The following is a 57,421-nucleotide window of genomic DNA, read 5'->3' as shown; positions in this document are numbered from 1 at the left end:
ATAGCCGGAGCTTTCTCTGCCGATGACGTTCCCTCGACAAAAATCCCCTCGAGCGATTGAACCCCATAGAACTGCATAACTTTCTTCAAATAACTGTATCCCGATTCTAATGGAGCCGCAGGACCTTCCGAATATACGCCGCCGCTAGCTTGAATATGCAGGGCTTTCTTGCCGGACAGCAGGCCGACGGGACCATTTTCGGTGTATTTGAAAGTTTTACCCGCAACTGAAGTAGCGTCGATGTATGCTTTCAAAACCGGAGGGAACGAGAAGTTCCACATTGGAGAAACATAAACGTATTTGTCGGCGGCTACGAATTGATCAACGAGTGCCCCAAGACGAGCTACTTTTGATTGTTCCGCAGCGGACAGTTGATCGAAAGAAGAACCTGACTGAAGTTTTCCCCAACCGCTGAAAACCTCGGCGTCAATTAGCGGGATATTTTCTTTATACAAGTCCAGATGAATAACTTCATCCGTTGGATTTGCTTCGCGGTATGCTTCAATAAATTCTTTTCCTACAGCAAGGCTGAAAGATGCTTGAGAATCGAGAGGATGTGCGGTGATGTAAAGTACAGTTGCCATGAATCAAAACTTCCCTTCTATATGTTAGAATACTTACTCTGTCAGTATAACATATAATCTATAGTTTGTTACAAATTATTATTTGCTTACAAAATTTTAAAAGATGAAAAAATGTATATTCGAGATTACAACGTCATTTCGGGAACAAACCGTGTGCTTCGGAGTTTTGAGAAAGTCTGGATGCCCAGTGGGTGCCAAACGTATGTGAAGCAGCCTGGTATCGCGTCAGGAGATGGCACATCTGTTTGCAGCACGAGGAAAACCTGCAAAAGGTTTTTGCTCGCTGATACGCTGCAACCGAATTTTCCTGCAAAAATGCAGCAATTTCCGCGAATACATAAGCTCTGACCCGTTTTGATCGGGAATTCCTGCACAATAGCAGGCTGCCCAAAAAGCCCCGCGTCAGAGGCGATAACCAAAATCTGCCCGCCTGCAAGAATAAAACCTGCAAAAATACATGAATTTGCGTCCTTGATCGCTGGCCACGAACAATTCCTGCAATTGTGCAGGTTTTTCAGCGGAGATAGGGGCTCAGGTTCACTTTTAGCGAAAATTCCTGCACTTTTGCAGGATTTTCGCCAAAATAAGTCAATTTTCGATGAAAAGCCTGCACTTTCGCAGGTTTTCTCTCTACCAAGCTGCTTCCTGACCGGTTGCGCAGTTCCATAACCTACGCTGGGAGAAGCGCGCCCGGAAAAAGCGGCTGTCCCCCAAATTAGGGGCTCACTGTTTCCCCTAACCCTAACAAAGTGTCGCGACTTTATCGAGCAGCCTGCACTTTCGCAGGTTTTTCGGCCTGCCAAGCGGCTGCGCCCCCAGTCAGGGCCCCCTCTGGTCTGCCCCAGGAGTCTGGCGGGCGGATTTACGCTTCCGTTATTTTTTATTTTCATGGCGTTTGGCCAGCAACCTTTTTTCGGATGGCGGCGTCTAGGGTGTAGAACTGGAAAAGTTTATCGCTATTAAGCGTACGAGGAGGAAGATTCATTTGAAACTGGTCAAAAAAGCAGGAACCGTCGCTATCGCATCAGCGCTTCTGCTCACTGCGGCTCCGCAGGCATGGGCGAATGATGCCGCAGTAGGGACTCAAGCTATCAGATTGCCCATCAAAGGCGACGACACCGCACAGCTCGAGCCCAAAATTACTAAAGACCAAGCCCTTGAACTTGCCAGGAAATACGTTGCAATTCCGGATGGGTATACGCTGCAGTCGGCTAACCTGAACGCTTATTATGTAATGAACGGACACAGCATTCCGAACTGGAACTTAAGTTTCGTGAAGAAAGTGAAAGACCAGTATTTAGGCGATCTGCATGTTACGATTAACGGTATTAGCGGAGAAATGGTCGGATATTCGATCAACGACAAAGATCCCGAGCATAAATTGAGCTACCCGCCGAAAGTCGATTTCAAAGGAGCCAAAGCGATCGCTTCCGCATGGATCGGGAAGGTGAATCCTGATAAGCAGAAGGAACTGCTGTACAACCAGACGGAAGAGGATTCCTTCCGCACCCCTCTGAATGGAAATTATCAGTACAACATCCGTTTTGACCGGGCGGTTAACGGCATTCCGTTTATGGAGAACGGCGTCAATGTCACTGTGAACGGGGACGGGCAGGTAACCGGCTACAATTACAACTGGGATGACGATGTGACATTCGAGACGAATGTGACGCCGATCGGCGAGGACAAAATCGCCCAGACCTTCAAAGACAAAGCCGACGTTACCTTAGCCTATCAAATCCCTTATGAAGCAAAAGGCGAGAAAAAACCGCTCATTGCCTACACATTAGTCCCATTCGCCCTGAACGCTGTGAACGGCGAAGTTTGGAACCAGGGCGCTTTTTCCCAGTCTCTTTATGCAAGTGACAAAAATCCGCTTACAGAGCAACCGCTGTCCGGTAAACCGGCTTCCAATTTGAATCTGACCAAGGAAGAAGCCGTCAAAAAGGTAACCGATGCGTTCAAGCTGCCCGATGACTACAAGCTGCGCGACGCTTCCTACAACGAGGTCACTTCCCCTGAGACGGGAGAGAGCAGCTCAAGCTGGAACCTGAACTGGAGCCGGCCGGCGGCGGAGAACGATTCGACGGGTAAAATCGGCGGCAGCGGCGCCTGGGCTGCGGTGAACAGCAAAACCGGCGAGATTATGAGCTTCAACAAGTACATTAATTATCCAAATGACGGGACCAAGCCGGTTGACGGCAAGGTAGCGCTGGATACAGCCAAAGCGTCGGCCATCGATTTTGTGAAAAAGAATTTGCCCGCTTACACGGACCAGCTCGTAATGAGCGCACCTGTAGAAAAGAACATACCTGCCGAACAATTGAAACAGCAGCGCACCTGGGAGTTCAATTTCAAACGGGTTATCGATGGCGTGAGCGCCAATTACGAGAGTGTGAATGTGAGCATTGACCGGACTGACGGCGCGATCTTGAATTACTACAATTCGATTACCAATTTGCCGTATCCGAAGCAGAAGCCCGAAGTGATCGCCCTCGACAAAGCGAAAGAAACGCTGCTATCGCAGTATGAGATCAAGCTGAACTATGTGGTAGCGAACAGCGGGGCTCCAGGGGGCATTCCCATCGAGAAATACAGATTGATGATCGCAGCGGGAGAAAGCGTTCCGAGCGCTCCTGTGGGCGGAGACAATAAAAAGCTCGAGGCTAAACTGGTCTACTCCCTGATTCCGAAATTCACGCGCGAACAGTTCTTCCTGAACGCCCAGACGGGGCAGTGGGTCAATGCCTCCAACGGCGAAGTCATTTCGCTGGAACGCGTGAAAGTGGACGATATCGAGAATCATTGGGCGAAGAACGAGCTGCAATTGATGCTGGACTATCAAGCGCTTGACGTCAAAGACGGCAAGGTGAACCCGGATCAAGCCATCACTCGCGGGGAATTGATCAAAATGCTGGTCATTGCGATGAACGGAGGCAACAGCGGCATTTATTACCCTGCGGCACGCGCAGCTTCCTTCGCGGATGTGCAAAGCACGTCCAAATATTTCGCCTATGTCGAAAATGCGGTCGACCGCGGATTGCTGGTTCCTGGCGAGGATTTTAATCCGGAAGCCAAAATCACCCGCGAAGACATGGCCCAGCTCATCGTTAAGGCGCTTGGTTACAAAAGCTTGACGAAATACGAGAATGTTTTCAACAAAAACTTTGCGGATGCGGCCAAGCTGAAAAATATCGGAGAAGCTGCGATTGTCGTCGGTCTGGATATCATGTCGCTGAATAACGGCAGCTTTGAGCCCGGGCAGGAAGTGACAAAAGCACAGGCTGCCGTAGCGTTCTCCCGCTACCTGCAAAAGCGCGCCGATCTTCAGGACCAGCGACCCCGTTACGTATACTAAATCCTTATGGAACAAGCATGCCGCATCGCCGGTGTGCTTGTTTTTTTTACGGGAAACGGTTCCCGCTTTCCGAAACCCGCCGTGTAAAATTATTCCCCGTGTGCTTCCCAGCCCTGCAAGATATGTTACAATAGGCTTTAAAACTTAATCTTGTGCGAACACGGCAAAAGGAGCAGAAGAGCATGGCTGTAAATGGAAGAGTAGGTCTGGAAGACATCATCAAGGCGAATCATGTGCTCAGCAAAGTGATCGAGCCCTCGCCCCTGCAGCGCAACGAGCTTTTATCAAACTTGTATGAGTGCAACGTATACTTGAAACGCGAAGATTTGCAGATCGTGAGATCGTTCAAAATTCGCGGAGCTTATAATGTCATTCAAAGCTTGTCTCCCGAGGAGCGGGCGGCGGGAGTCGTCTGCGCCAGCGCCGGCAATCACGCGCAGGGAGTCGCTTTTTCCTGCAAGCACTTGGGCATCGAAGGAAAAATCTTCATGCCGACGACGACGCCCCGGCAAAAGATTTCGCAGGTCAAGCTGTTCGGCGGAGCTTTTGTCGAGGTCATCCTTACAGGAGATACCTTTGACGATTCCTCCGCTCAGGCCAGGGAGTACTGCGCCCGGGAGAACAAGGCGTTTATTCATCCGTTCGACGACGCGCGCACGATTGCCGGACAAGGCACGGTCGGTCTTGAGATTATGAACCAGATGCCTGAGACGCCGGATTTTATTTTTGCCACGATCGGCGGCGGCGGACTTGTCTCGGGAATTTCCACTTATGTGCAAAGCGTAGCTCCGCAGACGCGCATTATCGGCGTAGAGCCGGAGGGCGCCGCAAGCATGTCTGAGGCGCTTAAGCTGGGACAAGTCATCACGTTGGCAACGATCGACAAATTCGTCGACGGGGCGGCCGTGAAGCAGGTAGGGCAATTGAATTACGAGATTTGCAAGGAGAATGTCGAGGATATCGTTATCGTGCCAGCCGGCAAGGAGTGTACGACGATTCTGGAGCTTTACAACAGCAATGCGATCGTGATCGAGCCTGCCGGGGCGCTTCCGGTTGCGGCGCTTGACGCATACAAGGAACAAATCCGCGGCAAAAACGTAGTCTGCGTCATCAGCGGCGGCAACAACGACATTGACCGGATGCAGGAAATCAAGGAGCGCTCGTTGATCTACGAGGGGCTTAAGCACTACTTTATTTTGAACTTCCCGCAGCGCGCCGGTGCTTTGCGCGAGTTTTTGGAGGAAGTTCTCGGGCCTTCCGACGATATTACCAGATTTGAATATACGAAGAAAAACAATAGAGACGACGCGCCGGCGCTGGTCGGCATCGAGTTGAAAAACAAGGACGACTACCACGGGCTTATCGAGCGTCTCTCGCGCAAAGATTACGGCTACATCGAGATTAACAAGGATCCGAAGCTGTTCAATCTGCTCATTTGAAAATTTCCGATTTACAGCAGAACCGGAAGATTCTATTAGCTAATTTTGGTTAAATATGGTATAGTAAATAAGTCCCAGAAAACTCGAATATTTTTCGAAAAAAGGCAAACTTGCCGAAAGGCAAGGACGCAAAGCCGCAGGTCTAAGGTTGCATTCAACTAGGACAGCTGGGCTGCCGAAGGGTTGAATTATACCTAACAGGTACTACCTGCGGCTATTCCATGTGATGGAATAGCCTTTTCTTCTTTATACAGGTTTGGGGGGAGGAGGTTATAAGCGTGAACGGCGGTACATCATCCAAACGGGAGCGGCATGCAATTAACTTTGCGTGGGAATATTTGTGCCTGCTTGGCGTCAGTCTGCTGACGGCGAATCTGCTTGTCTCGGCATCGTTCCATGCAATGGGCTGGCTGGCCGGGATATTGTTTGCGGGCTTTGCTTGCTCCGCTTTTCTCGTCAAGCGAAAGGCTTCTATTGTTTTATTGGCGGCAGCGGCGTGCGCATGGCTGCTGCTTTCATTCGTGTTTCTTGCGTCCGAATTGTTCGCAAGTTTGTTGACTCATACGGTCCTGTGCATGTTTTTCGTCTACGGGATCCGGCAGTTGGCTGCGTCGCGGGAGCATTATAAGAGCAGGAGCATGGAAATGGAATACATCGCGCATCACGATTCCTTGACGGGTTTGCCGAACCGCAGGCTGTTCGAAGACCGTCTGGAGCGGTCACTGCTGCATGCCAAGCGCCACAATACACTGGTTGCCGTTGTTTTTTTGGATCTGGACCGTTTCAAGCATGTGAACGACACGCTCGGGCACGCTTATGGCGACATGCTCATCCGGCAGGCCGGCCAAAGGCTGACAAGCAGCCTTGGGGAAGAAGATACCGTATACCGTCAGGGCGGGGACGAGTTTACGATTTTGCTGCCTCATATTATGAAGCAGGAGGATGTCCGCCTCGCAGCGTCCCGTATTCAGGCGGCGCTTGAGGAGCCTTTTGTGCTTGAGGGAAGCCCTTTTGCGGTTTCGGCAAGCATGGGGATTGCGCTGTACCCGTATGACGGGGAGACGCCGCGGCAGTTAATGAAGCATGCGGACGAAGCGATGTATGCGGCCAAGAAGCATGGGGAAAATTACCTCCGTTTCTATGACGCAGAAATAAATGCCGAGCCGGCAGGCCCGGAGCGCATGGAGCGGGCGCTTCGCGCCGCCTTGGACAATGGCGAACTGGAGCTGTACTATCAGCCGCAATATGAGCTTTCCGGCAAACGTCTGATCGGAATGGAGGCGGTAATCCGCTGGCACTGTCCGGGGCAGGGGGAAATCCCGGGCAGCGAGTGGGTGCGCGTCGCCGAGGAAACCGGCCTGATGACCGCCATCGGCGAGTGGACGCTGCGAACAGCGTGCCAACAGGCGAAAAGCTGGCTGGACGCGGGATATCCTCCTTTACGGCTGACCGTCGCTGTAACCGCTTCACAGTTCAGGGACCGAGGCTTCATCGATCTGGTGGCCGACGCCATCAAGGAAACGGGCCTTGAGCCCGGCATGATCGAGCTCGATTTGGCGGAAGACATATCTTCTTCCGGCGTGGAGGAGACCGGCGAGAAGCTGAAGTTATTGAAAGCTTTCGGATTTCGAATCGCCATGGACGATTTGTGCACCGGCCTGTTCACCAGAAGCGGCGCCGACCGGGTGCCGATGGACAGCGTCAAGCTCGATAGCACGATCGTCCGCGACCTTCCCGAAGACGGCGAAAATCAGCTGCTGGCGGAAGCGATCGCCATGATGGCGCAGCGTCTGCGTCTTAATCTGATCGCCAAGGGAGTGGAAACCGAGGAGCAGCTCGAACATTTGCAAAGTATGCAATGCACGGAAGCTCAAGGCAAGCTTTTCAGCAGCCCGCTGCATCCTGAGGAATTCATTCAATTAATGAAAGACAAAATAAGTTAACGGAAATGATATGGATTTTATCAACCACAGGTAGTATAATCGGGAATTGGGGCTCTACACCTATTTGTAGCCAGTCACAAACATGATTATGTTACCTTGTATGACATGACGAATTGTGCCGCAATAACGGGGAAACTACTTTTCCGCCCTTGGAATTGATGGTACAATTGACACATGAATGCGTTACATATTTTCATTCCTTCATGGTGACACTACAAGTTGGCCTTTCGTGAAGCAGTCTAAAGAAGTAGTCAAATTTATTAGTTGGGGGTAATACGATGAAAAAAGTGTTTTCAACTGCATTAATGGCTGTTACAGTGACAGCGGTAGTGCTGTCCGGATGCGCAAAGAAAGAGGATAAAACAGGCGGCGCATCGGCTTCTCCGGCTCCTAGTGCGGCAGCTACGGCGGCGGCAACTCCGGGCGGCGCGGCCAAAGACATGAAGATCGGAATGGTTACCGACATCGGCGGCGTGAACGACAAGTCGTTTAACCAAAGCGCTTGGGAAGGCTTGCAAAAGCTGAAAAAAGACACCGGCGCCAATGTGAAAAATCTGGAGAGCAAAAGCGACTCCGATTACATCCCGAACTTGAACCAATTCGTCAAAGATAAATACAACCTGACTTGGGGAATCGGCTTCCTGATGGGCGATGCGCTGAAAACGGTAGCGACCCAGAACCCTGATGCAAAACTGGCCATTATCGACAACGTCGTAGAAGCTCCGAACGTAGAGTCGGTTACATTCTCCGAGCAAGAAGGCGCTTATCTGGTAGGCGTAGTTGCAGGTCTTACAACGACAACGAACAAAATCGGCTTCGTCGGCGGTGTGAAAATTCCGGTTATCCAACGTTTTGAAGCGGGCTTCAAAGCGGGAGTTGCGGCAGTTAACCCTAAAGCCACAATCCAAATCAACTACACAGGCGCTTTTGACAAGCCTGACCTTGGCAAAGCGGCAGCCGCAACCATCTATAACGATGGCGCGGACATCATTTTCCACGCAGCAGGTTCGACGGGCAACGGCGTATTCAACGAAGCGAAGGACCGTTTCAAAGCCGGCAAAAAAGTATGGGTAATCGGTGTCGACAAAGACCAATCCCTGGAGTTTGGCGACGACGTCACCCTCACTTCCATGTTGAAACGCGTTGATCAAGCGGTTGAGCGCGTGTCCAAAGATGTCATCGACAACAAGTTCCAAGGCGGCAAAACCATAGTTCTCGGTCTGAAAGACAACGGCGTAGGCTTGCCTGAAACTTCCAAGAAAAACGTTAAGCCTGAAATTTTGGCAAAAGTCGATGAATACAAAGCGAAAATTATTAGCGGCGAAATCAAAGTCCCTGAACAATAAGCACCTGTTCGCGCGCAGCGTCAGCTCGAGGAACGTGTCGCATGCTATTGTTAAAACAAGGCTGGTTGCATAACTAGCCTTGTTCTTTAGTTCTCAAGGTTTTTCTCCCTATCTCCTACTTCGCTTCATGAAGCGATACCGTCTTATTGCACTTCCTCTAAAAATAATCAGTAGGGTGATCCGATGAGCACAGTAACCCCTGTTGTCGAGCTTTACAATATTACGAAGCGGTTCCCGGGAATCGTTGCCAATGATTCGATCAGCTTGCAGCTGCATAAAGGTGAAATTCATGCATTGCTCGGAGAGAACGGAGCGGGCAAGTCGACGCTCATGAACATTCTCTTCGGTTTGTACCAGCCGGATGAAGGCCATATTAAAATTCAGGGCAAGGAAGTCAATATCGACAGCCCGAACCGGGCGATTGAGCTCGGAATCGGCATGGTGCATCAGCACTTCAAGCTGGTGCAGCCTTTTACGGTTACGGAAAATATCATTTTGGGCATGGAGCCCAAAAAAGGGATGAATATAGATTACCGCACCGCTCAGGAAAAAGTGCGTAAACTGTCCGAGCAGTACGGGTTGAAGGTCGATCCGAAAGCAAAAATTGAAGACATTTCCGTCGGCATGCAGCAGCGTGTGGAGATTTTGAAAACGCTGTATCGCGGTGCGGACATTTTAATTTTCGACGAACCGACGGCGGTGTTGACTCCGCAGGAGATCAGCGAGCTTATGGAGATCATGGACAATTTGGTGAAGGAAGGCAAATCCATCATTCTAATTACCCATAAGCTGAAAGAAATTATGGAAATTGCCGATATGGTGACGATTATCCGCAGGGGTAAAGTCATCGACACGCTGGAGTGCGCGAAGGCCAATCCGCAAATTTTGGCGGAAAAGATGGTCGGGCGCGACGTATCGTTTAAAGTAAGCAAACAGGAAGCGAAGCCTGGACAACCTGTTCTGCAGGTGCAGAATTTGACGGCGCGCAACCAGCAAGGCCTTGCTTCGCTGAAAGGGCTCAATTTTGAAGTCCGGGCCGGCGAAATTTTGGGCATCGCAGGTGTCGACGGCAACGGACAGAGCGAGCTGATCGAGGCGCTGACCGGGCTGAGGCCGGTGGACAGCGGGCGCGTAGTGCTCCAGGGCAAGGAAATCACCAATCATTCCGTAAGGGCGATCTCGGAAGCCGGATTGTCGCACATTCCGGAGGACCGCCATAAGCACGGGTTGGTGTTGGATTTTACAATGAGCGAGAACATGGTTCTCGAAACATATTTTCATCCGGAATATAATCGCAGAGGTTTTTTGAACTACGATGCCATAGACAAGCATGCCGAGGAGTTAATTCAAAAATTCGACGTGCGTACGCCAAGCATATATAACAACGCTCGTTCCTTGTCGGGCGGCAACCAGCAGAAGGCGATCATTGCGAGGGAGATTCACAAGGACCCGAGCCTGCTTATAGCGGCGCAGCCTACTCGCGGTCTGGATGTCGGAGCCATTGAGTTCGTGCACAAGCAGCTGATTGAGCAGCGCGATAAAGGGAAGGCTGTGCTGCTGATTTCTTTTGAATTGGATGAAATTATGAACGTATCGGATCGAATTGCTGTTATTTATGAAGGACAAATTGTGGGTGAAGTGCTGCCGCAGGAAACGAACGACCAGGAGATCGGGATGCTGATGGCGGGCAGCAGGAGCACGAAGGAAGGAGCAGCCCATGAATAAAGCTATAAGGGTTTTTACCGGCGATACTGTGGTCATGCCGCTCGTCGCGATTGTGCTCGGGCTTATATTCGGGGCGCTCGTCATGCTCGCCGGGGGTTACAACCCGATTGATGCCTATATCGCACTGTTCAAACGTATTTTCGGCAGTCCTTACGATCTTGGAGAAACGGTTCGATCGATTACGCCGCTGATTTTGACCGGTTTATCCGTTGCTTTTGCGTTCAGGACAGGCCTGTTCAATATCGGAGCCGAAGGCCAGGTCGTCATGGGCATGACCGGGGCTACTTTAATCGGCGTGAAAATCCAAGGGCTTCCATGGTTCATTCATGCACCGCTGGCTGTTCTCGCAGGAGCGCTGCTCGGCGGCATTTGGGGAGCTATTGCCGGTTACCTCAAAGCGAAGCGCGGTGTGAATGAGGTCATTACGACCATTATGTTGAACTGGATCGCGCTGTTTTTGTCAAATTATATCGTGAATGCATTTTTGCTGGAGCCCAAGCAGCAGCGCTCTTATATGATTCAGGAGTCGGCCATGGTCAATATCGGCTGGCTGTCGCAGCTGATGGATAACGCTCGAATTCACTGGGGGACCTTGATAGCGCTGCTTGGCGCCGTCGCGTTCTACGTCATCCTCTGGAAAACAAAGCAAGGCTTCGAACTGCGGGCTGTCGGCCACAATATCCATGCGGCCCAATACGCGGGCATGGACGTCAACCGCAACATCGTGAAAGCGATGTTCATCAGCGGCGTCTTTGCCGGGCTCGCCGGAGTATTTGAGATTCTCGGCGTGTTCCACTATCAGGTTGTGGCTGCGGCGTCTCCAGGCTACGGTTTTGACGGCATTGCGGTATCGCTTCTGGGGGCCAACAATCCGTGGGGAATTATTCTCGGAGCGGCTTTGTTCGGTGGTCTGACATACGGTTCGGCCGGGATGAGCTTTGGCGCGGACGTGCCGCCGGAAATTATTCGCATCGTGATCGGATCGGTTATCTTTTTTGTAGCGACGCAAGGGATCGTAAAATGGATACTTCTCCCATTCTATGCGAAACGCAAGAAAGAGAGGGCGTTGTAACATGGATTTTCTTACAATATTGAATACGACGCTTACCAAAGGCAGCGAGCTGATCAATACGACGCTTGTATTTTCAACGGCGCTTATTTTTGGGGCTTTGGGCGGCATTTTCTCGGAAAGATCCGGTGTGGTCAACATCGGTATCGAAGGGCTGATGGTTTCCGGCGCCTTTGCATCGGCGGTCGGAACTTACTATGCGGAAGAAGCGAATATGGGCGCTTGGTCTCCGTGGATCGGGCTTTTGGCGGCGGTGGCGTTTGCGCTTATCTTTGCCTTGATTCATGCGGTGGCGTCGATTACGTTCAAAGCGAATCAGGTGATCAGCGGGGTCGTCATTAACTTTATGGCGGCCGGCGTTACGGTGTATTTGGTGAAAATTTTATTTAACGGCGCCGGACAAACGGAAACACTGAACGATGTGTTCAGCAAATACGCGATTCCCGTGCTGTCGCAAATTCCGTATCTTGGGTACGCGATATTCACCGCTTATCCAACGACATATTTGGCGTTAATTTTAGTCGCGGTCACGTACTATGTGCTGTTCAAAACTCCGTTCGGCCTTCGGCTTCGCTCGGTCGGCGAGCATCCTAGCGCCGCGGATACGATGGGCATTAAAGTGAATCGCATCCGTTACATGGCGGTGCTCATCAGCGGCGCGCTGGCCGGGCTGGGCGGAGCGACCATCACGCTGACGACGACAAGCAATTTCTCGCACAATACGATTTCCGGGCAAGGCTTCATCGCGATGGCTGCCATGATCTTCGGCAAGTGGCATCCGTTCGGCGCGCTGGGCGCGGCGGTATTTTTCGGCATGGCGCAGGCGTTGAAAAACTTTTTGCAGCTGTTCGATTTCACGAAAAGCATTCCGCAAGAGTTTTTGTACATGCTGCCGTATGTACTGACAATTCTTGTGCTGGCCGGCGCAGTAGGCAGGGCCAAAGCCCCATCCTCGCTCGGCGAGCCCTACGATCCGGGCAAACGATAACAGCAAACATGCACCTGAACGGGCGACTAAGCTCGAATGGGTGCATGTTTTTGTTTTTAATATTAATAATAGAAGTCTATAATTCCGATTTATGCATTTCGTCCAGAATTCGCTCCATTAACGTATACACTAGAGTGAAGGGGTTCATTTGACGAATATGTATGTCTATGGAAAGCCCTTGTTCTTTATATGTCTGGTCTAAGGTTTGAGCGATTGAAATAGCTTTCCTTATGCTATCCCCGTTCCCAATTATTTGCCGAATCATGCCTTTATCCGATTTTTCATAATCCGCTCTGCCAAGTACCGCTTTAAGACGCTCAAAAATCTTAGTTTTTGTGTCTGAAAAATTAACATTAACATCTTCAAAATGCATGAGCAGCCATATTTCAAAGGATAAATTGCTTGGCAGTATTACGTAATCGTGGGATGAAAGCTGCATTTCGGAAATAGCTTCTTCGATCTCGGGAGGAGCGTCGCAGTCGAAAATCAAACACTTCTCGTATAGGCCGTATTTGCGCAAATTGTTATCGTCATTCAAATAATGATTCGCGAAATTAAGAACTCTTCTCGCATTCCCTCCGGCCAAAGTAGGAACGATATCGATATGGGAATATTTGTTGCGGTTTTTTTGTATGATCGCGGCAAAGAATTCGAAATAATTGACTTCAGTCGTGCCTTCACAAAAAAGAAGGATTTTGCCTAAATGACCTGCCTTCGTATCTGACGACCTTGGAATGAAAGGGTTTAAACGTACCATATTAATTCCTGCCGTTACTTAAGCGGGACGTTTTGAAAATGGGTATTGCGCCGTATTTACCGTTAAAATAATCTTTATTGTAGGTGGCGATAGATCGAATGGCTTTCAAATCAGAAAGAGAATAAATTTGAGATACTCCCTTGTCGTCCTTATCAACAAACACAACCTCGTCTCGACGGAACTGATTTTTGTTTAATATGGACGTTTCGTGAGTGGTGAAAACGAGTTGGGCATAGTTGGAATTAGCTTCGGACTGAAACATATCCACGATAAATTTGGTGAGTAAGGGATGCAGTCTGGCGGACAGTTCGTCGATTATGAACACACCTCCGGTTTCCATCAGAATCAAAATTCGCTGAATAAATGATAAAAAACGCAATGTCCCGGAAGATTCTTTGGAAAGATCAAAAGCTTTGCTGCCGACCCGGTTGCCCTCTGCATCATAGATGGGGTGAACGGTTTTGATAACAGGAATCTCTTGTTCCTCGCCAGTTTTGGGATGCAGCCGCATTTCTTTCTCAACGGTGATATTCTCAATACCCACGTCAATTAAATTTACATAATCGGCAACTTGCATGCGGAACATTTCATTGTCGAGCAATTTTTTAGAGTTAAAAACGGATCCGGCCGTACCTTTGATAGTAGATTCTAGAACTAATTCGTGGTACACATTAAAATTTTTCTGAAAAAAGCCCTTGAAATGATCAATCATTTCCTTGACTTTATCCGTGGCGAAATAGTCGAGAACGGAAAGATACAATCGGTCCTCGCGGTATTTGCTCAGATTTTGAAGCTGCCCCCGATACTTTGGACCGTATTCAAGTCCCTTGTTTGCATCGCGATCAAAAACAAGATCTTTGTCAACATACAGCCATTCCGACTTAATCGTCGTTCCGGAGAATGAAAATCCATACTGAAAAAGGAATTTTTGGTAAATGAATATCATTTCAAATTCAACCGATTCCTTTTCTGCATCCGTTAATAGAAAAGGTTCGATAGAGGTCAAGCGATCTGATTCGTCATAGGCGGTAGAGTCCTGAAAAAGTTGATTTAGAATAAATCGTTTAAACCAATAAAGGGCACTAATCAAATTGGTTTTGCCGCTCGCGTTGGCCCCGTAAATGGCGACTGTCTTCAATAAGTTGAAATATTTTGTAGAAATGATATGCGACTCATGCTCTTTGTAGAAAGCAGCCCTCATATCAAGAACAGCGTCGTTCTGAAACGATAAAAAATTATTAGCACGAAACATAACCAGCATGTAAACACCTCCATACACAAATTGCAAATTGATTGCTATTTTTTTGCAATTATAACCGTATTATATACGAAAAAGAAGCGATTTAAACTGATTTTTGCAAAAAAATCGAAAATACCGAAAAGGTTGATTGATTTTGTTTAATCATAGCTGCAAAGATTTCATCCGATTGCGGTACTCTGTAGGCGACACGCCATACAAGCGGCGAAATTGCTTCGAGAAGTACAGCGGGTCGTGAAAGCCGACTGAGGAGGCGATTTGTTCCACGGTAAGCTCAAGACGCTCGCGCAGCAGCTGCCTGGCTTTATCGATGCGCAGTTTGAGCAGGAATGTCACGGGTGTCACTTTCGTGTGACGTTTGAATATCCGCGACAGGTAGGCGCGGTTGTAACCGAGGTTTTCCGCCATGAGCTCGATGGTGATCGGCTCGGCGTATTGGGTGGACAAGTAGTGAATCGCCTGCTGCACGACGCGATCGTTCTCCGCATCGGCGACCGCCCAGGACGCGGAAGGGATCGCAAGCGCCGCGCAGTATTCTGAAAGCAACAGGTGCAAATATCCGCTCGCTTTCAATTGCGCGTTAGCGCCCCGCGCCCGAAAGGCGTGGCGGATTTGGTGGAAAATGACCGGAATATGGCGGTTTCGGTTCATTCGTACAATCGGACGGACGGAACTGACCCCGGTCTCGGCGACAAGCCCCGAAGCGCGCGGGCCCGTGAAGGCGATCCAGCAGTAGTGCCAAGGCTCCTCCGGGTCGGAGATGTAGCTGACCAACTGCTCGGGTTCGATAAGAAAGCTGTCTCCAGCGCCAAGCTCATATTCCTCTCCGCGGCACGTAAAAACGCCTTTTCCTGATATGATATAATGTATCAAATAGTAATCGTACACTTTGGGGCCCAGACGATGCTCCGGCTTGGTCTGGCTTTCTCCCGTAAACAGCACGAGCAGTTCGCTATCCTGAGACGTTAGCGGATTGGAAACCACGTAGTAGCTGTGAGGCTTCGGCATAGCGGCGCTATCCTCCTTCTATGTGAACGGCATTCCATGCGGTATCCTCCGATTTTAGCATAGTTCCATCTGCAAATGAATGCTGTAAATCACATTTTTCCATGTAATAATAACATCCTTCCATAGTCAATCACTACGCGATCTCTTATACTGTAGTTACAAACATTCCAAATACAACGAATCTCATTCCCACAAAAGGCGGTGCCGACATGGCAGATTTGCAAGCGTTAAAGCAGACATTTATTGAGATTTACGGAGATTCTTCAGCGGCAATTTCGGCTTTCCATGCGCCAGGAAGGGTAAATTTGATCGGGGAGCATACCGACTACAACGGCGGTTACGTATTCCCTGCGGCGCTGACGTTCGGAACGACGATGCTGGCTCGTCCGAGAGCGGATCACAAGATCGGCTTTGCCTCTACGAATATGGAGCTGCGCAAACAAATTTCCATAGCGGATATGGCATATAACGAAGCGGACGACTGGATGAACTATCCCAAAGGAATCGTAGTCCATCTGGCTAAAGAAGGTTTTCCGGTGACGAATGGCTACGATCTTTTGTTCCACGGCGAAATACCGAATGGCGCAGGTCTTTCTTCCTCGGCTTCGATTGAGGTGGTTACGGCTTTCGGCCTCCTGACGCTGGAAGGTTATCCGACCGACACGGTGAAAATCGCGCTTCTCGCGCAAAAAACGGAAAACCAGTTCGTCGGCGTCAACAGTGGCATTATGGACCAATTTGCGGTGGCGAACGGCAAGCGGGATCACGCGATTTTGCTGATGTGCGATACGCTTGAATACGAGTATGTGCCGTTCCGGGGCGGCAGCTACAGACTTGTGATCGGCAACACGAACAAGCGCAGAGGGCTTGTCGATTCCGCCTACAACGAAAGAAGAAGCCAGTGCGAGCAAGCCGTCGTTTACTTGCAAAAGCAGTTCCCTGACATCACGCTGCTCGGCCAAATCAATCTGGAGCAGTTTGGCGCATACAAGCACCTTATTCCTGACGAGACGGTCCGCCGCAGAGCGCAGCACGTTATTGAGGAAATCGACCGCGTCCTGCAATCGATCGAGGTGCTGAAAGCGGACAACCTGGAGGCGTTCGGCAAGCTGATGATCGGCTCGCACGACTCGCTGCGCGATCTGTACGAAGTGACCGGCCCCGAGCTGGATGCTATGGTGGAAGCGGCGTTGAAAGTTCCCGGCGTGCTTGGCGCGCGGATGACGGGAGCGGGTTTTGGCGGTTGTACGGTTTCTTTGGTGCATGAAGACAGCGTGCAGACATTTATCGAACAAGTAGGCCGGGAATATAACGAAAAAACAGGCTTGGCGCCAAGTTTCTACGTATGTGAAATCGGGAATGGAGTCGAAAAAATCGGGGAGGCGTTGTAAAATGGCGATTTTGGTCACCGGCGGAGCCGGGTATATCGGTTCGCATGCGGTAGCGGAGCTGCTGGCGAAAGGCGAGGAAGTTGTCGTTGTCGACAATTTGCAGCAGGGGCACCGCGAAGCGGTTCTGGGCGGCAAGCTGTACGTTGGAGATTTGCGCGACGGCGAGTTTTTGGACACGGTGTTCAAGGAAAATGCGATTGATGCGATCATTCATTTTGCGGCGAATTCGCTTGTGGGCGAGAGCATGACCAACCCGGCGAAATATTATCATAACAACGTATACGGCACGCTGTGCCTGCTGGAGAAAATGAACGAGTACGGCGTGAAAAAAATCGTATTCTCCTCCACGGCGGCGACTTACGGCGAGCCGGAAAACATTCCGATCCTCGAAACGGATCGTACTCTGCCTACGAACACGTACGGCGAAACGAAGCTGGCTATGGAAAAAATGATGAAGTGGTTCGATGCCGCGCACGGCATCAAATATGTGTCGCTGCGCTATTTCAATGCGGCGGGTGCCCACGCAAGCGGTAAGATCGGCGAGGATCACAGCCCCGAAACGCATTTGATCCCGATCATTCTTCAGGTGGCGCTCGGCCAAAGACAGCACATCTCGATCTACGGCGACGACTATGCGACGGAAGACGGAACGTGCATCCGCGACTACATTCATGTCAGCGACCTGGCGAGCGCGCACGTCCTGGCAGTCGAGAAGCTGCGCCAGGGCGCGGAAAGCAGCATTTACAACCTGGGCAACGGCAAAGGCTTCTCGGTAAAAGCCGTTATCGACATCGCGCGCAAAGTGACGGGCCATGCGATCCCGGCTGTCGTGGAGCCGCGGCGAGCCGGCGACCCTGCCGTCCTGATCGCCTCTTCGGAGCGGGCGAGAACGGAGCTCGGCTGGAAGCCGTCGCGCGATTCGCTTGAAGCTATCATCGAGAGCGCATGGAATTGGCATCAAAACCACCCCGGCGGCTACGGGGATAAGTAAGAAACAATACCAAGCCCGGTTACAGCGCAGAGATTATGGAAAGGAGCAGGGCGACCATGGAACGGAACGGAACGACGCCGCCTCGTGCGGCATTGACGATAGAACGGATGCTGCAGTTCGCGAAGCAAAACGGACTTGTAGAGCCGCTTGATATGTATGCATCAAGGAACGCGCTTTTGGATTTATTCGGCCTCGCCGAGCCTTATGGCGGCGAAGTGCCGGACGAGAGGCTGGACAGCCCTGTCGAGCTGCTGGAGCAGTTGCTTGACGACGCTTACGAGGCAGGCTTATTGGAAGACAATACGGCGACATACCGGGATTTGCTGGACGCCAAAATTATGGGGTTATTGATGCCGCGCCCTTCTGAAGTCGTGCATCAGTTCCGGACTACCGCCAAGCTGCAGAGCTTGGAAGCGGCTACGGACTATTTTTACAAGCTGTCGATTGACTCGAACTACATCCGCATGGATCGAATCCGCAAAAACGCGTATTGGTTAGCCGGCACGGATTACGGAGATCTGGAAATTACAATCAATCTGTCCAAGCCGGAAAAAGATCCGAAAGAAATCGCGCTGCTCAAAACGCTGCCGCAAAGCAGCTATCCCAAATGTTTGCTGTGCGCGGACAATTTGGGCTACGCAGGGCGGGTGGATCATCCGGCCAGACAGAACCTCCGCGTCATTCCGCTGCGATTGGACGAGGAGAACTGGTATTTCCAATACTCGCCTTATGTGTACTATAACGAGCACAGCATTATTTTCCACGAGCAGCACATTCCGATGAAAACGACGGCGCAAACGTTCCGCAGGCTGCTCGATTTTATCGATCAGTTCCCGCATTATTTCATCGGCTCGAATGCGGATTTGCCGATCGTCGGCGGTTCGATTCTGAACCATGACCATTTCCAGGGCGGACGCCACAAATTCCCGATGGAAAAAGCGCCTGGCGAAGCGGTTTTCGCGCACCCGGATTTCGCCGGCGTGAAGGCCGCCATCGTCAAATGGCCGATGTCGGTCCTCCGCCTGAGCAGCCACAACAAAGAGACGCTGTACAAGCTGGCGAGCAAGCTGCTCGACGATTGGCGAGCGTACAGCGATGCGGAAGCGGAAGTTCTGGCTTTCTCCGAGAAGGACGGACAGCGCATCCCGCATAACACGATCACGCCGATCGCCCGCAACAATGCGCGGGGCGAGTACGAGCTTGACCTGGTGCTGCGGAATAACCGCACCAGCGAAGAGCACCCGGATGGCATCTTCCATCCGCACCGGCACTTGCATCACATCAAGAAGGAAAATATCGGCTTGATTGAAGTTATGGGGCTGGCGGTGCTGCCGGGCCGCCTGCAGCAAGAGCTGGCGCAGATCGCGCAGCTCCTCGCCGGCACAGCCGGCTTCGGCCGCGAGATCCGCGAGGACGCGGACCATCCGCTGCACAAGCATGCAGCGTGGATCGAGTCGCTGATCGCGAAGCATGGATCAGCGATGACTCCGGCAGCGGCGGACGCAGCGCTGCAAGCGGAAGTCGGCGGCAAGTTCCTGGACGTGCTGCTCGACGCCGGCGTGTTCAAACGCACCGGGGAAGGGCAGCAAGCGTTCCGCAGATTCCTCGCCGCCGCCGGGTTTGCGAGCAGCTAGCCCCGGCGCCGATGCCGGCTAGCGTATCGCTGGCTTCGTTTGCGAGAAAGCCTGCAAATGTGCAGTTTTTTGCTCCTTGTTACGCTGGCAACGGAGAATTCCTGCAAATGTGCAGGTTTTTCATCGAACACGTGGGCTCAGACCCGTTTTAAGCGAAAATTCCTGCACAATCGCAGGCTTTTCGTCAAAACGAGCTGCTTTCACGGAAAAAGCCTGCACTTTGGCAGGCTTTTTGTCAGAACGGGATGTTTCTATGGAAAAAGCCTGCATTTCCGTTTTCACCAAAACTAGCTACTTTCACGGAAGTTAGCGTATCACAGGTTTGGTTTGCGAGAAAGCCTGCAAAAGTGCAGTTTTTTGCTCCTTGTTACGCTGGCAACGGAGAATTCCTGCAAATGTGCAGGGTTTCCATCGAACACGTGGGCTCAGCCCCGTTTTAAGCGGAAATTCCTGCACAATTGCAGGCTTTTCGTCAAAACGAGCCGCTTTCACGGAAAAAGCCTGCATTTCCGCTTCCGCAGGTTTTCCGCCAGAACGAGCTGCTTTTGGCAGTCCGCAAATTTGCGCTCTTGTCGGCGACCCTAACAAAGGCATCGTGGCTTTCTCGGGCTGGCTGGCTTTTGCAGGTTGGCCGGCTCTCTCAAGCCATTTGACGGACGGTTGGGTCAAGAACGAATTTTTTGCCTTACAGCGATGGGCTATCCCTCAGGTCTAATTCGGCCTTTTTGGGGTGGCCCTTATTTTTTTGCTTGCGGAAAATAGGGCTGGCTAGCCGGACGTACGCTAAGTTGTTGATACGAGTTGATGTGAGTGGGCCGGGTGGCGGTTGGGCAGGGGCGTGAGCGCGCGGTGTGGCTTGCCTGAGATGACTAGCGCAACTAATTGAACTAGGAGTCTGTCCGATGAACCACGTAGAAGGTATATATAAGCAAAATGACAGTCATTATGCAGTGTGAGCGGCAATATATGCAGTCATGATTCACCTGGTATGCACAAAAGTAACTCCGTCGGACAGTCTCCCAGGAGCGTAGTTGTATCTTGTAAAATGCAGGCTGCCTCATTTTCCCGGTTCGAAGATCCGGTTTATTTTCGCTTTTTGCGGGTTCGGCTTGACGGCTTGGCATATGATTGGAAACAGCCTGTCTATTTTAGTAAACTGGAAGGGTGGGGCTATAATTCGGTTAAAGCTGAGGAGGCGATGGCATGGGGATGTTTCGGGCTTTACAGGTGGGCCGGACTGAGGGTGTTTTTTTCGCTGAGGTTGCAGAACTGCATATAGATAATCTTCCTCCCGGGCAGGTGACGATCCGGGCGGCTTACTCCGGCATTAATTTCAAAGATGCGCTGGCCTGCAGCCCGGAGGGGCGTGTGGTGCGTTCTTTTCCAATGGTGCCGGGGATTGATGTAGCGGGAACAGTTGTTGCTTCCAGCGATGAGAGATATCGGGAAGGCGACGATGTCGTGGTGACCGGTTACGAGCTGGGAACCGGTCATTTTGGCGGGTTCAGCGAGTGCGTGCGCGTACCCGCTGATTGGGTCGTGCCGCTGCCGCAGGGGTTGACTCATCGCGAGGCGATGATTCTCGGCACGGCGGGCTTCACTGCGGCGCTGTCCATCGAGCGCCTGGAACGCAGCGGGCTGAGCCCGGGGCAAGGGCCCGTGCTCGTGCGCGGCGCGACGGGCGGTGTCGGCAGCCACGCGGTTTCCATGCTTGCCAGCCTCGGATACGAGGTCGAGGCCGGTACGGGCAAATCGGCGGAGCGCGACTATTTGCTTGGGCTTGGCGCCGCGCGGATACTGACGCGCGAAGAGCTGAGTCCCGCCGAGAGCAAGCCTCTCAACAAAGAGAGATGGGCGGGAGCGGTGGATCCCGTAGGCGGCGCATCGCTGGCCTATTTGCTGAGCAGCATGCGCTATGGCGGCTCTATAGCGCTGAGCGGTTTAACGGGCGGCGCGGATTTTGCCGCGGCGGCGTATCCTTTTATCCTGCGGGGCGTGAATTTGCTGGGCATCGATTCGGTATACTGCCCGATGCCGCTTAGACGGCAGCTTTGGCAGCGGATGGCGGGCGCGATCAAACCGTCCCGTCTGGACGAGATGGTCAGCCGCGAGATTGCTTTGGATGAAATTCCGGCGGCTGCGGCCGATATTTTGCAGGGGCGCATTCGGGGCCGCGTGCTGGTACGGTTAGGCGCTGGCTGAGGCGCAATCGGAACTGAGAAGAGGAGAACTGTTGATGAAAATGAGAGTATCCGCGGTGCAGTATCATCTGCATACGATTCATAGCTTTGAGGAGTTTGCCGCGCAAGTGGAGCATTATGTGAAGACGGCGCAGGAGTTCGAGGCGGATTTTGTGCTGTTTCCGGAGCTGTTTACGACGCAGTTGATGTCAATTGGCGACGGGAGCGGCAAAGCGCTGCCGATCGAGGCCTTGCCGAATTTTACGGAAGCGTACCGCGGTTTGTTCAAGGGTTTGGCCGAGCAGACGGGCATGCACCTCATTGGAGGCACGCACATTACGTCAGAAGGCGGCAAGCTGTATAACACCGCTCATTTGTTTTATCCGGACGGCCGGATCGCCGAGCAAAAAAAGCTGCACATTACGCCGACGGAAGTCAAGGAATGGAACATGGGGGCGGGCGACAGCCTGCAAGTATTCGATACGGACAAAGGGCGGATCGCCATCCTCGTCTGCTACGATGTGGAATTTCCGGAAATCGTGCGCATGGCCCGGGCCCGCGGGGCCGATGTGCTGTTCGCCCCTTCCTGCACGGATGACCGTCACGGCTTCCACCGCGTCCGCTATACTTGTCACGCCAGAACGATCGAGAATCAGATCTACGTCGTCACAACGGGGACGGTTGGGGCTCTGCCTACAGTAGATTTTATGAGAGGCAACTTCGGACAAGCGGCCGTGCTGACGCCGAACGACGTTCCGTTCCCGCCCAAGGGCATTCTCGTCGAAGGCGAGATTAACGATGACATGGTCGTCACGGCGGATCTGGATTTGGAACTGCTGGAGCAAGTTCGGGAACGGGGGTCCGTCACTACTTGGCGCGACCGCAGGACGGATCTATACACCGATTGGTCATAAGCTTAAGCTTGGCGAATAAGGAGGATGCGCACCGATGGACAAACCAGCCATACCTGCGGGACAGGGGGACGGGACGAAGTTATATTTTAAACGAATGTACGTCTTTGACGGGAATAAGCCGGTAGAAGCGATCATCCGCAATTATACCAGGAACGATTTTGAGGCATTGATTCGCGTGCAGCAGGAAAGCTTTCCGCCGCCTTTTCCTTCGGAATTATGGTGGAACGATGAGCAGTTGCAGGAGCATATTGCGCGTTTTCCGGAGGGAGCGCTCTGTGTGGAAATCGGCGGGGAGGTTGTCGGGTCCATGACCGGCCTGGGAATCCGTTTTGACCCGGGCGACACCGACCACAGCTGGGCTTCCGTAACCGATAACGGATACATTCGGACCCACCGTCCTGACGGCGACACGCTTTACATTGTCGATATTTGCATTGCTCCTGCCTACCGGAAGCTGGGTCTCGGCAAATGGCTGATGCAGTCCATGTACGAAGTGGTTGTGCATCTGGGCATGACAAGGCTTTTGGGCGGCGGGCGGATGCCGGGCTATCATAAAGTCGTAGACACCATGAGCGTTCAGGAATACGTAAAAGCGCTGGTGAACGGCACGATGAAAGACCCGGTGATCACCTTTCTGCTGCGCTGCGGACGAACGCCGGTTCAGGTCGTGGCCAATTATTTGGAAGACGAGGATTCCTGCAATTACGCGCTGCTGATGGAGTGGCGCAATCCATTCAAATGAACGCAAAGAAGGAGTTATCGAGATGGAATATGTTCGCATTGCCAGTATTGAAAATCCGCTGTTTCGGTCGATGCACGATTTGATGAAAGAGGTATTCCCGCCTGAGGAAGTGCTGGAATATTCGTTATGGAAAGAGCCGCTGGAAGACCCGGGTATCCGCGTGTTCGTGGCGGTGCACGAAGGCAAAGTCGTCGGAGCGACGGAATATCGCTATTATGATGACTTCCAGGTGGCGATGACCGATTTTACGATCATTGGCCGCCCTGGGCTTGGCATCGGACGCTTTCTTGCGCGGAAACGCACGGAAGATTTGCAAGCTGTAGCCGCCGCTGCGGGCAAGCCGATGACCGGCATGTTCGCCGAGATTTATGACCCGTATCGCGATATCGAACATGAGTTCGGCGGCGTAAAACCGATGAACCCTTACGTGCGGCGCGAAGTGCTGTCGCATTTGGGCTACAAACGGCTTGACCTGGCCTATGTGCATCCGTCCTGGGAAAACAACGGCGAAGCCGTGGAGGGGCTTGACCTGTGCTTCCTGCCCGCGGACGAGGAGCGGGCGCACATTCCGGCAGAGCTGGTCGTGCGGTTTTTGACGCGCTACTACGCGGTGCTGTCCAACAAGCCGGCGAAATGGCTGGACATGGTTGAAGAGCTGAAAAAGCGCGACTCCGTAGCGCTGCTGCCGATTTAAAGGGCTTGCCTGCCTGGATGCGTATCCACGGCGGGCAGGCCTTTTTCGTCAGAGTCGACAGCGTAATCTGCCTGGCCGCTCGCGAAGTAAGCCGGCGAATGTCAGGCTGCCCGAGAAGGCCGCGACACTTTGTTAGGGTTAGGGGAACTAGTGGGGGCCTAATTTGGGGGGGGCGGCGGCTTTTTCTGGGCGCGTGCCTCACCCGGTGTAGGTCGTAGAACTGCGCAACTGGGCGGGCAGCCGCTTGGTAGGGAGAAAACCTGCGAAAGTGCAGGTTTTTTTTGCGTAATCGGTTTATGTTGGCGAAAAACCTGCAAAAGTGCAGGAATTTCCGCTGAAAGTGGATCTGAGCCCATGTGTTCGGGGAAAAGCCTGCACAATTGCAGGAATTGTTCGTGGCCAGCGATCAAGGACGCAAATTCATGTATTTTTGCAGGTTTTCTTCGCGCAGTCAGGCAGATTGTAGCTATCCTATCGCCTCTGACGCGGGGTGTTTTTGGGCAGCCTGTACTTTCCACAGGCTCTCCCACTGTCTAGCCGCCTTACGCTGGGTACTTGCTGATTAGAGGCGCGATCGCTCATTTTTGAATCCTCTCGGAAGAGGTTGTTTTTATTATTCCTAAGTTAAAATAAGAGGCCAAAGGACATGCAAGAAAAGATCTCCGAACATATGGGAAATGATGGCGTACTCCAGTCCCTTCTTCCAATACAGGTAACCGAAAAAGATGCCCAGCAGCCCGTTGCCGAGCAGCGCTCTTGCGATAATCAGCGGGGTCAAATCACCGAATAAGGCGGCTGTGGCGGGCAAATGCCCTGCTCCAAACAGGATGGTGGCGAAGACAATCGAGATCCAGTATACCGGGGACGGGATTCGGGAAGGCGCGCCCAGGCATTTGGCGATGATCCACACGAATGCTGTCATGAGAAACAAGCGCACCAGCACTTCTTCGACGATACCTCCGTATACGAATGTCAGGGCGTTTTTCCACATGGACACGGCCGGCTGCGACGAAAGCTTCGGGAGATGCGGTTGAAACAGGAGCATATCCGCCATAATCAGCAAGAAGCTTCCCAAGAAACTTCCCGATACTGCAACAAACAGCCACTTTTTCGAAAAAGCGGGCCGCTTCCCTCCGTACAGCCAGCTCCGCAGCAGCGGTGCGCCGAGTCCGGTCTTCGGAGCCAAAGAAAGCCCGATCGTGCTTGCGAGGAAAGTGATGACAGCCGTTTGCACAACCGTCAGTATGATGAGAACCGCCAGCGGGGGCTGTCCCTGCGGGATTGCGGAGCTTAAGCTTTGACCCAAAAGCGCCAGCTGGTAAGGGATGATGGTCAATCCGCCCAAAATTCCCAGCAAAGTCAGGACAAGCACCATGCGCTTGTTGGCCAGAAATCCGGATCGAACCGATCTAAACATATGAGATGCCATGAAAATCACTCCTTTTTGGAACGGTGAATTTTGCGCACTGCGAACAAGTAGACGACCAGCGGAGTCGGAATTTGTATAATGCCCCAGATGCCCCAAAACCACGGGTATTTGGCGTTTCGCCTGCGGGCATCCACGAACAGCCAGGTGCTTTGGCCAAGGGCCAGCAGCGCGATGCCGATCCAAGCCCAGAGGGGCAGCTGATCCGGACTCGGTTTATTCATGACGGTTCACCCGCTTTCCGAGCAGCAGCCAAACTAACGGCGCAATGACGGCTATCGCTTGCAGAGCGATAAATAATACAGGCTGAGCGGCAATCGTTACATAGAGCAGCCCCAGCAGCAGCAGCGCAGCAAGCCATAGCTTGATCAGATCCTGCATCAGCCGGGAGCGCTGATTGGCTTTGGTCTCGGCTACTTTCCGTTCGAACCATTGCGGGTCGGGCGTAAAGGCCGGAAACAGCTCATCCAGCCGGTTAAGCCCTGCTTGCAGATCCTGAACGGCCAAGTCGTCAGCCGGCGACGGCTCCGGTTCTTTCGTCCCGGGTCCGTCCGCCCCCTGCTTCTTGAACTTATTTTTGAAATCCTCTGCGTCCACTTTAATCCAGCTCCTTTCGCAATTGCTTCAGTCCGTTGTGCACTCTGGATTTCGCTGTGCCTTCAGCGATCCCCAGCATCAGCCCGATTTCGTCGTAGGTGTACCCGTAATAATGCTTCAAAATCACGGGGACTCGTATGTCGTGAGACATGGCCCCCAGTATGCTAAGCACTTCGGGCCAGTTTTCATTTTGCTGACCGACCTGCCACTGCATGCGCCGCAGCGATTGTTCCTGCTCCTGCCAGAGCATTTCTCTTTTCTTTCGCCGCGTCAGATCAATGAACAGATTCGTCGCAATCGTTATCATCCACGAGGAAAACTTCGACTGCCCGTTGTACAGTTTGATTTTCTCGATGCACTTGACCGCGGTTTCTTGGGCAAGATCCTCGGCCATGTGGGAATCCAGCGTTATTTTAAGCAGATATTTATAGACGAAACCATAATGCTGCCGCAGCAGCATGGACAGAGCGGCGTTATCGCCCTGCATGGCCTGGCCGATTAATTCGCGTTCCTCCAAAGTTGACTTCCTCTCTGTCTGAGTTCGTAGATAGTACGACGAGCCTGCGGGAAACGTTCACTTACGCCGGAAAAAATGTTTAAAGTTATTTTTTAGCTTACCACGCGGGGCGCGGGACATGTATAATTCCCTTAATAACCAGTGGTTAATTAAAGGGATGGGGGAGATCGTTTGAGGCATGGATTACAGCCCCGCGCGGGCTTGACGGCGTCGGAACTGGAAGAGGTACGGCGTCTGGCCGATATTTGCAATGCGGCGGAGCAGATCGAAATCAAGCTGAATTGGGGTACGCTTGCGAGCCGGCCCGAAGGGGTTTTGAACGATTTTTTGTACTATGACGAGGGGCGTTTGGTCGGATTTTTGGGCATTTACAGTTTTATTTCGGCCGAAGCGGAAATCAGCGGCATGGTGCATCCCGATTATCGGCGGCGCGGCATATTCAGCGAATTGACGAAAGCCGCCCAAGAGGAGTGCAGCCGCAGAGCGATTCCGAAGCTGATCTTTATCAATCAGCGCGGCTCGGCCGGCGGCAAGGCATACCTTGCCCAATTCGGCGCGGTATACGATTTTTCCGAGTATGTCATGGAAAAGAACAGCGGTCATACCGCGCAGGATTCGCCTGCGGAAACCCACGGGATTCGCCTCCGTCTGGCCGACAGGAGCGATACGGAGCTGCTCGTCACCCTGAATATGGCCGGGTTTGCGATGGCCGAGCAGGACGCAAGGGAGTATGTGACGGAAACGATCAACGGTGAAAAAGAACGCACCCTTATTGCCGAGCTCGGCCCGGATTGGGAACCGGTCGGGAAGATCGGCGCGATGGTGGAAAAGGACGGCTCCTCGTTCATTTACGGCTTTTGCGTGCTGCCTGAGAAGCGGGGCCTGGGGTATGGACGCAGCATATTGCGGCAGACGATCGGGTATTTGCAGGAGCAGGGCCAGACGGGCGTCATGAAGCTGGAAGTTGCCGTAGGTAACGAAGGCGCGCTTGGGCTATACAAGTCTTGCGGTTTTGAGACGAAGAACGTGAACGATTACTTCGTTTATCCGGCGCCGCTCGGATGAAAAAAAGGATACAGAGGCAGACGCTCGGCTGCTCCTGTATCCTTTTTACGGTTATATGAACGTGAGTACGGAATCCTTGCTGATCAGCGTGCCCGTGTTTTTGCCTTCGCAAATTTCTTTCATTGATCCGGGTTTGTCGAAATTGAACACATGAATAGGCAGGTGATAATCCCGTGCCAAAATGAATGCGGATTGATCCATCACTTTCAAATTGTTTTGAATGACGTCGTTGTAGTGGAGGGACTTGTACTGCCTGGCATCCGCATGGAGTTTGGGGTCTTTGTCGTATACGGCGTCGACGCCTTGCTTGGCGACCAGAATGGCGTCGCAGTTCACCTCAATCGCTCTCTGAACCGAAGGATAATCGGTCGTTACGTAAGGCTGGCCGTTGCCGCCGGCAAAAATAACGATGTACCCTTTTTCCAAATGGTGGATGGCCCGCAATCTAATGAAAGGCTCCGCCACCGATGCGATCGGAATCGCGGTCATGACGCGCACTTCCGCGTCGGTTTTGGCTTTGAGGACACCCCGCAGCATCAAACTGTTGATCACGGTCGCCAGCGTTCCGATATTGTCGGCCTCCGCTTTTTCAATGCCCCAGCTCTCGCCCATATTGCCGCGAAAAATGTTGCCGCCCCCGATAACGAGGCACACTTCAACGCCCATGCCGACTACGGTCATAATCTCGCCCGCAATATGATCGAGTCTCGCCGGATCGAAGCCGAATTCGCTTCCTCCTGCTACGGCACCGCCGCTCAGTTTAATCAGAACTCTTTGGTACCTCATCTGGCAGCTCCTCCTTTAAAAGGCAATAAAAAAACACTAAAGCAATGAATGCTCTAGTGTTTCGTCCAATGAGAAATATGAAAGAAAGGATGACGCATACGCTTCTTCGCAATTCTGTTCATATCCACTCACGCCTTTCATTTATTTCTTATTGTAACGAGCCTGCTGCCGGAAAGCAACTTTTGCGCAAGACTGCGGGAAGCCGGAGGGGCGCGGTCAGCTTTGCGGCGTCTTTGTCGCATACGGCACCCGGACATGCACGAACAGTCCGATGACGACAAGAATCATCAAGGAACCGAGGGCGATGCGGCTGGCGAGGTTGCCGGAGTCGGCGAGCGCCCATGTAATCGAGCCGTAGAGAGCGGGGCCTACAATCGAGGACACTTTGCCGGAAAAGGCGAATAAGCCGAAAAACTGGCCGCGCTTGTCCTCCGGCGTCAGCTCCACAATCAGCGTGCGGGAAGTCACCCACATCGCGCCCATCGACACGCCGTACAGACTGCCGGCAATCCAGAAAAGGCTTTGGCTGGCGGCCGAAGAGGCGAGCGCAATCGCCACGATCAGAATGGCGGCGACCACCGACACAGCGCGTTTGGGGCCAAGAGCGCGGGTAATGTAGCCGAACAGGAAGGAGCCTATAATGCTGGAAACCGTCGATACCAGATAGAGCAAAATAAACTGTCCGGTGCTGAAGCCCATGACCGTACTGGCATAGACTGCCATCACGGCAATCGCCGTAGCAATCGCATCGTTAAAAAAGAAGTAAGCGATCATAAAAAGAAAGGCAGCGCGATATCGTCTGGCCTCTTTGAACGTCAGCCAAATTTCCCGGTAGCCGCTCAGCAGCGATTTCCCGGCGTCGGCCGATGCCGCAGGCTTTTCTTTATAAAAGAGCATGATCGGCAAGGAGAACAGCAGGAACATCAATGCGCTGGGGATGAACGTGTACTCATAGTGCTTATCCCCGATCAGCGGAAAAACGACAAGCCCGACGAGCGTGCCGATATACCCGACAGCGACGCCGAAGCCGGAAATGACGGGCAGTTCCCGAGTGTTGCCGAGGTCGGAGATCATGGAATCGTAAAAGACCAGACACGAATTATAGAAAAACTTGGCGATCATAAAGAAAAAGATGACACCCACAATCGAAGCGTTGAGGCCCGCCCACTGTCGTTCCGTAGGCCAAAGAGCCGAAGCTCCCATGAGCAGCGTGGCGGCGATGCAGATGAGCGTGAAGGGGACGAGGAACGCTTTTTTCTTGCCTGTCCGGTCGATCCATACTCCGAACAAGGGGGAGAGCAGGACGAGAAACAAAGCGGAAACAGCGTTGGAATACGTAATGAAAGTGCTCGCGATCTGGTTCATTTCTTCGCTTTTGCCGAGCGCCCCGGTCAAATAAAAAGGATAAAAGATCGTGACAATGTTGGACGAAAATATCGTATTGGCAAAATCGTACATCGCCCAGGACAGGATGGGCAGGGAGAAAAACAATGCCCAGGCCTTGCGGGCAGGCCGCCCGCCGGAAACGGGTTCTAGCTGTGCCACTCGATCACGCCTTTCCTCTTTTTTTCTACAGTATATTGGCTGCGAAGGAGAGAAAATCCTTTATCTTTACAAAAATTGAAAATGCGGCCTCGAAGGATAAGAAAAGACGCCTCCGAAACCGCTATCTCAAGCGGAATGAGGCGTCTTGCTCAGTTGACGGCGAGGGCCGCTACTGCCCGGTTGGGCGTTTCGGGGCCGCTGGGGGCGAAGCTTTCTTGATCTCCACTTCGATCATATCGAGATTTTCTTTCATCTCCGATACCTCGATACCGCTGCGTTCCAGGACCGTCGAGAGGTATTCCTTATCCTGGGCCGGGAATACGTAAGAATGGTGCCCATGCGAATCCAGCAGCCGCTGGGCCACTTGCACGAGCCGCTCCATCGTGAAAGGCTTTTTCATATATTTCTCGATTTCTTTCTCCTGGTAGTCATGCGGCGGATCCAGAGCTGTGGACACGATCACAGGCGTTTGGCAGTGCACGGGATGGCGGTACAGCTCCGCAAGGAAATCCCAGCCCGTCTTCGTCCCTTCCAGAAGGATGTCGACGATAAACAGCAGCGGGCGGGCGGCGCTTTCGCGCTCCAGGGCAAGAATGCCTTCTTCCGCCGAGCGGAACTGCATGGAAGGAAGCCCGAGTTTGTTCAAAGCGACTTGAATCAGCTTGGCCAAATTATCGTCATCCTCGAAGATGACGATCCGGCCGTCGATTGAGGACAGCTCGAACAAATCCAGCTCCAGCGTGAAAGTCGTCCCTACGCCCATCTCGGAGCTGAAGCTTACCCGGCCGGCATGGCCCTCGATAATTTCTTTGACGATGGCGAGGCCGAGCCCTGTGCCGCCGATTTGCCGCCTGTCCGAGTTATCGACACGGAAAAACTTGGTGAAAAGATGCTCGTGGGCGTCTTCCGGGATGCCGAGGCCGTAATCCTGCACGGATATGGAAGCTTTGCCGCCCGCGGTAGCCAGGTAAATGTCAACCCGATCCGCGCCGGGCGAATATTTGATGGCGTTGCTGATCAGATTATGGAACACTTGGCGAAGCCTGTCCGCGTCGGCGCGAACCCAGAGCTCCGGTTGCTGCTGGCGGACGATAATGCGGTGCTCTTTATTTTGCCATTGCTCGACAACTTCCTGCACGGCGGGAACCAGGTCAACCGGGGAGAAATGATACACCTGCTTGCCGGATTCCATGCGCTGCAAATCGAGAAAATCGTTAATCAGATTCGATAGACGCAGCGCTTCCTTATGAATCGTGTCCATGTACTTCTTCTGTTTTTCTTGCGGAAGATCGCGGTGAATAAGTATCTCGATGAAACCGAGGACACTCGCCAGCGGTGTTCTCAGCTCATGAGACACGATGCTGATAAACTCGTTTTTCATTTCGTCGACCCGTTCCTCTTCGGTCCGGTCGCGGAATACGAACAAATAGCCTTTCAGAACCGCCTCTCCGCCGACGACGGTAGCATACAGTTCGGCATGCTGCAGCGTTTCCTCAGTCCCGAAGCTGAACCGCTGCGTCAAATGCGGGAGCCCGCCTTCCAGCATAGTTTGAATGGAAGAAGCTACTGCCGTGAAGCCGGCCGTCTCGCGGGCAATTTCGTAACAGCTTTCCACAAGATTGCGGCCGATGTGCCGGTGCAATTTGAAATACCGCTCCATCCGCTGATTCGCAAACAAGACGACGCCTTGCGAGTCGCACATCATCATGCCTTCGTGAGCGGCTTCGAGAATGCTTTCGATCAGATCGCGCTGATCTTCGATGAACTGTTTCTCCTTGATCAATTGATCGTTCAGCTCTTCCAGATGGACCGACTGCCTGCGGCGCTCTTCGTTCAGCACCTGGGTATGGAAGGCCAGCCCGAACTGCCGGATCAGGCCGCGGACCAGGCGCTGATTGTCTTCGTGCAAGGAAGTTTGCTGATACTCGGTCAACAGCAGGAAGCCGATCACCTTTTGCTTGTCGTCAAAAAGCGGGAAGTATTGGTCCACAGCATTCGAAATGCTCTCATGCAGACCCCGTTCGTTGCCTGACAGCATGCGGCTGCGCACAATCACGGCCCCCTCGTCAAAGACGCGCTTTGCCGGACCGAACAGCTCCGCTTCAGCCCGGCCCACGTATTCCAGCGGGTAGCCGACCGCATAGATCACTTCGTATTCGGCGGGGTGACGATCCTCGCGCTTCATGACGACCAGGGCGGAATCCATCAAGAGGGAGTCGAGCAGGGCGGGAAGGGAATGTCCCAGGAAATCGTTCAGCTCGAAATACCCTGTAAGCTTTTCCTGGTAGGAGCTGATCAGCTCAAGCTCGTGTTCGCGTTCCGACAACTTGGCAAGCGTCACCTGCTGCTCTTCCTGCTGGGCAATGATTTCCTCGTTCTGCGTTTCCAGGCTTTCGGCCATGTAGCGGTACGTTTCTTCGCTGCTGCGCAAATCTTTCTCCGCCTGGTTCGCGCGGGAGAAGATAACGACCGACAAGCCGCCGATCACGATGCCGATGAAACTGCCGATCAAACTAATGGCACGGGAATATTTGCCCGCTTTCTTGGAAGCTTCGTAGGCGTCGGCCGTAATATGGTCGATGTCCGACAGCATGCTGCTGTGAATGAGGCGGTAGCGGTCCATTAACGTTTTGCCGTTGATGATCCGGGTTTTGGCTTCCTCCAGATTGCCGCTTTTGATGAGGTTGATCTGGTTGTTATAGTGGTTTTGCAAATTGTTGATAATTGGAACAGCCTGCGTCTCGACTAACAAGCGCAGGGTGGGATAAGTGTCTTCGAACGCGCGAATGGTGGCCAAATCTTTGTCCAGCTGCTCTTTTCCGGCCGTAAAAGGCTGCAAATATTGCTCGTCGCCTACCAATTCATAGCCCCGCAAGCCGGTCTCCTGATTAATCAAATCCGTCAATAAATTATTGACGGCCGTCGTAATCGGAATCGCATCGTTGACGATCGCGCTGCTCTCGTGCTCCACGTTGCGTGAAGCCACGTAGCTGTATGTGCTCACAAGCGCCAGCAAAGCGATAATGATAATGACATAAATGAAAGAAAGGCGCAGCCTCGAAAAAGATTTCACGGAAAGAAGTCTCCTAACATCCTTCTAAATAAAATTTTTTTGAAAATATTCGACATATTACGTCAAAATTCCTGCCATATGTCGTTGCATGATAGAGGGATGTCGATTACAATACTTTCAACAATCTTTTCCAAAAATGTTGAATCGTTCGTTTGCAGAGAAACCCGTTGAAAGGAAGGCGGCAGCGTGCAGCAAAATGACAGTAGGATCCCGTCGAAACAAGAAGTGGCTCCCTATTTTCAGCCGATTGTTTCTCTACGGAATCAGGAGATCGCCGGTTACGAGTCATTGGGAAGAAGGATTCGACAAGATCGGGTGGAAAGTCTTGGACCCTTCTTTACGAGCAGGGACATTCCGGAGGAACAGCAGCTTTTGATCGACAGGCATGTGAGGGAGCTGGCGATCGACCGGCTGGCCGCTGCGGATGAAGACGTTGCGCTATTTCTGAACTTGAAGCCGTCGTGGATTTACAAAACTTACAAGCAGAGCGGCAAGCTTCCCACGATTGAGCTGATCCGGAAATACGGGATCGATCCGGCGCGTATCGTAATCGAGATTACCGAAGAGGAGTTCAAGGGCCACCTTCAGGAACTTACGGAAATTGTCCAGTTGTACCGCGAAGCGGGCTGCACCATTGCGATCGACGATGTCGGGAGCGGCTTCAGCGACTTTGACCGCATTGCCAGCCTGCAGCCAAAAATATTGAAGATCGACCTCCTTATTTTGAAAAAGAGCGCCACTCACGCAGGGTACAAAGCTTTGATGCAATCTTTTTCCATTTTGGCGGAACAGATGGGAGCCTCTTTGCTCGTAGAAGGAGTAGAGACGAAGCAGGAGCTGCACCAGGCGCTTCAGGCCGGGGCGAGATACGTGCAGGGCTTTTTGTTTTCCAAAGCGGAAGCCCGGCTGCAGGACAAGGATGCCTTCAAATCGATGTTGAAGGAAGAGATGAATCTGTTCTCCCAGGCGGAATTCGAGCGGTACAATAGGCTGTTCAGCGTGAAACAAAGCGTGAATCACCTGTTGAACGCAGCGCCTGCCATCGGCGGGGCGGAAGATGCGGACGAAGTCATTGAGCGGATGGCAGGCATCGTGACGGATAACTGCATGCGCATCTACATATGCCGGGAAGACGGGTATCAGATTTCATCCAATTATTTCCGAAGCGAAGCGGGTTGGAGGAAAAATGAGGAATACCGCGGCTCCAACTGGATTTGGAGACCGTATTTCATTTCCAACATCCTGATGATGAAGATGCACAAACAGGGCATCCTGTCGCAGGTGTACACCGATCTGGAAACATCCCGCCAGATTCAAACATTCTCGTGCGCGCTCGGGGACGGCTGCTACGTCTTTCTGGATCTGCTGCTTTGAAAAAGCGAAAACCTCTATGAGCGCAAAACGACCCAAGCGGCTGCGAAATTCTCGCGGCCTAGGAGTCTGGCGGGAGAACTCAGCAGCGACTCCGCCCGCCAGACCTCCAAGGCAAGCAAATTTGTCTTTCTAGATCGGGGCGATACTGAGAAAGCCTGCAAAAGTACATCTTTTTTCGCCCTGGTACGCTTGCCACGAGAAATTCCTGCAAATCTGCAGGCTTTTCGCTAAATTGCAGGGCTAAACCCCCTCATGGCGGATAATTCCTGCACAATCGCAGGCTTTTCCCAAAAACGGGCCGTTTCCATCGAAAAAGCCTGTACTTTCGCAGGTTTTCCGGTTAGGAGTCCTCAGTAAAGGGATGTGTTGCGGAATGACGCAACTCCCCGCCAGACACCAAGGACCCCGTTCAGTCGCAGTGAAATCATGCCGGAACCGCAGGAACGCCGGATTCGCGGCATGCCGAAATCCACGAACGAGAGGAATTGTTCCCGGAATTGGCTTTTTAGGTGCGTTGCATATTTTCCAACGGGAGTCGTTGAAACCCTCGAACCGCTCGAACCGCTCGAAACCCCAGTTCCATTGCATAACTGCAATGAACGTGCCGGTCGCAACAGCGATTAGGAGGCCGCCCGCAGATGAGCCAACTAAGACATCACTGGCTTCACGCAAAAAAAACGGCGGGAAATCTAATTTTTTGTAAAAATCTCGACACTCCGTTACGTTTGGGACATCCCTTTGCGCTTCAAAACCGCGTGCCGGTTAGGAACGCCTTGCAATGTACGGGAAAATTTCACGCTGTTGCTGCTACAGCAACTGTACCGCGCTTCGCTGAAGCTCGTACCGTACGACGTGTTTGCCGTCCGCTCCGGTTGCAGCGGAAAGCAAGCCCTTCGCGCAGAGCGATTGCAGCGTTCGAACGGCTGAGCGATGGTTGACGCTTAGATGGGCTTCCAAGTCGATTGGGCGCAGCGGCCGGGCAAGACGGCAGGCGAGACGGACAATTTCCCGTTCCGCCACGCTTGTCAGGCTGACCGGAGAAGCCTCTGAATGATAGCGGCTAAGCACCATGCGCAGCAGCGTGATGCACAGCTCGGGGTGCTGAGCGACGTCGTCATAAGCGAAAGAGATCACTTGAAAACCCATGGCGGATAAAAAAGTTTCCCGGTTCAGCTCGTTGCAATATTTTTGTCTGTCCATATCCCGGACGTGCGGACCGAAGCCTTTGATTTCGATAATTAGCTTCACAGCCTGGGTCAGCCAGGCGAAATCGCAAAAATACGATAGACCCCGCCAGTCGAGTACCTCGAATTCCGGATGCAAATCGTCAAAGTTGCCCCGGAGATGCCACCAAACGTTGCGGCAAAACAAGCTCTCCGCCTCCTGATGCCCCCGCTCCAGCCGGCCTCTTCGTTCTCCTGTCCTTCTCTGCAAATGGTACCGGATAAACCCGGCATGCGCCTCCTCAAAATTCATCCCTTGCATCCCTCCCGAAAATAAAGAAAGAACGTCCCGGTTTCATTCGCAAATGAATGAAGCGGGACGTTCTTCGTCTCATAGATGTTATTATACTGCGGAATCGATCATTTGAGCAAGACTGCTGTGAGGGAGCCAAGTTGAAACAACGGCAGCAAAAGAAAAGCTTTCATAAATGAGACGACCGAAAAACTCGCTTACTAGAGCCAATTAGTGGGTCACTGACCGGCATCGGGCTCAGAAAACCTGCAAAAATACATCTTTTTGCTCCTTGATGCTCCGGTTTCGAGCAATTCCTGCAAATCTGCAGTTTTTTCGCTCATACGGAGGGCAAAAACCTATTTTCATCGAAAATTCCTGCACAATCGCAGGCTTTTCCTCCAAAACTAACTATTTCTGCCGAAAAAGCCTGCACTTTTGCAGGTTTTGCGTTCGCCGCAGCCAAGTCGCCTAGAAGTCTGTCCGATTGAACTCAATAGATGGCAAGTTTATGCGAAATGACGGATTCTACGCAGCGTTAGTAGCTTATAGGCAGTCACAAAAGCAACTCCGACCGCCAGACTCCAAGTTGCCGGCTGCGCTGGCAAAAACAAAATCATCCTGCGGGCGACATATCAGCCTCAGCCTGGAAGCATGGCGCGGCGGCTTACGCCTCGACCCATTCGCGCCGCAGCGAAAACAAATCCCGCAGCTCGTCGGTCGACAGCTCCGTGATCCAGTTCTCGCCGGCGCCGACGATCTGCTGGCTTAAGGCCAGCTTGCGCTCGATCATCTCGTCGATGCGCTCCTCCAGCGTGCCCAGCGTCACGAACTTGTGCACCTGGACATGGCGCGTCTGCCCGATGCGGAAGGCGCGGTCCGTCGCCTGATTCTCGACGGCGGGGTTCCACCAGCGGTCGTAGTGGAACACATGGCTCGCCGCCGTCAGGTTCAACCCGATGCCGCCGGCTTTCAGCGACAGGATGAAGACGCAGCGCTGCTCCTCGGCCGGCAGGCCGGCATCTTGAAAGTGCGCGATCATCTCGTCGCGCGCTGTTTTGGACGTGCCCCCGTGCAGGAACAGCACGGGTTCGCCGAGCTCCTGCTGCAGCACTTGCTGCAGCAGCAAGCCCGTCTCGACAAATTGCGTGAAAATCAAGCATTTGTCGCCTTCCTGGCGCAGCTCCTGCACCATCTCAAGCAGCCGCTCCAGCTTGTTCGAACGGCCGCTCCACGGCGCGCCGGGGCCTTCCTTGAGCATCAGGGCAGGGTGGTTGCACACCTGCTTGAGCTTCGTCAGCGCGGCGAGGATCAAACCGCGCCGCTCCATAGGAGAGAGCGTATCCAGCCGGTCGAACATGTCCTGAATGTAATTCTCGTACAGCGAGCCCTGCTCGGCAGTCAGCGAGATGAACGTTTTGGACTCGTTCTTCTCCGGCAGATCGAGCTGGATCGCCGGGTCCTTTTTCACGCGGCGGAGCAGGAAAGGACGGATCAGCTTTTGCACCTTGCCGATCGTATCGCTGTCGCGCGTCCGCTCGATCGCGTTCACATAGCGGTGCGTGAATTCGCGGATCGTACCCAGATAGCCCGGATTCGCGAAATCGAAGATCGACCATAGCTCGGTCAGCCTGTTCTCGATCGGTGTCCCGGTCAGCGCGATGCGGTGGTAGCCGTTAAGGCGGCGAATGGCGGACGCCTGCTTCGTATAAGCGTTTTTTATATTTTGAGCCTCATCCAGACAGATGGAGTTCCAGGCTACAGAGGCCAGCTCCGCTTCATCCAAATGAGACAGCGTGTAGGAGGTCAGCACCAAATCCGTCTGACGGACGGTCTCCGCAAAGTCGGGGCCTTTCAGCCGCTGCGGCCCGTAGTGCAGGTGCACTTTCAGCGACGGCGCGAAGCGCTTCAGCTCCATCTGCCAGTTGCCCAGCACGGAGGTCGGGCAAATGAGCAGCGACGGCGCATCCGGCTGCTCGGACTCTTTGACGGACAGCAAATATGTGATCCACTGGATCGTTTTGCCGAGACCCATGTCGTCGGCGAGACATCCGCCGAGCCCAAAACGGCGCAGGAACAGGAGCCAGGAGATGCCATCCACCTGATAGTGGCGCAGCGAGCCTTGGAAGCTGGCCGGCGGCTCCGCCCGCGGAATCGCCGAAGTTTGCGTAAGCTGGTCGATCATGTGGCGCAGCTGCTCGTTCAGCTCCACTTCCATTTCGATGTAGCGCATCGCATCGGGATCGTCCTCTTCCGGCAGCAGGCCGCCGGCTTCGCCCGACAGATGCAGCTCCAGCACATCACGGAAAGAAAGCCCCTGCTTCTTCTGCATCTGCTTCATGATCTGCTCGACCTGAGCCATAAAACGCGGGTCGAGCTGGACCCAATTGCCGCGAATCTGGATGAGCTTGCGCTTCTCTTCCAAAAGCAGCAGGAACTCCTCTTCGGTGAGTTCCAAATCGCCTATGGCCAGCTTCCAATCGAACTGCATCAGCTGGCCGAGGCCGAACATCGTCTCCCGGGTCGAGCCGACGGAAGACTTGATCTTCGCGCGCAGCCGCGGCCGCAGCTTGCGGATGCGGTCCCACCAGGCCGGGAGAAAGACGCTCGTCCCGGCCTCGACAAGCCTTGCGCTTCCTTCCGCGAGGAAGCGCCATGCCTCGTCCTCCGTCAGTTCTTGACGGAGGACGAGGCCGTCGCCGCCCGCATCCAGCCATGGCAGGATGCGCAGCCATTTGGCTGCGTCGCGCTGCACGCGGCCGATCTCCGGCTGCCACGCCTCCGGCAGTGGCAGCTCGCNGGCCGTCGCCGCCCGCATCCAGCCATGGCAGGATGCGCAGCCATTTGGCTGCGTCGCGCTGCACGCGGCCGATCTCCGGCTGCCACGCCTCCGGCAGTGGCAGCTCGCCCGGCACGGGCGTGCCGTCAGGCGCCACCGTGCGCAGCACCTCCGGCGCCAGCCGGTCCTGCAGCACGATGCGCAGCTGCCAGTCAGGGCCGTGCGCGAGGTCGGGCTCGGCGAGCTGCAGGCAGGTGCGCATCGGCGTCCGGTCCTGGCGCCAGCCGATCGCGACGAGCCAGTCTTCCTCGTCGAGCCAAATCTCGGCGCCGATCTCGCCGCGCCGCATAAGCGGGTAGGCGGCTTCGAGCTTGCGCAGATTGTCTTTCATGACGCCGTCCGACTCCACCCATTCCGGGATCAGCGCATGAATCCACGCCAGATTCGCCGGCGTCTCCAAAGCTTGCAGCTCCTCGGGCAGCTGGAGCTTCCAGCCGATTTCACCCGTTTTCCACTTGTCGTAATCGGGCATGAAAGCCCCTTGAGCCAGCGCTTCTTTGATTGCCGGGGCAAGCCGCATCAGATCGGAGCATTCCTGGCTCCAGATCAGCTTCAAATGCTGGGCCGTCTGCGGATTGCTGAAATATTCGAGCGCCTCAAGCGGCGGAAGTTCGATGCCTTCGCGGTGCTGCCATTCGCCGGGCTCGTAGAACGTGCCGTAGAAAGACGCCCGGTGCCAGGCGAACAACAGATGCTTCAAATCGAGCGCATCCCAGATGCCGCCGTTTTCCCGGGAGCCCCACAGAAACAGGGAGCCGCCGGGCATGAAGCTAACGTGAACCTTAAGGGCGCTGGTTTCGATCATCGAATCCATTTTCCTTTCTTCAGCTCTTCTTGAAAAGCGCGCAGCCGCGAGAATTTATCGGCTAGCCGATAAATGTAGTGCTCCCAGCGGTCTTCCTGCCCGAGCTGTTTGTAGAAGCCGTGCAGCTTTTTGAGGAGGCGGACGGCTGTTTTGTAGGAGGCGCGGTTTTTCTCCAGCACCGCCCGTTCCGCCGCTTGATGGTAGAGCGGCAGCAGCAGCTCGGCATCGTGCTCTTCGATCGCCCGCAGCTCAAGCGCATACAAGTTGAGCGGCGAGATGCGGTTGGCGAGCTGGAGGTCGATCCACTGCCGGTACCGCTTCGTATGCAGCAGGTAGGCGGTATAATAGTAATAGGAGCGGGGGAGGAGCGATTCCATGACCTGCACCCACTCGCTGTCCGAATCCAGATGCTTGGCCGTGTCCTGCCAGTATTGGCAGAAGGCGCGAAAATCGTCATGGTTCGCCGTAGCGGCGGTTGGCAGCAAATAGCGGAGCCACACCAGCGTTTTTTCCCACTGCCTCGCGTTATAGTAATAATTCAGGTAAATAAAAAAATCTCTCGTTTGCGGATGGTTCAGCCCTGCAAGCTGTCGGAAAGCGGCATCCGTTCGGTCCTGGACGATATCGAAATGGGCCCTCGCCATGATCAGCGTATCTTTTTTGCGGGGGAGCGATTCTTTTTTGCCCAGCAGCACATCCAGACGCTGCATTTCTTCCTGCAGCCACTCCGCCTGCCCGCCGAGCTGCCACCAAACCGACCGGTACACGAACAGCCAATCGATCGGACTATCCTTGCCGTGCAGGGCGAACTCGCCGAGCATTTTCAAAGTGGCCTGCCAATGCTTCGGATCTTCCCGGAAAGACTTATTCCCATCGATGCGTTCTCGCGCCTCAACGAGCCGGTCCTCGCAGTTTTTGGCGGCGATTTTGCAGCCGTTTTCATGATAATAAGACAAGTAGGAGCTTTTCGTTTCCTGATAAAACTGCTCGATCTTGCGGTTCATAAAAAGTACGATATGGAGCCGATACAGCTCCCGGACCGATATTCTCCAGTTTTCCGCGTAAGCGGGCAGCGTTTCCAGCGCCGATTCGTAAAAAGTTTCAATCGAATGTTGGTGGGAAATGGAAAATCCGTGAAACTTGCCTTCAAAAAAACGGTGCCACTCCACCGGCATCGACGCTTCCAGCGGCACGTTCGGCTTCTCCGGTTTGCGTTCCGGGATCACGGCGGCGCCGCGAATCGGCTTTTTCCGGGTGTGGATCGCCTGCTTGAGCTGCTGCAGCAGCAGTTCCGGGCGGCCGTACGGCGCGTACAAGCTGAAAAAAGCCGCGGCTATGTGTTTGCAATAACCATCATAGGAGCAGCTGCATTGACTATGCGTGAAGTCTTCGAGATTGACGACCGTCTCGTAGACCTGATTTCCTTGGACCCGCGCGCGGATGCTGGTGCCGGCTAATTCAACATGGGTCACACGGTTTTTGTGATAATATTCCCAGCCTTGCTCCAGTATGACGGCGTCATAGTGGTGCTGGATCTGCTTCAATAGGTAGTTCATTCGATTTTTGGAAATCTGCAGTTTCAGCATGAGCGCTTTTTCTACCTCCGAGCGGTACATTCCTTCTTCCATAGTAACAGATTTTTTCCGAAATTGCCCATTTCCATAGTTTATGCCAAAGTATAATTTTTTATCCGTACCGCAAGGCGCCTGGTGGGAGAAGCCGCTTTTGTGCATGCCCGATTTCTCTGACGGATTCCCGGACGACTAACTCTGCAATTCCTGTCTATAATGTGATAAAGTGGTACTACGGAATGAGGGGTGGCCGCATATGGGCGGTTTGCCGATGCCGTACCGAAAGGAGAAGTCGAATGGGGATTAAATACGGCAGGGAGTATAAGGATATTGTAACCGATTTCATGCGCGGCATAGCGCTTGTGGACGGTTATTACGATTTGTTCGAGATGAGCGAGGAAGAGTGGCAGGAGCTTTCGGCGGAAGAGCGGGAGGAATGCCTGCGCACGCTGGCTGACGACATTTTTTACGGATTGGGCAGTTCGCCCGTGATGCAGGTGGGAGTCGGGACGGTTCGTTACGATTCCGCGAATCATGTGCTGAAAGTACATGACGGCGAAAAGCTCGTCTCTGTCATTTATTTGGTATAACCGAACCGGGCAGGAAAAGAGGGCCGTTCCGCGAGGAACCGGCTTTTTTGGCATATCGCGCGCTTCTCAAGGCGCTTGGCGCGGCGGGTGGACAGGCCCGCCATGCTTTTCGCACCGCGTGCAGCTCCCAATGTGCGGTGTTGCGCCTCATGACAGCGGTTGGTCGACCACATGCTTCCAGCCCGCAAAAACCTGCGAAAGTGCAGGCTTTTTTTTGGGGGGAATGGTTCATTTTGGCGAAAGCCTGCGAAAGTGCAGGAATTTCCGCTCAAAATGACTCTGAACCTGTGTGTTCGGTGAAAAGCCTGCACAATTGCAGGAATTGTTCGAAACGCGCGCATGAAGGAGCAAAAGCCTGCACTTTTGCAGGCTTTTTTCGTGTGGCCAGGCAGAAGGCGATCGGTTCTGGTGCATAGGTATCACGCCGGCCTGCACTTTCGCAGGCTTTCTGCGCCATGATGCCGATCCGCCAGCTCAAGCGGGCAATTCGCAAGTTTCCGCGAATGGCCGGCGACGTCTTGCGGCGCCCTCCCGACGCTTTTCTCCTCCTAACGAAGCGAAGGAGCTCGTCGCCCGAAGTCGGGGGGTTAACCGCAGCTATGCGTCGTCGTCGCAGAACGCTTTTAGGGACATATTTGTTTGCCGTACGCATGTTGATTTTGTCCCACATTCGCCCGGCCGCCCGTCGAGGAACAATTGTACTGAAGCAAATTGACAGAGTATGGTATCATGGAAGAATGGATTAAACTTTGTTAAGGAGTATGGAAACCATGCTTTCTGAAGCCAGAAAAGTGTTGCAGCAGGTTTACGGTTACCCGGAATTTCGCGAAGGCCAAAAAAATATTATCGCCAATCTTCTGGAGGGCAAGGATACGCTCGGCATCATGCCTACGGGAGGCGGCAAATCCATATGCTATCAAGTTCCGGCACTGCTCATGGATGGCGTGACGCTAGTCATTTCGCCGCTTATTTCGCTGATGAAGGATCAGGTGGATGCGCTGAACAGTTTGGGCATACCTGCCACGTTCATCAACAGCACGCTGGAAGCGAGGGAAGTGCAGCAGCGTATCCAAGGGGCGATGCAGGGCAAATATAAGCTGCTGTACATAGCGCCCGAGCGCCTGGAGTCGGAGCGGTTCCGCGCCAGAATGGCCGCGTTGAACCTGCCCTTTGTCGCCATCGACGAGGCGCACTGTGTGTCGCAGTGGGGGCACGATTTTCGCCCGAGCTATGTGGCGATTGCACCGTTTATCCGCGAGCTGCCGAACCGCCCGATCGTGGCCGCTTTTACGGCGACCGCTACGGCTGAAGTGACGGAGGACATCGCGCGGCTGCTGGAGCTGGAAGATGCGGGCATTTATATCAACGGCTTCAGCCGGGACAATCTGGAGCTGACGATTTTGCGCGGTGAGAACAAGCGGGATTACATTTTGAACTATGTCAAAGAGCATACGCATCAGCCGGGCATTATTTATGCCGCCACGCGCAAGGAAGTGGAGGATCTTCACGAGCTGCTGCGCAAAAAAGGGTTCGCCGTCGGCCGGTATCACGCCGGGTTGTCGGACGAGGAGCGCTCCCATATGCAGGAGTCGTTCATTTACGACGATATTCGCGTGATGATTGCGACGAACGCTTTTGGCATGGGCATCGATAAATCCAACGTGCGGTACGTCATTCACTACAATATGCCGAAAAATATGGAGGCGTATTACCAGGAAGCGGGCCGCGCCGGGCGCGACGGAGAGCCGAGCGAATGCATTCTGCTGTTCAGCGCGCAGGACATTATGACGCAGAAGTTCCTGATCGAGCAAAATCAGCTGTCGCCTGAACGCAAAGCGAACGAGTACAAAAAGCTGCAGATCATGATCGACTACTGCTACTCGCCCCGCTGCCTGCGCAATTATATTTTGCATTATTTTGACGAAAAAAATGTCAAAGACACATGCGGGAACTGCAGCTCCTGCAAGGATGACCGGGATACCGTGGACATTACCGTCGAAGCGCAAAAAATCTTTTCCTGCATCCGGCGCATGCAAGAGCGGTTCGGGATTTCGATGGTCGCCTCCGTGCTCAAGGGCTCGAAAGCCAAAAAAATTCTCGACTACCGCTTCGACCGCCTGCAAACATACGGTATAATGCGTGACTTGCCGGAAAAGGAAATTTCCGACCTGATCAACGTGCTGATCTCCGAAGGCTACTTGCAGCTGTCCGAAGGCCAGTATCCGGTCGTGAAGCTGCTGCAGCCCGCAGCGGAGGTTTTGCAAGGCAAGCTGCAGGTGTACCAAAAAGTGCGCAAACAGCAGATCAAAGCCGCTGCCGTCGACAACACCTTGTTCGAGCAGCTTCGCCTGCTGCGACGGGAAATTGCCCAGCGGGAGAAAGTGCCGCCGTACATTATTTTCTCCGACAGCACGCTGCGCGAGATGAGCGAGATATGTCCGACGACGGAAGCCGGCATGCTGCGGATCAAAGGTGTCGGCGAGGTGAAGTTCCGCAACTACGGCTTGCCGTTTTTGGAGCTGCTGCGCACCTATGCAGGCGAGAGCGCGGCCGATATGGCCGTGTACGATTACGAGTAGGGAGGCGTTCGGATGTCCGCAAAGCTGTCCGTGGAGGAGGTTGCCAACCGTCTTGCGGGCTTGACCGGCTGGACGCTTGATGATCGGAAGTGGATCGTGAAAAAATATCGTTTTGCCGAATTTCTTGAAGGAATCGGATTCGTGAACGAAGTCGCCCGCATTGCGGAAGCCTGCAACCACCATCCCCTGATCGCCATCGATTATAAAACGGTCACGCTCCGCCTGACCACCTGGCATGCGGGTGGCTTGACCGAGCTGGATTTCAGCACGGCCCGGCAGTTCGAGCTTGCTTATGGCGGCGTGCATTCCGGCTAGGAGTCTGGCGGGCGGAGTGCATAGAATCTTCATCGGACAGACTCCTAGCTTGCAGGTTGCATGCGGTTTGCATGCGGCTTAGAGCCGGGTCCGGGTGCTCACTCGTGCTTTTGATAGACCATGCAGTGAAATGCGTCCGGTCCTGACGGCGTCATTTTTTCATACGTATCCGTAACGGCAAAACCGGCCTTTTCGTAGGCGCGGATCGCCCTTTCGTTATCGGTCAGCACTTCCAGATCGATTTCCTGCGCGGGCGATCTTCTCTGCGCTTCCTGCACGATCAGCTTCATGAATGCGGCTCCGAGACCTTGCCCGCACAAGTCCGGCCTTAGTCCGAGCCCCAGCCGGGTAACGCCTGCAAGCGGGAAAAATTGCGCGAATCCGCACAGCCGCCCATCGGCATCGACAATGCCGCAGTATTGCTCCGCCCTGATCGCCGGATCGGCGAACTCCTTGCCGTCAGCGAGCATTTCCTGCCATGAAGGCCAATTGCAAATATCCCAGGGGGGCTCGTACGCCCAGCAGCACAATTGTTTGCCGTGTTCTTCGGTGAGAGGAATTATGCGCCAGTTTAAGACTGGATTCATGGGGCTATCATCCTTTTTGATAGAATAGGGTCCGGCCTGTGCTTTGCTTGCGGTTTACTTGCAATTTGCCGAGTCTTCATTCGTTAATGGTAGCTTTTCTCGGCAAGTTTGGCTACAAAATTCGTATATACTGCCGCTGCTTTGTAAGTTTCCAGAAAATTCTCAATTCATTGTGAACGCTATTATCGTACAATAGAGTTATAGATTTGCCGCACACGAACCCAGTATCCAATGAAAAACGCGAAGGAGGTTCCACCATGTCCCAAACTACCATTCGAGAAGCAACCGTGCAGGATATTACTCAGCTCCGTGAGCTTATGCTTGCTTATATCGTCGGCTTTTACGAGTATCGGCCGCCGGAAGACGAGAAGTTGAACGCATTGATCCATACATTGCTGGAACAAAAAGAAGGCATCCAGTTCGTGGCCGAAACCGATGACGGCACATTGGTCGGTTTTGCTACGTTGTACTTCACATTCAGCACGCTGCGGGCAGCCAAAATCGCCGTCATGAACGATTTGTTCGTTATTGAGGCGGAACGGGGACAAGGCGCGGCACAGAAGCTTTTTGCCGCTTCCAAAGGTTATGCCGCAAGGAACGGCTACGCCAGACTTTCATGGACAACGGCCAAAGATAATTCCCGTGCGCAGCGGTTTTACGATAAAATGGGAGGAGAGCTGGGCAACTGGCTGAGCTACTCCATCAATCCGACCATGGGGATTGGCGATTAATCAAGTCTATTTTACGAAGGTGGTGCCCTTATTTTGGAAAATATCGTAAGCCAATCATGGCTGCTCGGCCAATTGGGAGACGCGAATATCGTGATCGCGGACTGCCGGTTTGCGCTGGGACAACCGGAATCCGGCAGAACAAGCTACCAGCTTGACCACATACCCGGAGCCGTCTATGTAGATTTGGAAAAAGATCTCTCGGGCTCTCTTATGGCCCACGGAGGCCGGCATCCGCTGCCTGATCTCGGCGCTTTTTCGATTCTCGTCGGCAATCTGGGCATTGACGGAACCAAAACCATAGTCGCCTATGACGATCAAGGCGGCGCAATGGCTTCCCGGCTGTGGTGGATGCTGAGATTCCTCGGTCATTCCGAAGTTTATGTGCTCGACCAAGGGTATACCGCATGGAAAACAGCCGGCTACCCGGTCACCGCCGAAGAACCTGCCGTATATCCGCGCACGTTCTCGCCGAAGGTGAACCGCGCCATGCTCGCCAGCATGGACGAGGTGAAGGACAAGCTGGGCCGCGAAGGCACCGTGCTTGTGGATTCCCGCGAGCCGCGGCGCTACCTCGGCCTGGAAGAGCCGATCGATGCCGCCGCCGGGCATATCCCGGGCGCGCGCAATTACTTCTGGAAAGGCGTGCTGGACGAAAGCGGCGCGTGGAAATCCGCGGAAGAGCAGCAGCGGCATTTTGCCGGGCTGAAGGACGCGGAAGAGATCATCGTGTACTGCGGATCGGGCGTAACCGCATGCCCGAACGTGCTCGCGCTGAAAGAAGCGGGCTTCGCGAATGTGAAGCTGTATTCCGGCAGCTGGAGCGATTGGATCAGTTGGGAAGACAACCCGATTGCAACAGGGGAAGAGTAAGAGTCGAGAGGCATCAGAAAAAACGACAAGGAGCCCGCAAGGGCTCCTTGTCTCGTTTGAGATCGACTTTTTTAAGGCGTCGCGCAGTTGAATTTCGCCCGTTGTTCCGCTGCCGGAATCACCGCCTGATGTTCAGGCCGAGGAAGGCGATCGAGTAGCCGACCGCGGACTGGGGCATCGAGTGACCGGCGCCCTGCACGCTGATTGCCTCAACCGGTGGTTGGGTGGAAGTGCTGCCGTAGCGTGTGCGGGTCCAGCCCGACTGCGGGCTATCGGTGTTGACCGGGGTGGCGGAGACGCCGCGCAGATTGGTCCACTGCTTGATTTCTTCTTTGAAGTTGTTGTAGTTAAGTATATTGTCGGCAGTACCGTGCCAGAGTTGGATGCGCGGGTAGCTTCCTGTGTAGCCGGGGAACATCGCGCGGGCGGCGGCTCCCCACTGTTGGGCGGTCTTGGAAATCTGGCCGTTCGCGCACTGACTGTTCCAGAAGTTGGTGGCGCTGCCGGTGGCGAAGCAGGTGGCGGGCACGCCCATGAACACCGTTCCGGCAGCGAAGACGTCCGGGTACTCGGCGAGCAGTACGTTGGTCATCATCGCACCGGAGGATGCGCCGGTCACGTAGACACGGCTGGAGTCGATGTTATAATTCGCCTTGGTCCACGATACCATCGACATGATGCCGACAGGATCGCTGCCGCCGCCGCGAGTAAGCGCTTTCGGACTCCACACGTCGAAGCAGCTGCTGAATTCGGTGTGCGTGGATTCGGGGAAAACGATGATGTAGCCGTACTGCTCAGCGGCTGTGACGAAGTCGCGAGCATAGCCGTTGTAGAAAGCAGAAGCCGAACCCGAACAGAAGTGTACGGCCACCAGCAATGCGGGATTCGGGGCCAGGTTGCGCGGCACGTAGACGTACATTTTCAGGCCGCTCGGGTTGTTGCCGAACGACGTGATCTGTGATAGCGTCCCCGGCGTTACACCTGCCGGCGGCGCGAGAGCCGCCGCAGGGGCTGTCTGCGCCGTCGCTGGGGGCACCAGCAAACCAGCCAGCAGCAGCAGCGCGCTGAACATTTTTACAAAAGTTGACTTTAGTAGCATCATAATACCTCCTTAGAATTTTAAAATAAATGAGACTGCTCCGTTTCCGTTGAGTTGTGAGCCTCCTTTCTCCTTTAATTGTAAGCGTATGCAAACCATATTATAACATTTAAACAAAAAATATGTTGTCCGAAAATAAATATTTCCCATAAATTGTCATCAAGTTCCGTTTCGATTTTTGAATAAGGGCTGCTGACCGGGCGCCAGTTCTAAAGCATGGGAGAAATGTGCATTCTTGTTTCCTCCTGGATCAGCGTGTTATGCTTGTTTCACTGAAAGTCGATCGTTTGGAGGAGGAACCTTGATGTCGAACATAATTACCCCATACCAGGAAAGTGATCACGATATATTAGTCGATATTTGGTACCGGGCCGTATGTCGTACCCATACTTTTTTGACGGATTCGGACATCCAATTTTACCGCAGTATAGTTCAAAACGGGGCCTTAAGAGAAGTTGAGATCTGGGTAAGAAGAAACGAAAATAAAGAACCGACAGGGTTTATCGGACTTGTCGGAACTAAGATCGAGATGCTGTTCGTAGATCCAGAACACCACGGAATGGGAATAGGCAGCCGTTTAATCGAACATGCCCAAAAATTAAAAGGAAGTACTCTCCAAGTTGATGTCAATGAGCAAAACGACGGAGCGTGTGCCTTCTACAAACGGGTTGGATTCGTACAGATCGGCCGGTCGGAATTGGATGGTTCGGGTAAGCCATTTCCATTGCTTCACCTTGAATACAGATCAGTATAGACAGTTAAGAGGATGAGTATGGATATTGTGATTCGGAATTTCGCGGTTGGAGATGAAAATGTCTGGAAGCATATAGACGACAGTTTTACTGTTGATTCTACCCTCGTCCTGTCCTTGACGGATCGAGAGTTCGGATTCACGGTGAAACCCATTCCCGGCTATACAAAAAGTTATTCGGAAGAACGGTTTCAGGAAGCAGAAGATGAGGATTATTCAGACTATATCGATAGCCCGGATCGAATAGTGTACTTGGCCTGGGCCGGGAATCAAGCAGTAGGCCGTAAACTGATCGAGCAGGCCAAGCGGTGGGCGAAAAACGGCGGAATGCCCGGAATCATGTTGGAGACGCAAAGCAACAACGTGAATGCGTGCAAATTTTATAAAAGTTGTGGTTTTGTAATAGGCGGGCTTGATCTTAACTTGTATCAGGGTATTGATAAACACAATGATGAGATTGCGTTATTCTGGTATTTGATTTTTGAATAAACTTCATGCACGCCGGAGCGAAAAGCAAGACCTACCGGCCGAAGCCGGTAAGGCGCGAAGCGGTGGCGCATAATAAACGAAGGATTTGGTGAATGTAGTATCACAAATCAGAAAGCAGAAGAAGTATCCCATGGTAACACAAATATTCAAGATCAGGTACAGCGTGGTTAACCTCGACTAGCTGCATGGCCTCAAGTTGTTTTTGCGACAGATGAGATATCGGATACAGCCCAAGAATATACACCGAAAACGCTGAAACGAAAATGGCCTTGTTTTCAGGGGGCGCCTCGGGAAAATATTTATCCAAACTTGCAGCAATAGTGTCCAGAATATAGCTAACCTTTTTGAATTCTGCAAGCTTTTCAACACTGCTGTTGATTTCGAGAACGGAAAAGAGTATGGAAAGCAGCTTCAACATCTTATCGTGCGATAACAAAGTCTTCGTCAGAAAAGTGCTATACTGTTCTTTTGTCATCTTGGCTGTAGTATTCATTACTTCCAGCATCCTGGCCTGCCATCTTAGCAATTCCCGGGCCAGAAGGTCCAGCAATACCTCGTCTTTAGTTTTGTAATAGTTATAAATCGACGGGCGTGTAAAAGAGGTCAGTTCGGAAATTGCCTTAAAGGTTACGCCCTCATATCCGCTTTGACAGAATAATGTGTCGCAGGCATTGATGATTTCTTCCTGTCTGCTGGTTATTTGATCCGGTGTTCTTGCCCTTATAAAATCCATTGTATCGATCTCCTCTTGAGTTATGATAACACATTGTCAATTCATTATTCCACCATAGTTGACATCGTGTAATTTATCCTGTAATCTGATTATTGACGATTCGTCAGTTAATTTCAGAAGGAGGAATTACTATGGAAAAGAAAACAGTTGTTATAACAGGAGCTTCATCTGGTATTGGAAAGGTAACAGCTAAATATTTTGCAGAAAATGGATGGAATATAGCTGCCACTATGAGATCGCCAGAAAGCGAAAATGAATTAACTCAAATTGAAAATGTCAAAATTTACCTCCTTGATGTTACAAAACAAGAAACAATTAATAAAGTATATGAAGATATTTTAAAAGAATTCGGAACGATAGATGCCCTGGTCAATAATGCAGGATATGCTTTATTTGGACCGATTGAAATCTCTACGGATGAGCAAATTCGCAGAGAGTTTGACGTAAATGTATTTGGTTTAATTAATACTACCAGAACATTTTTAAAGCATTTTAGAGAGAATAAAAAAGGTATAATTGTGAATATAGGATCTATGGCGGGTAAAACAACACTTCCATTAATATCAACTTATAATTCTACTAAATTCGCAGTAGAAGGTTTAACAGAATCGTTAAGCTATGAATTAAGTAATTTTGGGATTAAAGTGAAATTGGTAGAACCCGGTTCAATGACAACAGATTTTGCCGGTAGATCTATGGATCATGCAAAATCAGAAACAATAACTGATTATAATGCATATGTTAGCAATTTCTTTAATTTAGCTTCAAGTGAAAATCAGCAAATATCCAGTCCTCCCGAACTTGTAGCTGAAGTAATTTATGAAGCAGTTACCGATGGAACAGATAAACTGAGATACATTGCCGGTGAAGATGCAAAACAAATTATAGCTTTAAGAGAAACTCAAGGCGATGAAGCTTATGTGCAAATGATAAAAGAAAGATTTGCCCTAAAATAGACCAGGGAATTTAGCCAAAGCCGATCGAAGAGCCGGATGGAGAACACGAATTTGACGGAGATAAACGGACTCGTAGATACGGGAGGAGGAGAGCAGACAGGTGAACGATTGGAATCGATCAAATCGAGCCAAGAACGGAAAATTCCAGAACGAAATCCCGGCGATTGTGAAATTTGGGGCAGGAGACCTTGTGTCCATGCTCCTTGAATTTCTATCTCCAAAAACCCAGAGAAGGCCGAAGCAGCCGCTTCCTATTATCCCTCTTCAGCATGACACGCTAAAGGACGGAAAGGACAAGGTCGTCTGGTTTGGACATTCGGCGTCAATGCTTCAGCTAGGTGGCAAGACGATCCTAATCGACCCGATGCTGGGCAAGAACCCGTCGCCGATTCCTTTTTCCCGTAATAGCAGATATAGCGTTAATTTGCCAATCACGATTGAGGAGCTTCCTCCGATCGATATCGTTGTTCTGTCTCACGATCACTACGATCATCTGGATTCTTCCTCCATTCGCAAGCTTATTCCGAAGGCGGGTACTTTCCTCGTTCCGCTCGGAGTCGGCAAGCGAATCCGGAAACGAGGAGCGTCACCAGATGCCGTCATCGAGCTGGACTGGGGGGAAGAACAGATCGTTCAGGGCATTCGCTTCGCTTGCACGCCGGCGAGACATTTCTCGGGAAGAGGGCTGTTCGATCGGGATTCCACCCTATGGTGCTCGTGGGTAATCAAGACGGAGGAGAGAAGTCTCTTCTACAGCGGGGACGGGGGCTACGGTCCTCACTTTGAGCGAATAGGCCGTCAGCACGGACCGTTCGAACTGGCCATTATGGAATGCGGGCAATATGACAAGCGCTGGAGTGGCGTGCATATGCTACCGGAGGAGACGGTGCAAGCGCATCGGGACGTTCAGGGAGGGGTTCTGCTGCCCGTACATTGGGGAGGGTTCACTTTGGCGCTGCATGACTGGAACGATCCCGCAAGAAGGGTATCGGCCGCGGCCGAAGAGCAGAGCATTCCTTACCGGATTCCTAGAATCGGCGAACCAGTCTATCTGGATCAGATTCCGCTATTACCGCAGCGGGATTTCTGGTGGCAGGACCTGGAAGGAAGACCGACGAACGCATCCACAAGCGGGAGACAGGCGTGCTCGCAGCCCATATAACGAACAAGGCAGTCCGTCCGGTCTTCTTAGACCGCCTGGGCTGCCTTGCTACTTTTTATCAGGAAGGGATTTTTCGATGGAAACATACGTTCCCTATGTGTTATAATCTAAAAACATCAGCCGATAGCGTAAAGGAGCGAGGGATTCGTTGAATCAAACCAATGAATTGCAAGTAAAGATTAAGCCCTGGGCAGATACCGACCTTGCATTGCTGTATCGTATGAATGCACCGGAGATGCTCGAGCACTTAGGAGGTCCGGAGACAGAGGAGCAGGTCCTGAACCGCCACAAACGATACGTTGAGATCGAAGGGAAAGGTACAGGGCGTATGTACAGTATAGTTCTGCTCCCGGAGCTCGAAGCGGTGGGCAACATCGGGTACTGGGAGCGTGTCTGGCAAGAGGAGACTATATACGAGGTAGGATGGGGCGTCTTGCCGCCGTTCCAAGGAAAAGGAATTGCGGCTAGAGCGGCCGCAGCCGCTATTGCCAGCGCTAGCACAGAAAAGAAGGTATATGCATGCATTTCCGTCCATCGACAATCCGGCATCAAACGCCATTTGCAGGAAACTAGGCTTTATATTGGCCGCCGAGTGCAGCTTCGAATATCCGCCGGGGAATTTTATGCGGTGCAACGATTGGAGACTGGATCTTAGTACGATAATTTGAGTCGGGACGATTTATAATCGTTTTAGAGATGCGAACAACCTGGGGAATCCATTTTTTCGAATACCCGCTCATACACGTCCAAAAGTAATCAAGCAAGGCCACGTCAAACGCCGCTGCCCGGCCGGGGGATGCGCCAAGATAGGAAGCAGTACCGCCCAAGCTGGCTAATACTGGTTGAGCAGCCTTATAGACGAGCTCCGGTCCATTGTACAAAATGACTGCCGCCGGTGTTCCGATGGTTGGGGTGGGGGTCAAAATCGCTCCATCGATATAATCGATTTCTTGCTCGGCAGCCCATGCAAACATTTTGCGGGACCGCACCGGAGAGCCGGCAGTAAGGTTCACGAGCGTTCGCCCTCTTAGGGCGCCCCTTGCGGGCTCGAGGATCGCTTGCACGACGTTGTAGTCTAACACGCAGATGATGACCAGCGGGCTTGTCGCGACAGCTTCAGCGACAGTATTCGCGGGGACGGCGCCCTGCTTAACGAGAGCATCTGCCTTACCGACCGAGCGGTTCCATATTGTCGTTGGGTGACCGCTCTTCAGCAGCGCACCAGCCAGCGCCTGCCCCATCGGACCGAGTCCGATAACCGTCACAGGCGTACGATCCTTATTTTCCATGACAGCATCTGCCGCAACCGATCCTTCATGCTTATTGAGATCTTTTACACTGTCCAAAAGAAATGCCTCCCTTCATTTGTGTTCGACTCTATTCTAAAGGGTTGACATTAGTGTAAAAGTCAATAGTCGGAAATCGTCAATCGGCAAACTGGACATTGCCGGGGACGATGTAAGCTCCCGATGTTCCGTTTTCGGCTAGCCCCGGTATCGTATCCGTCACCGTTCTGCCCTTGATGTCAGTGATGCGAACCTGCAGAGGCTTGGTGCCTAACTGCGTGCCGACGAAATGGTTATAGTCCATTTTCTCCAAATTGATCCAGCTGCCGCCTTTCAAATATTCCAGCTTCATAACAGGGTACTTGTGGTTTCGCACCTGAATGGCGGCCCACCACTGGCTGCTGCCTTCCTTGATTCGATAGGAAAAGTTCCCCAGAATCGGGGCTTTGACGACTTTCCACTTGATATTGATTTTGCCGTCGGGGATATTGCCGATCTTGGCGAACGCATTCGGGGAAAGATCAAGAGCACCCGGAGCGCCTTCGGGATATAAATCGGTCACGTAAACGGTCGTTTTCCCTTTCGGGCCTTCAACTTCCAGGTAGGCTCCCGCGAGAGCCGCTTTGACGCCGCCATAATTCATGTCGGTCGGATTCAAAGCCGTAATCTCCATCGTTGGCGGGATCGGATCGAGCAGCACGGCACCTCCCGAGTAGCCCGAGCCCGTATAAGTGGCGTAGCCGGTATGCAGATCGTTCCAGGCGGCAAAAGCCGAAAGCGTCGGAACAATCATCAGCGCACCCAAAATAAGAGAGCTCAAGCCTAGTTTTTTTGCCCATTTGCTGCTTTTCATCATTAAATTCCTCCATTCGGCTCGTATTGTGAAAGCGCTCTATAAACTGTTTGTTCAATTTCGCCTTTTCAGGCAGTACATGCCTCCTTTCACGAATAAAATGGTAAAACATAGGTTTTCTAGTAAATTTATTATTATTTCATCTATCATCTCAGTAATTCTCTGAAAAATCAATAGAATTGTAAAATTTTTCAGATAATTTGTCGAACATAAAAAGCCAGCGCTCCCGCTGCCGAGCGAGAGGCGATGGCTTCTTGTAGCGGCCGCTTTTAAGTCAAAATGTGGCCGCCTTCCACGTGAAGAACGGTTCCGGTCACGAAGCTGTTGCCGAGCAGGTACAGCACGCTTCGCGCGACGTCTTCAGCTTTGCCTACTCGTTTCACGGGGAGCTTGTTTCCTACCGCGGCGTAGAACTGATTGCGGGCTTCTTCCGGCATTTTGCTGCGTGACGGCGTATCGATGATGCCGGGTGAAACGACGTTCACCCTGATTGGCGCAAGCTCCAGGGCCAAGGTTTGGCCCAGATTCGAGACGGCCGCATTGACTGCGCCCAGGGCCGCCGAACCGATCATGGATTTGTAGGCCACAACTCCCGAGAACAAGGTGATGGAGCCGTTAGGCAAAACTTTCGGAGCGCCGTATTTAGCGGCATAAAATTGGCCCCAAAATTTGTTTTCAAACAACTGCCGCGCTTTTGCGGTATCCGTTTGGAGGAACGCTCCGCCGGATGTTTCCGCCGCGGTCACCACAAGATGGTCGAACTCGCCGACGGTTTCGAAGAAGGACTGTACTTGCCCTTCTTGCGTCGTATCCAGCGCATAAGTCTCAGCTTTGGTTCCCAGCTGTTCTTTTGCTTGCAGCAGCTTGTCTTTGGAGCGGCTGGCAATAATCACTTCTGCTCCGAGTGCCGCCGCTTGTCTGGCTGTTTCGAAACCAATCCCCGAACTTCCGCCGATAATGACAACTTTCTGATTGCGCAACATCGCTCATCCTCCTGACTTTGCTTAAAACTTCAACACTTCATTGAGATGCAAGCGAAGCTTTTCAAAGGCGTCATGCCAAGGAAGGCTTGCACCATTTTGTCCGTCAAGGCTTTGGTGCAGCGTTCCTACTCCTTCCTGCATATTCCGAGCTGCCGCGATTGGCCTCAATGGTAGTATATATGCAGCAAATTCATTTAGAGAAGTAGTGATATTTAATTCATATAGTTTCCGAAAATATAGTATTGTGATATGATGGGCTTAATTAGCCCAAAAAAATTCGGGGGGAAGCTTCATGAGCGGTATGGAACCGGTCGAATTGACCAAAGGAACCCCTGGCGAACTTTGTCCCATTGCCAAGGCGTTGGATGTGATTGGGAGCAAATGGACCTTTCTAATCATTCGGGACCTGTTAATCGAAGGGACGATGCGATTCAGCGACCTGCAGAAATCGATGGACGGAATTAGCCCCAAGACGCTTTCGCTCCGCCTTAGAGAACTGGAGGACAACGGGATATTGAGCAGGAAAGTATACCCGGAAGTTCCCCCGCGTGTGGAATATACGTTAACGGACAAAGGAAGACGTTTGGAAGGGATTTTTATCGAATTGAAGCGATTCGGGTTAGGCTTATAGAGGGATGGCAAAAAGCCGCCCAACAATCAGGCGGCTAAATCCGGCATGTTAGTCAATCGTGCTTCGAAAATCTCAATCATACCAGTTATTTTGATCGATGGGTTTTAGCTCAACCGCGGGGCGGTAGCTTGCGCGAATCCGGCTGCATGCGGCGAGCAGCTTATCCTTGAGCGCAAGGGCCCACTCCGGCGAGTTGGCGGTATCCATATCCTCGACGCTGCGGAGAAGCCGGGCGAATGTGTAAAGATCCGCAAACTTCCGGAAAATAGGGATGGCGCTCAAACAGCTCTCGTCCAAAGGTTTTATCGAGGCATATCCTGCAAGAAATTGTCGAGTCTTTCGTTCGGATTCCTCTCCGTCCAGTTCAACGATATCGGAAAGGGCGCAGGTGACATCCATCATATACCAATGCATCATCGCATCGTCAAAATCAATAGCGCAATACCGCGCTTCCGCGGCGACGTAAAACACATTGTCGGTCTCAAAATCGTAGTGGATCAGCCCTGTATGCCCTTTGCCGGCAGGCAGCTCTGAGAGCTGGTCCTTCAATCGCTCAAGTTCTTGCCGGAGCCCTGACTCCCGGGGATAGCGCTGTAGTACCGATGATATGAACGCCAGCGCATCCAGCCAGCTTTTTCGCGATGTCTCTCCGGGGGCATACGTTTCGGATAATTGGTGAAGCGAGGCGAGGGATCGGCCCCATTGTTCCAAATGAAGATCCGACATCTGATCAAGCGGGAGATACTGTCCTGCGGCCCGTTCGAAAACAACGCCGTAATAAATCCCGTTTTCGGTCGAAATCGTTTCGATCCAATTGCCGTTCCTGGAGCGAACGGGAGCTGCGACGGCATAACCTTTGTCCAGTAAGTACCGGATAAAATCAAGTTCAGCCTGAATATTCCCCGGCGAGTTATCCTCTTCATGAATGAACCGGAGGAAGTGCCGCGAAGCGTTCATGTCAAAAGTGTAAACGAAATTGCTGCTAGCTCTCCAAAATTTCAATGTACTCTCATCATGATCCCAACGCCGGATCAGTTCTTTGGCAGGAGAGTCATTTTCCAATCCTTGAACCATGTTTCTTAAAAGCATCATACCCGCTAGCCTCCCATTGCCTGATGAGAGGTGTCTATTTAGATGATAATGAACGACCTCTCGCAGGCTTTATCGTATTTTTATTCGTATTCAAACACCATCACTCCTTATAAATCGTAGTAGGAAGCGTATTCCCCAAGTTATATTGTCAGGCCAAGTATTCCGGTACTCAAGGTGCATTTTATATAAAATTGATTATTCCGGGGAGGCTCCTTTTCGGGATTGAATTTCAGCGGCTGACGATCGATTTGGAGCAGCTATGAGATTTATTTTAAAGGAACTTGTTCCTATAAGCGGGAAATTAACATACTATGAAGTTAAACTTTACCAAAGTATAGTATAATCTTTAGGGGGAGTGATACGTTCAGCCACATTGGAACTACAACATGAGTAAAATATGCTCTATAATCATGATTGCGTATGGGTGCAAGCACTGTTGTGTTAGTCTGGCATAAATGAAAAGGGAGCCCCGAAAGGCTCCCTTTATATTTTACTGTAGTGGTTTCAGCGGTGTTGCTTATACATCTTTTGACAGGTGCAACCTTGACCTGTACTTTACTTATTAGCCATATTCTAGCAAATGCATCTCTGTTTCTTGAACTGCAATAAAATAGGGGTTCGCACAATTATCGTTGTTCGA

General features: G+C 52.5%; 51 protein-coding genes, 2 pseudogenes and 1 riboswitch (1 of these 54 cut by a window edge). Of the genes and pseudogenes, 27 read left to right on the top strand and 26 right to left on the bottom strand.

Annotated elements, in window-relative coordinates:
- A protein-coding gene (locus AC6RNO_RS32535; RefSeq protein ID WP_497107954.1) for an FMN-dependent NADH-azoreductase crosses the window boundary here: on the bottom strand, positions 1-584 show its 5' portion. The gene continues 49 nt to the left of window position 1, outside the view; 584 of the gene's 633 nt are visible here — the first part of the coding sequence; it begins with the start codon at positions 582-584; its stop codon lies off the left edge, out of view.
- 125 nt (positions 585-709) lie between these two features.
- The gene (locus AC6RNO_RS32530; protein WP_497107953.1) at positions 710-1,387 is read right to left on the bottom strand and encodes a hypothetical protein; all 678 of its coding nucleotides are present in this window, start codon (positions 1,385-1,387) and stop codon (positions 710-712) included.
- A 182-nt stretch (positions 1,388-1,569) separates the two neighbouring features.
- Between AC6RNO_RS32530 and AC6RNO_RS32525 the strand changes: the two genes are divergently transcribed.
- From AC6RNO_RS32525 to AC6RNO_RS32495, 7 genes are all read left to right on the top strand, one after another.
- Complete coding sequence (locus AC6RNO_RS32525) at positions 1,570-3,942, top strand: YcdB/YcdC domain-containing protein (protein ID WP_497107952.1); 2,373 nt, start codon at positions 1,570-1,572, stop codon at positions 3,940-3,942.
- A 182-nt stretch (positions 3,943-4,124) separates the two neighbouring features.
- Positions 4,125-5,381: a threonine ammonia-lyase IlvA gene (gene ilvA, locus AC6RNO_RS32520; protein ID WP_474685031.1), complete on the top strand. Its 1,257-nt coding sequence runs from the start codon at positions 4,125-4,127 to the stop codon at positions 5,379-5,381.
- Positions 5,382-5,474: 93 nt separating this feature from the next.
- A riboswitch (cyclic di-GMP riboswitch) is annotated at positions 5,475-5,561 on the top strand.
- Positions 5,562-5,659: 98 nt separating this feature from the next.
- Complete coding sequence (locus AC6RNO_RS32515; protein ID WP_497107951.1) at positions 5,660-7,324, top strand: EAL domain-containing protein; 1,665 nt, start codon at positions 5,660-5,662, stop codon at positions 7,322-7,324.
- A 278-nt stretch (positions 7,325-7,602) separates the two neighbouring features.
- Complete coding sequence (locus tag AC6RNO_RS32510) at positions 7,603-8,670, top strand: BMP family lipoprotein (protein ID WP_474685033.1); 1,068 nt, start codon at positions 7,603-7,605, stop codon at positions 8,668-8,670.
- Between the two features lie 183 nt (positions 8,671-8,853).
- Complete coding sequence (locus AC6RNO_RS32505; RefSeq protein WP_488434989.1) at positions 8,854-10,395, top strand: ABC transporter ATP-binding protein; 1,542 nt, start codon at positions 8,854-8,856, stop codon at positions 10,393-10,395.
- Positions 10,388-11,467: an ABC transporter permease gene (locus AC6RNO_RS32500; RefSeq protein WP_474685035.1), complete on the top strand. Its 1,080-nt coding sequence runs from the start codon at positions 10,388-10,390 to the stop codon at positions 11,465-11,467. The genes AC6RNO_RS32505 and AC6RNO_RS32500 overlap by 8 nt, the downstream gene beginning before the upstream one ends.
- A 1-nt stretch (position 11,468) precedes the next feature.
- Complete coding sequence (locus tag AC6RNO_RS32495) at positions 11,469-12,452, top strand: ABC transporter permease (RefSeq protein ID WP_488434988.1); 984 nt, start codon at positions 11,469-11,471, stop codon at positions 12,450-12,452.
- Between the two features lie 76 nt (positions 12,453-12,528).
- On the opposite strand, the gene AC6RNO_RS32490 is transcribed toward AC6RNO_RS32495, so the two are convergent.
- The 3 genes from AC6RNO_RS32490 to AC6RNO_RS32480 form a co-directional block, all read right to left on the bottom strand.
- Positions 12,529-13,209, bottom strand: a complete 681-nt coding sequence (locus tag AC6RNO_RS32490) for an RloB family protein (protein ID WP_474685037.1) — start codon at positions 13,207-13,209, stop codon at positions 12,529-12,531.
- 1 nt (position 13,210) lies between these two features.
- Positions 13,211-14,470 carry an AAA family ATPase gene (locus AC6RNO_RS32485; protein WP_497107950.1) on the bottom strand — a complete coding sequence of 420 codons (1,260 nt, stop codon included), beginning with the start codon at positions 14,468-14,470 and terminating at the stop codon, positions 13,211-13,213.
- 141 nt (positions 14,471-14,611) lie between these two features.
- The gene (locus AC6RNO_RS32480; RefSeq protein WP_497107949.1) at positions 14,612-15,475 is read right to left on the bottom strand and encodes an AraC family ligand binding domain-containing protein; all 864 of its coding nucleotides are present in this window, start codon (positions 15,473-15,475) and stop codon (positions 14,612-14,614) included.
- Positions 15,476-15,684: 209 nt separating this feature from the next.
- Between AC6RNO_RS32480 and AC6RNO_RS32475 the strand changes: the two genes are divergently transcribed.
- From AC6RNO_RS32475 to AC6RNO_RS32465, 3 genes are read left to right on the top strand one after another with little or no spacing between them, the layout of a single operon-like run.
- Positions 15,685-16,866: a galactokinase gene (locus AC6RNO_RS32475; protein WP_497107948.1), complete on the top strand. Its 1,182-nt coding sequence runs from the start codon at positions 15,685-15,687 to the stop codon at positions 16,864-16,866.
- A gap of 1 nt (position 16,867) precedes the next feature.
- Positions 16,868-17,857 carry a UDP-glucose 4-epimerase GalE gene (gene galE, locus AC6RNO_RS32470; RefSeq protein WP_488434984.1) on the top strand — a complete coding sequence of 330 codons (990 nt, stop codon included), beginning with the start codon at positions 16,868-16,870 and terminating at the stop codon, positions 17,855-17,857.
- A gap of 56 nt (positions 17,858-17,913) precedes the next feature.
- The gene (locus AC6RNO_RS32465) at positions 17,914-19,491 is read left to right on the top strand and encodes a UDP-glucose--hexose-1-phosphate uridylyltransferase (RefSeq protein ID WP_497107947.1); all 1,578 of its coding nucleotides are present in this window, start codon (positions 17,914-17,916) and stop codon (positions 19,489-19,491) included.
- Positions 19,492-19,611: 120 nt separating this feature from the next.
- Here AC6RNO_RS32465 and AC6RNO_RS32460 read toward each other — a convergent pair whose 3' ends face one another.
- Entirely contained in the window at positions 19,612-19,773 is a 162-nt protein-coding gene (locus AC6RNO_RS32460) for a hypothetical protein (protein ID WP_488434982.1), read from the bottom strand.
- Positions 19,774-19,797: 24 nt separating this feature from the next.
- The gene (locus AC6RNO_RS32455; protein ID WP_497107946.1) at positions 19,798-20,160 is read right to left on the bottom strand and encodes a hypothetical protein; all 363 of its coding nucleotides are present in this window, start codon (positions 20,158-20,160) and stop codon (positions 19,798-19,800) included.
- A 534-nt stretch (positions 20,161-20,694) separates the two neighbouring features.
- Between AC6RNO_RS32455 and AC6RNO_RS32450 the strand changes: the two genes are divergently transcribed.
- From AC6RNO_RS32450 to AC6RNO_RS32435, 4 genes are read left to right on the top strand one after another with little or no spacing between them, the layout of a single operon-like run.
- Positions 20,695-21,693 (top strand): acrylyl-CoA reductase family protein, encoded by a 999-nt coding sequence (locus AC6RNO_RS32450; RefSeq protein WP_497107945.1) that lies wholly within the window; start codon positions 20,695-20,697, stop codon positions 21,691-21,693.
- A 34-nt stretch (positions 21,694-21,727) separates the two neighbouring features.
- A complete protein-coding gene (locus tag AC6RNO_RS32445; RefSeq protein WP_497107944.1) occupies positions 21,728-22,585 on the top strand; it encodes a nitrilase-related carbon-nitrogen hydrolase in 858 nt (285 codons plus the stop codon).
- Positions 22,586-22,619: 34 nt separating this feature from the next.
- Entirely contained in the window at positions 22,620-23,327 is a 708-nt protein-coding gene (locus tag AC6RNO_RS32440) for a GNAT family N-acetyltransferase (RefSeq protein ID WP_497107943.1), read from the top strand.
- Positions 23,328-23,349: 22 nt separating this feature from the next.
- Positions 23,350-24,021, top strand: coding sequence for a GNAT family N-acetyltransferase (locus tag AC6RNO_RS32435; RefSeq protein WP_497107942.1), 672 nt, complete (start codon positions 23,350-23,352; stop codon positions 24,019-24,021).
- Between the two features lie 619 nt (positions 24,022-24,640).
- Here the strand turns inward: AC6RNO_RS32435 and AC6RNO_RS32430 are convergent.
- Genes AC6RNO_RS32430 through sigY form a run of 4 tightly spaced genes read right to left on the bottom strand, consistent with a single transcriptional unit; the run spans position 24,641 to position 26,561 of the window.
- Complete coding sequence (locus AC6RNO_RS32430) at positions 24,641-25,450, bottom strand: CPBP family glutamic-type intramembrane protease (RefSeq protein ID WP_497107941.1); 810 nt, start codon at positions 25,448-25,450, stop codon at positions 24,641-24,643.
- A gap of 5 nt (positions 25,451-25,455) precedes the next feature.
- Positions 25,456-25,671 (bottom strand): sigmaY antisigma factor component, encoded by a 216-nt coding sequence (locus tag AC6RNO_RS32425; RefSeq protein WP_474685050.1) that lies wholly within the window; start codon positions 25,669-25,671, stop codon positions 25,456-25,458.
- Positions 25,664-26,044 carry a YxlC family protein gene (locus AC6RNO_RS32420; protein ID WP_488438579.1) on the bottom strand — a complete coding sequence of 127 codons (381 nt, stop codon included), beginning with the start codon at positions 26,042-26,044 and terminating at the stop codon, positions 25,664-25,666. The genes AC6RNO_RS32425 and AC6RNO_RS32420 overlap by 8 nt, the downstream gene beginning before the upstream one ends.
- A 1-nt stretch (position 26,045) precedes the next feature.
- Positions 26,046-26,561 carry an RNA polymerase sigma factor SigY gene (gene sigY / locus AC6RNO_RS32415; protein ID WP_488438580.1) on the bottom strand — a complete coding sequence of 172 codons (516 nt, stop codon included), beginning with the start codon at positions 26,559-26,561 and terminating at the stop codon, positions 26,046-26,048.
- Positions 26,562-26,732: 171 nt separating this feature from the next.
- Here sigY and AC6RNO_RS32410 point away from each other — a divergent pair, with 171 nt between their 5' ends.
- Entirely contained in the window at positions 26,733-27,626 is an 894-nt protein-coding gene (locus AC6RNO_RS32410) for a GNAT family N-acetyltransferase (protein WP_497107940.1), read from the top strand.
- A gap of 51 nt (positions 27,627-27,677) precedes the next feature.
- Here AC6RNO_RS32410 and pyrH read toward each other — a convergent pair whose 3' ends face one another.
- The 3 genes from pyrH to AC6RNO_RS32395 all read right to left on the bottom strand — a co-directional run bounded on the left by pyrH (position 27,678) and on the right by AC6RNO_RS32395 (position 33,030).
- Positions 27,678-28,412, bottom strand: coding sequence for a UMP kinase (gene pyrH, locus AC6RNO_RS32405; RefSeq protein WP_474685054.1), 735 nt, complete (start codon positions 28,410-28,412; stop codon positions 27,678-27,680).
- Between the two features lie 216 nt (positions 28,413-28,628).
- Positions 28,629-29,957 (bottom strand): MFS transporter, encoded by a 1,329-nt coding sequence (locus tag AC6RNO_RS32400; protein WP_497107939.1) that lies wholly within the window; start codon positions 29,955-29,957, stop codon positions 28,629-28,631.
- Positions 29,958-30,126: 169 nt separating this feature from the next.
- A complete protein-coding gene (locus tag AC6RNO_RS32395; RefSeq protein WP_497107938.1) occupies positions 30,127-33,030 on the bottom strand; it encodes an ATP-binding protein in 2,904 nt (967 codons plus the stop codon).
- Between the two features lie 186 nt (positions 33,031-33,216).
- On the opposite strand from AC6RNO_RS32395, the gene AC6RNO_RS32390 reads away from it, so the two are divergent.
- Positions 33,217-34,404 (top strand): EAL domain-containing protein, encoded by a 1,188-nt coding sequence (locus AC6RNO_RS32390; RefSeq protein ID WP_474685057.1) that lies wholly within the window; start codon positions 33,217-33,219, stop codon positions 34,402-34,404.
- Between the two features lie 807 nt (positions 34,405-35,211).
- Here AC6RNO_RS32390 and AC6RNO_RS32385 read toward each other — a convergent pair.
- The 3 genes from AC6RNO_RS32385 to AC6RNO_RS32375 all read right to left on the bottom strand — a co-directional run bounded on the left by AC6RNO_RS32385 (position 35,212) and on the right by AC6RNO_RS32375 (position 41,131).
- On the bottom strand, positions 35,212-35,880 hold the full coding sequence (locus AC6RNO_RS32385) for a DUF559 domain-containing protein (RefSeq protein ID WP_474685058.1): 669 nt from the start codon (positions 35,878-35,880) through the stop codon (positions 35,212-35,214).
- Between the two features lie 646 nt (positions 35,881-36,526).
- Complete coding sequence (locus AC6RNO_RS32380; protein WP_497107937.1) at positions 36,527-38,614, bottom strand: SNF2-related protein; 2,088 nt, start codon at positions 38,612-38,614, stop codon at positions 36,527-36,529.
- An 885-nt stretch (positions 38,615-39,499) separates the two neighbouring features.
- Positions 39,500-41,131 carry an SWIM zinc finger family protein gene (locus tag AC6RNO_RS32375; protein ID WP_497107936.1) on the bottom strand — a complete coding sequence of 544 codons (1,632 nt, stop codon included), beginning with the start codon at positions 41,129-41,131 and terminating at the stop codon, positions 39,500-39,502.
- Between the two features lie 239 nt (positions 41,132-41,370).
- Here AC6RNO_RS32375 and AC6RNO_RS32370 point away from each other — a divergent pair, with 239 nt between their 5' ends.
- The gene (locus tag AC6RNO_RS32370; RefSeq protein ID WP_474685061.1) at positions 41,371-41,664 is read left to right on the top strand and encodes a hypothetical protein; all 294 of its coding nucleotides are present in this window, start codon (positions 41,371-41,373) and stop codon (positions 41,662-41,664) included.
- 268 nt (positions 41,665-41,932) lie between these two features.
- Here the strand turns inward: AC6RNO_RS32370 and AC6RNO_RS32365 are convergent, their stop codons facing one another.
- On the bottom strand, positions 41,933-42,334 hold the full coding sequence (locus AC6RNO_RS32365) for a hypothetical protein (RefSeq protein ID WP_497107935.1): 402 nt from the start codon (positions 42,332-42,334) through the stop codon (positions 41,933-41,935).
- Positions 42,335-42,434: 100 nt separating this feature from the next.
- Here AC6RNO_RS32365 and recQ point away from each other — a divergent pair, with 100 nt between their 5' ends.
- Positions 42,435-44,243: a DNA helicase RecQ gene (gene recQ, locus AC6RNO_RS32360; protein ID WP_474685062.1), complete on the top strand. Its 1,809-nt coding sequence runs from the start codon at positions 42,435-42,437 to the stop codon at positions 44,241-44,243.
- A 12-nt stretch (positions 44,244-44,255) separates the two neighbouring features.
- Positions 44,256-44,558, top strand: coding sequence for a 4a-hydroxytetrahydrobiopterin dehydratase (locus AC6RNO_RS32355; protein WP_497107934.1), 303 nt, complete (start codon positions 44,256-44,258; stop codon positions 44,556-44,558).
- Between the two features lie 98 nt (positions 44,559-44,656).
- Here AC6RNO_RS32355 and AC6RNO_RS32350 read toward each other — a convergent pair whose 3' ends face one another.
- Both AC6RNO_RS32350 and AC6RNO_RS32345 read right to left on the bottom strand, forming a co-directional pair.
- A complete protein-coding gene (locus AC6RNO_RS32350) occupies positions 44,657-45,145 on the bottom strand; it encodes a GNAT family N-acetyltransferase (RefSeq protein WP_488438588.1) in 489 nt (162 codons plus the stop codon).
- Positions 45,146-45,199: 54 nt separating this feature from the next.
- Positions 45,200-45,292 (bottom strand): annotated as a pseudogene (locus AC6RNO_RS32345) (hypothetical protein); the annotation flags it as partial.
- A 110-nt stretch (positions 45,293-45,402) separates the two neighbouring features.
- Here AC6RNO_RS32345 and AC6RNO_RS32340 point away from each other — a divergent pair.
- Complete coding sequence (locus tag AC6RNO_RS32340; RefSeq protein ID WP_488438589.1) at positions 45,403-45,876, top strand: GNAT family N-acetyltransferase; 474 nt, start codon at positions 45,403-45,405, stop codon at positions 45,874-45,876.
- Between the two features lie 33 nt (positions 45,877-45,909).
- On the top strand, positions 45,910-46,746 hold the full coding sequence (locus tag AC6RNO_RS32335; protein WP_497107933.1) for a rhodanese-like domain-containing protein: 837 nt from the start codon (positions 45,910-45,912) through the stop codon (positions 46,744-46,746).
- Positions 46,747-46,864: 118 nt separating this feature from the next.
- Here the strand turns inward: AC6RNO_RS32335 and AC6RNO_RS32330 are convergent, their stop codons facing one another.
- Positions 46,865-47,848 carry an extracellular catalytic domain type 1 short-chain-length polyhydroxyalkanoate depolymerase gene (locus AC6RNO_RS32330; RefSeq protein WP_474685067.1) on the bottom strand — a complete coding sequence of 328 codons (984 nt, stop codon included), beginning with the start codon at positions 47,846-47,848 and terminating at the stop codon, positions 46,865-46,867.
- Between the two features lie 301 nt (positions 47,849-48,149).
- Between AC6RNO_RS32330 and AC6RNO_RS32325 the strand changes: the two genes are divergently transcribed.
- Together AC6RNO_RS32325 and AC6RNO_RS32320 are read left to right on the top strand one after the other, a co-directional pair.
- Entirely contained in the window at positions 48,150-48,599 is a 450-nt protein-coding gene (locus tag AC6RNO_RS32325) for an acetyltransferase (protein ID WP_497107932.1), read from the top strand.
- Between the two features lie 18 nt (positions 48,600-48,617).
- Positions 48,618-49,085, top strand: coding sequence for a GNAT family N-acetyltransferase (locus tag AC6RNO_RS32320; protein WP_497107931.1), 468 nt, complete (start codon positions 48,618-48,620; stop codon positions 49,083-49,085).
- Between the two features lie 100 nt (positions 49,086-49,185).
- On the opposite strand, the gene AC6RNO_RS32315 is transcribed toward AC6RNO_RS32320, so the two are convergent.
- Positions 49,186-49,818 carry a TetR/AcrR family transcriptional regulator gene (locus tag AC6RNO_RS32315; RefSeq protein ID WP_488438592.1) on the bottom strand — a complete coding sequence of 211 codons (633 nt, stop codon included), beginning with the start codon at positions 49,816-49,818 and terminating at the stop codon, positions 49,186-49,188.
- Between the two features lie 131 nt (positions 49,819-49,949).
- On the opposite strand from AC6RNO_RS32315, the gene AC6RNO_RS32310 reads away from it, so the two are divergent.
- The 3 genes and pseudogenes from AC6RNO_RS32310 (at position 49,950) to AC6RNO_RS32300 (ending at position 52,604) form a co-directional block, all read left to right on the top strand.
- The gene (locus AC6RNO_RS32310) at positions 49,950-50,774 is read left to right on the top strand and encodes an SDR family NAD(P)-dependent oxidoreductase (protein WP_497107930.1); all 825 of its coding nucleotides are present in this window, start codon (positions 49,950-49,952) and stop codon (positions 50,772-50,774) included.
- 196 nt (positions 50,775-50,970) lie between these two features.
- A complete protein-coding gene (locus AC6RNO_RS32305) occupies positions 50,971-51,936 on the top strand; it encodes an MBL fold metallo-hydrolase (protein ID WP_497107929.1) in 966 nt (321 codons plus the stop codon).
- Positions 51,937-52,084: 148 nt separating this feature from the next.
- Positions 52,085-52,604: pseudogene (locus AC6RNO_RS32300) on the top strand (GNAT family N-acetyltransferase).
- On the opposite strand, the gene AC6RNO_RS32295 reads toward AC6RNO_RS32300, so the two are convergent.
- The 3 genes from AC6RNO_RS32295 to AC6RNO_RS32285 form a co-directional block, all read right to left on the bottom strand.
- Positions 52,506-53,225 (bottom strand): NAD(P)-binding domain-containing protein, encoded by a 720-nt coding sequence (locus AC6RNO_RS32295; RefSeq protein ID WP_497107956.1) that lies wholly within the window; start codon positions 53,223-53,225, stop codon positions 52,506-52,508. The pseudogene AC6RNO_RS32300 and the gene AC6RNO_RS32295 sit on opposite strands and share 99 nt — an antisense overlap.
- A 136-nt stretch (positions 53,226-53,361) precedes the next feature.
- Complete coding sequence (gene exlX, locus AC6RNO_RS32290) at positions 53,362-54,015, bottom strand: expansin ExlX (protein WP_497107955.1); 654 nt, start codon at positions 54,013-54,015, stop codon at positions 53,362-53,364.
- 329 nt (positions 54,016-54,344) lie between these two features.
- Positions 54,345-55,058, bottom strand: a complete 714-nt coding sequence (locus AC6RNO_RS32285; protein ID WP_497107928.1) for an SDR family oxidoreductase — start codon at positions 55,056-55,058, stop codon at positions 54,345-54,347.
- Between the two features lie 292 nt (positions 55,059-55,350).
- On the opposite strand from AC6RNO_RS32285, the gene AC6RNO_RS32280 reads away from it, so the two are divergent.
- Entirely contained in the window at positions 55,351-55,689 is a 339-nt protein-coding gene (locus AC6RNO_RS32280; protein ID WP_497107927.1) for a winged helix-turn-helix transcriptional regulator, read from the top strand.
- Between the two features lie 72 nt (positions 55,690-55,761).
- Here the strand turns inward: AC6RNO_RS32280 and AC6RNO_RS32275 are convergent, their stop codons facing one another.
- Positions 55,762-56,781, bottom strand: a complete 1,020-nt coding sequence (locus AC6RNO_RS32275; protein ID WP_488438598.1) for a phosphotransferase enzyme family protein — start codon at positions 56,779-56,781, stop codon at positions 55,762-55,764.
- Between the last annotated feature and the right edge of the window lie 640 nt (positions 56,782-57,421).

The sequence above is a fragment of the Paenibacillus sp. sgz302190 genome (assembly GCF_059820445.1).
Note: the sequence above shows the minus strand (reverse complement) of the source record. Positions and strands in the feature narration are given on the sequence as shown.

Excerpts from the sequence above, each read along its gene's own strand:
- AC6RNO_RS32510 (WP_474685033.1), top strand. The coding sequence starts at position 7,603 with ATGAAAAAAGTGTTTTCAACTGCATTAATGGCTGTTACAGTGACAGCG.
- AC6RNO_RS32480 (WP_497107949.1), bottom strand. The coding sequence starts at position 15,475 with ATGCCGAAGCCTCACAGCTACTACGTGGTTTCCAATCCGCTAACGTCT.
- AC6RNO_RS32325 (WP_497107932.1), top strand. The coding sequence starts at position 48,150 with ATGTCGAACATAATTACCCCATACCAGGAAAGTGATCACGATATATTA.
- AC6RNO_RS32295 (WP_497107956.1), bottom strand. The coding sequence starts at position 53,225 with ATGGAAAATAAGGATCGTACGCCTGTGACGGTTATCGGACTCGGTCCG.
- AC6RNO_RS32330 (WP_474685067.1), bottom strand. The coding sequence starts at position 47,848 with ATGATGCTACTAAAGTCAACTTTTGTAAAAATGTTCAGCGCGCTGCTG.
- AC6RNO_RS32485 (WP_497107950.1), bottom strand. The coding sequence starts at position 14,470 with ATGCTGGTTATGTTTCGTGCTAATAATTTTTTATCGTTTCAGAACGAC.
- AC6RNO_RS32490 (WP_474685037.1), bottom strand. The coding sequence starts at position 13,209 with ATGGTACGTTTAAACCCTTTCATTCCAAGGTCGTCAGATACGAAGGCA.
- ilvA (WP_474685031.1), top strand. The coding sequence starts at position 4,125 with ATGGCTGTAAATGGAAGAGTAGGTCTGGAAGACATCATCAAGGCGAAT.
- AC6RNO_RS32355 (WP_497107934.1), top strand. The coding sequence starts at position 44,256 with ATGTCCGCAAAGCTGTCCGTGGAGGAGGTTGCCAACCGTCTTGCGGGC.
- AC6RNO_RS32425 (WP_474685050.1), bottom strand. The coding sequence starts at position 25,671 with ATGAATAAACCGAGTCCGGATCAGCTGCCCCTCTGGGCTTGGATCGGC.
- AC6RNO_RS32440 (WP_497107943.1), top strand. The coding sequence starts at position 22,620 with ATGGACAAACCAGCCATACCTGCGGGACAGGGGGACGGGACGAAGTTA.
- AC6RNO_RS32310 (WP_497107930.1), top strand. The coding sequence starts at position 49,950 with ATGGAAAAGAAAACAGTTGTTATAACAGGAGCTTCATCTGGTATTGGA.
- recQ (WP_474685062.1), top strand. The coding sequence starts at position 42,435 with ATGCTTTCTGAAGCCAGAAAAGTGTTGCAGCAGGTTTACGGTTACCCG.
- AC6RNO_RS32285 (WP_497107928.1), bottom strand. The coding sequence starts at position 55,058 with ATGTTGCGCAATCAGAAAGTTGTCATTATCGGCGGAAGTTCGGGGATT.
- AC6RNO_RS32385 (WP_474685058.1), bottom strand. The coding sequence starts at position 35,880 with ATGAATTTTGAGGAGGCGCATGCCGGGTTTATCCGGTACCATTTGCAG.
- AC6RNO_RS32435 (WP_497107942.1), top strand. The coding sequence starts at position 23,350 with ATGGAATATGTTCGCATTGCCAGTATTGAAAATCCGCTGTTTCGGTCG.
- AC6RNO_RS32370 (WP_474685061.1), top strand. The coding sequence starts at position 41,371 with ATGGGGATTAAATACGGCAGGGAGTATAAGGATATTGTAACCGATTTC.
- AC6RNO_RS32365 (WP_497107935.1), bottom strand. The coding sequence starts at position 42,334 with ATGTGGGACAAAATCAACATGCGTACGGCAAACAAATATGTCCCTAAA.
- exlX (WP_497107955.1), bottom strand. The coding sequence starts at position 54,015 with ATGATTGTTCCGACGCTTTCGGCTTTTGCCGCCTGGAACGATCTGCAT.
- AC6RNO_RS32280 (WP_497107927.1), top strand. The coding sequence starts at position 55,351 with ATGAGCGGTATGGAACCGGTCGAATTGACCAAAGGAACCCCTGGCGAA.
- pyrH (WP_474685054.1), bottom strand. The coding sequence starts at position 28,412 with ATGAGGTACCAAAGAGTTCTGATTAAACTGAGCGGCGGTGCCGTAGCA.
- AC6RNO_RS32495 (WP_488434988.1), top strand. The coding sequence starts at position 11,469 with ATGGATTTTCTTACAATATTGAATACGACGCTTACCAAAGGCAGCGAG.
- AC6RNO_RS32475 (WP_497107948.1), top strand. The coding sequence starts at position 15,685 with ATGGCAGATTTGCAAGCGTTAAAGCAGACATTTATTGAGATTTACGGA.
- AC6RNO_RS32275 (WP_488438598.1), bottom strand. The coding sequence starts at position 56,781 with ATGATGCTTTTAAGAAACATGGTTCAAGGATTGGAAAATGACTCTCCT.
- AC6RNO_RS32450 (WP_497107945.1), top strand. The coding sequence starts at position 20,695 with ATGGGGATGTTTCGGGCTTTACAGGTGGGCCGGACTGAGGGTGTTTTT.
- AC6RNO_RS32315 (WP_488438592.1), bottom strand. The coding sequence starts at position 49,818 with ATGGATTTTATAAGGGCAAGAACACCGGATCAAATAACCAGCAGACAG.
- AC6RNO_RS32375 (WP_497107936.1), bottom strand. The coding sequence starts at position 41,131 with ATGGAAGAAGGAATGTACCGCTCGGAGGTAGAAAAAGCGCTCATGCTG.
- AC6RNO_RS32505 (WP_488434989.1), top strand. The coding sequence starts at position 8,854 with ATGAGCACAGTAACCCCTGTTGTCGAGCTTTACAATATTACGAAGCGG.
- AC6RNO_RS32320 (WP_497107931.1), top strand. The coding sequence starts at position 48,618 with ATGGATATTGTGATTCGGAATTTCGCGGTTGGAGATGAAAATGTCTGG.
- AC6RNO_RS32350 (WP_488438588.1), bottom strand. The coding sequence starts at position 45,145 with ATGAATCCAGTCTTAAACTGGCGCATAATTCCTCTCACCGAAGAACAC.
- AC6RNO_RS32340 (WP_488438589.1), top strand. The coding sequence starts at position 45,403 with ATGTCCCAAACTACCATTCGAGAAGCAACCGTGCAGGATATTACTCAG.
- AC6RNO_RS32465 (WP_497107947.1), top strand. The coding sequence starts at position 17,914 with ATGGAACGGAACGGAACGACGCCGCCTCGTGCGGCATTGACGATAGAA.
- AC6RNO_RS32430 (WP_497107941.1), bottom strand. The coding sequence starts at position 25,450 with ATGGCATCTCATATGTTTAGATCGGTTCGATCCGGATTTCTGGCCAAC.
- AC6RNO_RS32500 (WP_474685035.1), top strand. The coding sequence starts at position 10,388 with ATGAATAAAGCTATAAGGGTTTTTACCGGCGATACTGTGGTCATGCCG.
- AC6RNO_RS32445 (WP_497107944.1), top strand. The coding sequence starts at position 21,728 with ATGAAAATGAGAGTATCCGCGGTGCAGTATCATCTGCATACGATTCAT.
- galE (WP_488434984.1), top strand. The coding sequence starts at position 16,868 with ATGGCGATTTTGGTCACCGGCGGAGCCGGGTATATCGGTTCGCATGCG.
- AC6RNO_RS32305 (WP_497107929.1), top strand. The coding sequence starts at position 50,971 with ATGCTCCTTGAATTTCTATCTCCAAAAACCCAGAGAAGGCCGAAGCAG.